The following is a 57671-nucleotide window of genomic DNA, read 5'->3' on the forward strand; positions in this document are numbered from 1 at the left end:
CGCGATTACCACCCGCGTGATGAACGACGGCGGCATTTCGGCCGACGCCGGGACCGGCGCGCTGAGCGTACTGGTCACTCGCGGGCTCGACGGCCTGGACGACTACTACACCAAGTACCTGCCCGCCCTGGTCACCTGTGCCGTTGTTCCGCTGCTGATCGGTGCGCGCATCCTCGCCGCAGACTGGCTCAGCGCCGTCGTCATCATCGTGACCGTGCCACTGATCCCCGTGTTCATGATCCTGATCGGCCTGCACACGCAGGACAAGGTCCAGGAGGCGTCAGCGTCGCTGAACCGGCTCTCCGACCACCTTTTTGAACTGTCCCGCGGACTGCCGGTCCTGGTAGGGCTAGGCCGGGCGGGCACCCAGACCAGAGCCCTCCGGGACATTGCCGAACAATACCGAGTCAAGACCATGGGAACCCTTAGGGTCGCCTTTCTCTCCTCGTTAGCCCTTGAACTGATCGCCACCATCTCTGTCGCCCTCGTCGCAGTGGTGATTGGGGTGCGGCTCATTGGCGGTGACCTGACACTCGAGATCGGCCTGCTGGCGCTGATCCTTGCCCCGGACTGCTACCAGCCGCTCCGTGATCTCGGCGCCGCTCACCACGCCAGCGAGGACGGCCTCGACGCGCTCGAGCGATCCCGCCAGGTTACCGCTGCCCCACCCGTCCGGATGCTGCTGCCAGACACGGACCCGCCCGGCGACACGTGCGGCGAACACGCCGCGATTACCGCTAGTGAGATCACCATCGGGTACGCAGGGAGAACCCCCGACGTGGTCACAGGATTCGACCTCACCCTGCCGTTTGGCACGATCACTGCCCTCACTGGCCCCAGCGGGTCAGGTAAAACCTCGGTCCTTGAAGTGTTGGCGGGGCTGCGCGGAGATGGAGCTGGCATGCGGGTATCCGGATCCATCAACGGGATTAAACGGGACCAGATTGCCTGGATCCCGCAGCATCCTGTGCTGACCATGACCACGGTTATTGACGAGATCGGTCTGTACGCAGGACTGGAGGACCCGGACGACCAGCGGCAGGCGGCTCGAGTTGCCTTGACCGAGGTAGATGCGTTGGACCTGCTGGATTCGACCAGCGGTGACCTGAGCCCGGGGGAGCTGCGACGAGTAGCGGTCGCTCGTGCTCTTGCGCGGATTGCCCATGCCGACATCAGGCTACTCCTTGCCGATGAGCCAACCGCCCACCTGGATGATCTCGCTGCGCGGTCCATCCAATCAGCCTTTTTGCGGTTGCGGGAGCACACCACCGTCTTGCTGGTTACGCACAACCCCAAGACTGCTTCGATCGCCGACCAGACGATCAGGATGGTTGGTGGCTCCGCTGACGGGTGCGACGGCGGATCGGGGCCAGCCGTAGGTGTAGTAGCGCCCCCCGAGGCCCTTACCGACTGCGTCGACGGGCCTCTCACCCCAGCCCGCAATCGTCCGGCCCCACCGGCCAGGATCACGGTGTGGCAGCGGATTGCACTGTTGCAACCCTGGCAACGAGGGTTCGTTTCGGCGCTCCTCTTCGGCGCTGGCGCCACCTTATTTGCCGTTGCCCTGACAGCAGTCTCGGGATGGATGATTGTCCGGGCTTCCGAGCAAGTTCCCATTCTTTTTCTATTGACGGCAATTGTTGGAGTGCGGTTCTTCGGCATCGGACGGTCGGTGTTGCGCTACTGTGAGCGTCTCCGACTACACGACGCCGTCTTCATAAGCACCAACGCACTGCGGCTGAGGCTATGGAATGGGTTGCTCGAACGGCCCGCCGCCTGGCGGACACTTGCCCGGGGCGGCAAGGTGCTTGAACAACTCGTCGGAGACGTTGACGAGTTGCGCGACCTTTCACCCCGCGCCTTGTTCGTCCCAGCCGTGGGGATCCTAACCGGAATTGCCGCATGCATTACCACGGCGTTGATGCTCCCGGCCGGGATGCAGTGGCAGATAGCACTCGTTGCGGTGTGCCTGATCGTCTCCCCTCTGCTGGTCCTCGCAGCAGACCGCGCTGGGCGGCGCGCGACGGTGGGCCTCAAGGCGGAGATCCTGGATACCACCTCACGGATGCTCGCTGCCGCACCGGATCTGATCGCCAACTCCGCGGCAGACATGCTGCGCTTACATATCCGTCGGCTGGAAACCGGGTTGTCAGCCAAACTTGACCACAGCGCCTGGGCACAGGGATTAGGCAACGCGTTGACCGTTGCGACATGCTCATTGGGGGCTCTGGCCATGGTCGGCTTAGCCAGCGGTGTGAGCCCAGCGGCCGCCGCAGTCGTCATCTTGATGCAGCTTGCCCTGATCGAGCCGTTCATCGCGGTCAATACAGCTGTCCACCAGTTCGGTGCATGGCGTGCGGTCGGCGACAGGGTCCTGCCCGATCTGGGGTCCCAAAGCACCATTGCCGACAGATCACTCGAGACCGTCGTTGATTCGCTGGAACTCCGGGGTGCTTCCTACACGTACCCCGGACAGTCGGCGCCTGCGTTCTCGGACGTATCCCTGAACCTCACGCGCGGTGAATGGCTAGCTGTGACAGGGCCGTCGGGGAGTGGCAAATCGACGCTGCTGGGGGCTCTACTCGGGTTCCTCCCGCTCAGCGGGGGTAGCTACCTCATTAACGGTGAACCCCTCGGCGCTGCCGCGTCGGGCATGGCGGGCGGCAGCAGCGCGCCTCGCGTTGCGTGGTGCCCCCAGGAAGCTCACCTGTTCCAGTCCAGCATACGAGCCAACCTCGCCCTAGCGCGCACTCCAACCGACCCGCCGTCCGAGGCTGAGCTCACGGCCGCTCTATCTCGGTCCAGGCTAGATGATTTCGTACAGGCCCTGCCTGCCGGGTTGGACACCCAGATAGGACCGGGAGGTACCTGGCTTTCAGGAGGGCAGAAGCAACGCCTCGCCGTGGCGCGAGCCTTGCTGACCAGAGCCGACGTCGTCCTCCTCGACGAACCGACAGCACACCTTGATCAGTTGGCGTCGCACCATTTGCTGGCGGATCTGCGCGAAGGATTGGCCGACAAATTCGTGGTGATGGTGACCCACGATCAGGACGAGGCGTCAATGTGTCAGATGGATTTGAAGCTGGGACGGAGACAAGAGACCAGTCTCCGCCATAAATCGACAAAGATGAAGATCGCCAATGCTCGTTGACGATGGCGGCTACAACGTGGGGTGTGGACTAGACCTTCAGAGTACTTACTGATCTGGTCAGGAGTGGCAAGATCCGCTACAAGCGGCCCGTCAGGGTATTGCGGTAGCTAACAGCACTGCGCCTTTCACCCGACAAGCATGGACAGGTAGGACGAGCAGAACTCGGTGGGATCATCAGGGGGTGCTAATCGGCATGGAATCTCGACGAAGCTGTGGGAGTCCGGAGATCTTCCTTGCTTTTTGGGGAAAGGACACAGAGAGACAGGCTGCCAAGCCAGGAAAAATGGCATTGCGGTAAGGGTGCTTGTTCGTCCTCGCCGATTCTCTAAAATAGACTCATCGGGTCGACCAGAGAACCGTTAAGTTGGGTTTCGAAGTGCAGGTGGCAGCCGCTTGAGTTACCTGAGGTGCCCACATAGGCAATGAGCTCTCCAGCGCTAACCTGCTGGCCGGGGGAGACCGCAAAGCTTTCCAGATGATAGTAGTTGGTGACCAGAGCGTTTCCTTGGTCGACTCCATGATTTAGTACCACGCGAACCCCCGCCCCGTTCAGGACACCAGAGTCGGCGAACCAGACTTCGCCAGATGCGGGTGCGTAAATTGGAGTTCCACACCCCACACCGTAATCGATTCCGGTATGCGCATATCCTCCCGCGCCAGCCCAGTCGATGGTCCCTGCCGGTGTGGGACGATAACCAAAAGTTGAGGTGATGGGGCCGTTGACGGGTTGACTCAGCCCGAATGTTGATGGATTTCCCGCGACTATGGGGTCGGCCGGCTGCACAGGAACTGGCGCTGGAGCCGGACGGTTCGCCGCCGCGGCTTCAGCGGCGCGGCGCTCATCTTCGATCCGTGCTCGCTCCTCGGCTTGCGCCTTCAACCGCGCCTGCTCGCGCAGGCGGGCCTCTTCCAGCAGCCTGCGCTGTCGTTCGGCAATGTCGGCAATGACCTGTTGCTGCTCTGCGTCAATCGCGGCCAGCTGAGCTTGGACAATCGGTTTCTGGGCTTTGAGCTTTTCGGAAAGGGCGGTCGTGTCAGCAATCAAATCATCGGCCTTCGCCTTCTCTACTGCGGCCTCGTCGCGAGCCTTTTGTTCAGATGCAAGGGCAGCTTCGGATTGAGTTTGTAAGTTGAGGATTTCATCCTCAACGGCCCGGAGCCGTTCCGCGGAATTGACGTTGATGGCGTCTTGTTGTGACAACCGGTATACAGCGGCGTTCTGGTTACGGAACGCCTGATTCAACATCTCGACCGAATAAGTGAGGTCATCTGGGCCCTCATCACCGATTAACAACGAAATACCGGAGGGCAAACCACCGCCTTTATACGCTTGGCTAGCAATTTGGCCGATAATCTCGCGATTGCCGGCCATCTTCTCTTGATCCTGCTTAAGCTGTTCAGTGATGGTGTTCTTAGTTTTTTGTGCAAGATCCACGCGCTGGGTCAGAGTGGCCACTTCACCGGCAGCGGCCGTCACCTTACCTTGGGCATCGGTTAGAGACTGTTGCACAGCGGGGAGTTCATCTTGGTGGACTCGCAGCTGCGCCATGGTTTCTGCGATGTCGGCATCCAAGAAGTCCATTGATTGCTGGACTTCGGCAGTTTCATCTTTAAGGGCCCTATTGCGCTCATCCAGCTCATCGGCGAAAACTGGTCCGCTGGTGCCCAGGACCAAGGTCATGACAAGCACCATTGAAGCGCCGGCGACCCACCCAGTCCCCGCCGAGATTCGAGCCGGTGAGATCGGCTGAGGATTTACATCATGCATAAGTACTCTTTCTTCGCGGGTTACCACCTAACCCTAAAGCAACGCATGAGGGTCTATGAGTGCCCGGATGCACCCTCGCCGCACGGGTATGGCTCTGCAGAACACTGATAAACATGGTGCAGAGGGGCGGTCCATGCGACCCGGCGTATTTTTGGCACATCATCAGGTAGAGGGCACCAGTAACGTCTTGCAGTCGGAATCGCTCAAATCGAGTGGCGGTGAAGGGTCGGCACGAGTGTTCCCGCGGCAGGAGATAAAAAGTCAGCGTGGACTCCACTTTAGTGCGGTTCCATAGCCAAATGCCATGCATGGCTAGACCTAGAGGTCCGCATCGAATCGTCGATGAAGTTTGCCCTTGTCCCTATGGGATTGCCTTCTCTTGGTGACCGACAAATCTAACTACATGGCCATCGTTTAGGAAAACCACGACCAGCATCACAGGGCGGCGCTATTGGAATTTCCTACTGGAGGCCTTGACTTTTTTCTTCCATGCCATCTGCTCCGATTGGCTTCGTACTACACTGAGTGAGTGGAATATGTAGCGGTTCTTTTGCCCTCGGTAGCTGTCGGGGTTATCTTTTACTTTGCAATGAGGGCCATTTTTGGCGCTGATCGGGCCGAGCGTGAAGCCCAGGCCTCGGCTGAACGGCAGTTTCAGGCTAAGGATCCCGATACGTCTCCGGATCATCTCGCCGTCCCAATCAAAGGTGAGACCCGGTCGAAGTAAAACCGGTTGCGGTCGATAGCCGACGGTATCTTCAAAGTCTATGGCAGCTAAACACCGCAAGTATTTTCCCGTGTGGCTATGAAAATAGGTTCTTATCCGGGTGTGCGTGCGGCAGGCAAAGGTGTTCGGTGCGATTTAGTGGGGTGTGACCGTCCTAGCTGCACTTTTTGAATGGCCCGTTTGGTGCCGCGTGGACTTTCCTGTGGGGATCAGTATGGTTCAGCCACCAGACCGGTTTGTGGGACAGGGCCGTCCGCTGGAAGGGATCGTTGATGAGGGCTGAAGTCGAACGCTTCAACGCTTCCGCAGTTCGCTGCGACGAATTAGTGGCCGGTGCAGCGATGGTCGGCGCGAACCGGGAGTACCGGGCACGGTCCAATACCTCAGAGGAGCCAGCCTATGGTTCACCCGAGCGGCGTCAAAAGCTCGCCAAAAGCCTGGAAAATCATCCCGACCGTGAGACCGTGAACGCCCGCCTGATCGTTGACAGGCACCAAGGAATATCCCCCAGGGCGGCACTGAACTCCAAACCAACCGTAGGTAGAACCTCTAGAGCAAGTCCGGCCAGAGGCCGGACCATCGAACGAGGGGGACTGGAGCGCTAAGAGGCAATGGGGAGCTATCTTATGTCAACCTAAGTTGACATAAGGTAAATTATCGGCAAAATAAATCGCCTAGTCAGGGCACGTATCGACAGTATTTGACGCTGGAAGATAGTTGCATTTTTCAGCGGGTACTACCCATGATCAGCACCTGCAGTCCAACTCCGGTGTCGATAACAGGAGTGCAACCTCCCGCCTAAATCGTAGAGAGCACGAGTTCGGTAGATGCCTGGCCCGGTGATGGCACAACCTTCGTAGGACATGATGCGTGGGGCCCGGAGCGCCTACAACTATTGGCGCCCCCACGCATCTATAGTTGTTTGACGGATGAATCAGGAAGGGTGTAGATGACGAACGAGTTCGATGCGGCCCTCATCCTCCTGCGTGAGGCCGGCGTCAGAATCGACGGGGGTGGACTCGCGGATCTAGCGATGACATTGCCGGACGGGACAAACCGGGTGGCCCAGGTGAAGGTGATGCTCAGAAGCCCCTCCCCCAGTGTTCTCCGGAATCACAACCACGGAGGCCCCCACCTTTACATTGTCCAAACCGCGAGTTCTGCCATCAGGGAGGCCGCCTTCGAGGGGGCCATCGACCTCATCGTGCTCAAGCCGCCGACCGTCATTCTCGACGGGGAACCCCTGCTGACGACAGTCAACCCGGCAACCCCAAGCACCGCGCCCCGCGGCCCGAAGCCGTGGGGTCGGCTCGCCGCTGAACGCATACTCGTGCTCAGCGGCGAGCCGGTCCGCCAGGTAGAGATTGCCGCCGCAGCCGGTATGAGCCAGCAGGCCACATCCAAGGCGTTGAAGACACTAGGAAAGCTGGTGCACTTCGGCCGGAACGACGGGTGGAGTGCTCCGGACCGCGAAAAGCTCATCGAACACTGGTTGGAGACCTACCCAGGGCCCGGAGGACTGACCAGCTACTGGTACGGTCTCGATCCAGTTCCTAGCCAGGCACGGCAGGCAATAACGATCGCGCAAGAGTTGGAAGCAGAGCCCCTTCTATCAGGCGACATGGCCGCCGACCTCATCGCACCGTGGCGCCATCCAGCGAAGACTCGTATCTACCTCAGGCAGGCCGTCGATTTTACGGGCGTCGGCTTCAGCCCGGCGACCCCGGAGGAGGCGACACTGGTCGCCACGATCCCCGCCGACAAGACCCTGTGGGGAACCGCTGCCATCGGAAAGTCCCGGTCGCTGCCGACCGCCGATCCAGTCGTAGTCCTCTGGGACCTGCTGCGCGAGACCGGGCCCGATGCGCCAGAAGCCGCCAGTCATGTTAGACGGACGATCATCGACCTGCCTGACATGCTTCACAGATGACGGCTTCCAACCAACCCATCACCGTCCATTCATTTTCCACGGCCGCAGACAACGGATACCGAGCCCTCGCCGACCTAGCTACCGCCGCCGAGGGTACCGACTACCGGGTCGTCGGTGGACACATGGTCCAGCTCCTGCTCTGCGTCTACCCCACCGAACAGGCTGCCGTCCGCGGAACCTCCGACGCAGATGGAGGCATCCCTGAACCGGTGGCCGCCGGCATGAAGCTGCATGAGGTCCTCCTCTCAAAGGACTACACACCCACTTCTGGAGCACACTACGTGCGAGGTGAAGACGACGACGCCGTCGAGATTGACCTCCTCGTGCCCTTGCAAGCCGCCGGGTCGCGGCAGCAGGAACTCGGAGGACGCACCTTCGACGCGATCCCCGGTCTCGGCCTCGCCTTGGCATCGGATCCGCTGATGCTCGACGTCACGGCGCAGCTGTCCGACGGCGACGTTCTGCAGTTCACCGTGCCCATCCCCAACCTCGAAGTCGCCGTCGTCATGAAGGCGTTGGCTACGACCACCCGATCTGCACCGAAGGACGTCTACGACCTCTGCACTCTCTTCGAGATCCGGCACGAGCATAGAGAAGCTTTGGGTGCCTGGCGGTTATCGGACCCGGAGGCAGTCTCGAAGGGCACGAGAAAGACTGCCGCAAGAGTGTTACACGGCTTGGTAATTCAAGGACAACGCAACCAGCTCAGCACATTCGAGTCGCCTACCAACCCTGCGCGATTCGCCCAGCTGATCCGCACACACGTGGCGCAGCCGCCGGCACGGTAGACCCTCGCCGCCAATCAGCAACCGGCGAAGGACGACCCCAGCTGACTACAACGACAGGGATACCATTTGACGAAACCGTTGAGCTGCTGGCACTGCGCCGTTGGAGGCCTCCAGCGGCAACCACAACCGGCACAGACTCAACACCGGAGGTAACCGGCAACTGAACTCCGTGCTGCACACCATGGCTGTCTGTCAGAGCCGCGACCCCGGGCCAGGCCGGGACTACTACCTCAAGAAAATCAGTGAAGGAAAATCGCCCCGCGAAGCCCGCCGAGCACTCAAACGACGCCTCTCCAACGTCCTCTACCGACAGATTCTGCACAACCACCACCACGCCGAAAAGACCGCCGATTGACACACAGAGGCGCTGTGAGGTCACGCCACCGAGCCATTCGCATGCGTTAGCACCACCCACCAGGTCGACCAATCGGTCGAAGGACAGCAAAATCGCGTCAGGCTTACGGTGACTCAAACCCAGCAGGTGGTGCCACCTACATCCTCACTGGCTTACGGGCGCCCAAATTGTTTCGTCACTACGCGTGCCGAGCCCGATTCGTGGACCGGGCTCGGACAAACCGAAATGTCGGAATCGCGATCCTAGCCGTGGCCGGAATTCTCACCGTCAGCATCTCCTCCCTGGGCAGCGCCCTTGTACGATGTCAGCTTCGGCTCGGCCCCTCCAACAAGGCAGGAATTGCAAAGTGGCATTTCAGGAAGTGATGGAAGGAATCGGTAAGGCGGTCGATGCTGCAGGCGTTGCCGCGATAGTCATCGGCATCGTTGTCGCTAGTCTTATCGCCGCTGGCGCCCTTCTACGACGGCGGAAAACCGAAGGACACAGGACATACGAGACTTACCGACGAAGACTAGGTAGATCCATCCTTCTCGGCCTTGAGCTACTGGTAGCAGCGGACATCATTCGGACCGTTGCCGTAACCCCCACGTACGAATCAGTCGGAGTGCTGGGTCTAATCGTCTTGATCCGAACATTCCTCAGCTTCTCGCTTGAACTCGAAATCACCGGCAAATGGCCGTGGCAAAAGTCTCAAGCTACCGACCAAGCACCTAAACGAACCCCAGGCCCCTGACCTCCCTCCGATATAACAAACGATTGCACACGAAGGGCGCACTGAGCTGCCGCACGGCTGCCCTTCTTTGTCGTCACGGCATCAACTGGTGGTAGTCCCTCAGATTAGGAGTGTTTCCCGGCGGGATCGCCCCCGGACCAGCCCTCCGACCCAGCTCCTTGCTGCTGGACCGATAACCTGAGCGTGGGGCGACTGTTCCAGTACTGCTGCGGAGGAGGATTCCCGATGGGTTCCGATGTCACCAAGAAAGGCTGGCATACTCGCTCGGCTGCCGAAACTGCAACTGATCTGGAAGTAGATCCTTCCGTGGGACTGACGACAGCGGAGGTGGACGCCCGACGGGCCAGGGTCGGATGGAACGTACTCGCGGACGACGTGAGGGTGCCGGTCTGGAAGAGGATCCTGCGCTTACTCGGGGACAAGATGATTCTCGTACTCGTCGTCGCCGCGGTGGTGAGCGCCGTCGTGTCACGGGAATGGGAGACACCGGTGGTCATTCTTCTGGTGATCCTGCTGAATACTCTGCTCAATTACGTCCAGGAGAGCCGTGCGGAGAACAGCCTCGCGGCCTTGCGGACGATGTCGGTGGATACCTCTCGGGTCCGGCGGAACGGCCGCGAGGAGGAAGTGTCCAATAAGGATCTGGTACCCGGGGACGTTGTGCTGCTCGAGGCAGGGGAAACCATCCCGGCGGATGGGCGGCTCCTGGAGGCGGCGCGGCTGCAGGTAGCTGAGGCGGCTCTTACCGGCGAATCCCAGCCGACGGAGAAGACCGGCGCGGTCCTCGACGATCCAGCGTTGCCGATCGGGGACCGGACCAACATGCTGTTCATGAATACGGACGTCAGCCGTGGGCGAGCTGTCATGGTCGTCACGGGCACCGGCATGGACACCGAGATCGGCGGCATAGCGACACTGCTCGCAGGCGCTGGGCAGGCGAAGACCCCGCTCCAGAGACGGATCGATCAGCTCGCCCAACTGCTGACCCTCGTGGCACTTGTGGTCGTGGGCGTCGTCTTTGTCCTGGGCCTCATCCGTGGGCAGCCCTGGTCCGAGCTACTCATCACCGCTGTGTCACTCGCCGTAGCCACCATCCCCGAAGGGCTGACCGCAGTGGTCGCCTTCACCCTTGCGATGGGCGCCTCCCGCCTGGCGAGCCGCGGCGCGATCATCAAGCAGCTCTCCGCCGTGGAAACGTTGGGTAGCACCACCCATATCGCCACCGACAAGACCGGCACCCTCACCATGAACGAGATGACGGCGCGGCGCCTGCACATCATGGGGCGTTCATTCCGTATCACCGGCGAGGGGTACTCGACAGAAGGACGAATCCTCAGCGGTGACAGTCAGCCGTTGCCCGTTCTGTCCGATGCCCTGGTGGCCATGGCTCTGTGTAACGATGCCACCATCCGGGACGGCAAGCTCGTGGGTGACCCGACCGAAGGTGCCCTCGTGGCGCTGGCAGGGAAAGGAGGAATCGACGTCGAGGCTCTTCGGGAGAATCATCCCCGGCTGGCTGAAGTGCCGTTCGATTCCGATTACAAGTTCATGGCCACCTTCCACGATCAGGACTTCACCAAGGGTGACAGTAGCCCGGCCAGGTTCCGATGCTTCGCCAAGGGAGCACCGGGCGCCCTTCTGGAGCGAGCCGATTCGATCCTCACCGCCGATGGCATTGTTCCCCTGACGAGCGAGGGACGGACGGCGGTCCATCAGGTTGTCCAGACGATGGCAGCAGACGGCCTGCGCACATTGATGACCGCCGGACGCCGGCTGGACGGCGACCTGCCCACCGACGACGACGCTCTGCGTGCCGCCGCGGACCAGCTGACCCTCTACGCCGTCATCGGCATCGTGGACCCGCCCCGGCCCGAGGCGGCCGCCGCCATCGCCACTGCCCATTCCGCCGGGATCGCCGTTCACATGATCACCGGGGACCACCTGGCCACAGCGTCCTCCATCGCACGGCAACTGGGCATCCCCGGCGATGCCGCATCCGGCGTCGAACTCGATGAACTGGATGACGCCGAGCTCAACCGGCGTGCCGCGGGATTCGGGGTGCTCGCCCGGGTGGCACCCGAACACAAGATCCGCGTGATCAAAGCCCTGCAGCAGGAGGGCAACGTCGTCGCCATGACCGGCGACGGCGTCAATGACGCGCCCGCACTGAAGCAGGCCGATATCGGGATTGCCATGGGCATCACCGGAACAGATGTGTCCAAGGGTGCGGCGAAAATGATCCTCACGGACGACAATTTCGCCACGATCATCTCCGCCGTCCAGGAGGGACGGGGAATCTACGCCAACATCATCAAGTTCGTCAAGTTCCAGCTGACCACGGCCTGGGGTTTCGTGCTGATCTTCCTCACCGCCGGAGTACTCGGCGTGGCCGGCGGTGTCCCGTTCACGGCTTTACAGATTCTGTGGGTCAACATCATCATGGACGGTCCGCCCGCTCTCGCCCTGGGCCTCGACCCGGCCGAACCGGACAGCATGAAACAGAAACCTCGGCCGGCCGATGAACCGTTGCTGACCCGGGACCGGCTGCTGCGGATCCTGGGGGTGGGCGTCGTCATGGCGGCAGGGACGATCACCGTCCTCGTCCTGGCACCCACCATGTTTCCTGGCAGTTCCACCGACCCACTGCTCGGGACGACTCTTGCGTTCACCACCTTTGTCTTCTTCCAGATCTTCAACCTGCTGAACGTGCGCTCGGAAACCGGCACGGTGTTCTCACTGCAGACCTTCACCAACCGCAGCATCTGGGTGGCGCTGCTGGCAGTGGTGGTGCTGCAGGTACTCGTCGTCAACCTCGACGTACTGCAGGCGTTCTTCGACACCACCACACTCAGTTCGGCCCAGTGGGGTGTGGCATTGCTCGTCGGGTCGACCGTGCTGTGGGCCGAGGAGATCCGCAAGGCGATCATGCGGTCACGCCACCCCCAGTCAGCAACTCCGCCTGACCCCCTTCCCGTCCCCGGTTCGAGGGCGACGAAAGGGCCGCGACGTGCTCTATCCGGTGGGAAGCTCAGGCGTTGAGCATCACCTTGAGGGCTTTGGTCTCTGCAGCGCGAGAGAATATGTCGTAGGCCTGTTCTATCTCGTCGAGCTTGAACGAGTGACTGACGAACTGGTCGACAGGCAGCTTTTTCTGCGCGACGAGCTTCAGTAACGTGCCGGTGGTGTTGGTGTTCACCAGCCCCGTGGTGATGGTGATGTTCGAGATCCACAGCCTGTCCAAGGGGAGATCCACACCCCGCCCGTGCACGCCCGCGTTAGCGACGTGGCCGGCGGGCCTGACGATATCCAGGACCATGGCGAACGTCTCGGGTATTCCCACGGCTTCGATGGCAACGTCGACGCCGAGGCCGTCGGTGAGTGCCATCACCTGGTCCTTCCAGTCGTCGTCCGTCGATACGATGCCGTCCGTGGCGCCGAACAGTCGTGCCTGCTCCATCCGGTTGCGGTCGACGTCGATCGCGATGACGCGGGCCGGCCCGTAAAGCTGCGCGGTGGTGATCGCGGCGAGTCCGACGGGGCCCGCGCCGACCACCGCGACCACGTCACCGGGCTTGACTGCCCCGTACTGCACACCGATCTCGTGGCCGGTGGGCAGGATGTCGGACAGCAGGGTTCCTTCCTGGGGGGTGACGCCGTCCGGGATCTTGTACACGGACGTTTCTGCGTAGGGAACGCGCACGAATTCGGCCTGGGTCCCATCGATGAGGTGCCCGAGGATCCAGCCCACTCCGGACGTGCCCTCTTCGCCCAGGCAATGGGAGAAGACTCCCTGCTTGCAGTAGTCGCAGTGCCCGCAGGCGGAGATACACGAGATGATCACGCTGTCGCCGATCGCGAGACTCGTGACCGCAGACCCGATTTCACTGATTGTGCCGACACCCTCATGACCGAGGATGCGCCCGCGTTCAACCGCCGGAACATCGCCCTTGAGAATGTGCAGATCGGTGCCGCAAATGGTCGTGGTCGCGATTTTCACGATGATGTCGGTGGGCTGCTGAATTCTGGGTTCGGGTACGTCTTCCCAGGACTTTTGCCCCGGACCGCGATAAACAAGCGCTTTCATCGATATTCCTTCGACTGGCCGAGCGCTCTCGCTTGAGAGCTGCATTCGGCGGCGTCACTGTTTCCAGGAGTTGCGCCGAGTGTATCCCTCCGATCACAGCGCCACCGTTGTTATTGATCTGCGGGGCCCCGGGTTCGGCCCTAACGACGAGGACGGCACAGGCTGCGTGGTGAACTACGTGTGTGGATACTGACCCTAACAGCAGTCCCTTGAATCCTCCGTAGCCGCGGGAACCGACGACGAGAAGATCCGCGTCCTGGGAGGTGTGGAGGAGGACGAATGCTGCGGCCCCCTGAATAACGTCACCGGTCATTTGCACATCTTCGGTGTCCACTGCCTTTAGGGCGTCGCTCTGCAGTCTCCGGGCAGCGGACTCGAAAATATCAGGATCCATAATCAGCCCTTGCAGCCCAGCCGTCGGATATGCCCAGGCGGTAACAGCCCGCACTTGTCCGTGTCGGAGACGAGCTTCCTCGACAGCCCATTCGAGCGCGGACTGTGACTCGGGCGAGCCGTCCACCCCAACTGCGATCCTGAATCTGCCTTCGCTGCTCATTAGCTCCACCGTCCGGTCAGATTCTGCTTGTCCAGTTTTCATGAGTCTCTCATGCCGATTCCAGCCGCACGATTACCTGTTGGAAATGACCTCAGTGAATACGGCGCCGCGCAAGTGAACCTGGCCGCCAATTAGTGGTTCAAAGACGTGTGCAGGATTGCGCACTTCGGCTTCGGCTCCACGATTGAATTTTCAGAGGGATTCACGTCGGGGTGAACGGAAAAGATCCGGGGCTTGCAGATATTTTTCTATTTAGTCCTCACTGATCCGTGTCTCCCCTGTGCCCAAGAGCATGCCCCTCAGCAGTTCAAGGATCGTTTGACTGATAGCTCCGGGCGCGGCAGCCCGGTCGTTCGCTGAAATCCCTGTCTCAGATGCCGGTTCCGCTGTCCATTGTTTTATGCCCTCTCCCGGGGACAGCGGAAGTGTGATGAGGCGAGTAACTTCGGCCATGTTGAGTGTCCCGGTGAATAGGGGTTTCGCCGACCATGCGAGAACGGGCGTGAGCAGGAAACCGCTCTCAGGAAGGGCGATGGCGGGCAGCCTGCCCAGGATGTGTACGCTGCCCGAATCTAATCCTGTTTCCTCGCAGGCCTCGCGCAGCGCAGTGGCGACTGCATTCTGGTCGCCGGCGTCGGCGGCACCACCTGGAAAGACCAGCTGCCCCGGGTAGTGCGTTAGGTCGGGCGCGCGTTCAGTAATCAGCGCCGCCGGACCGTGGGGGGTGTCTGTGAGCACCACAAGTACCGCTGCCGCCCTCAGCGTCACCTTTAATGGCTGCCTGTTTAGTCGAGGACGCTCCTGTTCGGTCAGCCGGGCCAACCGATTCGCCCAAGGCGGTAGCACTGGCGTTCTGTTGAGGCTCGGCTTCGATTGGGTAGCATCGATGTCCAGCCATTGCAGCTGCCCGGACCGTACCCGTAGTAGCGCCGCCCCTGGAGCTCCCCCGGCCGGCTGTATCAGTCGTGTCAGCTGGCCGAAACCTGGGTGCCCGAATAGTGCCCGGGCGGGACGCCGGACCGTCTGTTCGGTGCATCGGAGAAATCGGCAGGGTTGTTGGCTACCGCCACAATGGCTTGACAGGTCCCTACAAGGTTCGCAACCGGGCCGCCAAAGGCGACGAGGGTATCGCTCATTGCCGGGACCAGCAGGAGATTGGCGCCGGCCTCGGTCAGGGCGTGCACGGCGTGAGGATTGAGCAGGTCCCGGCAAATTGCCATTGCCACGTGCCACCCATCGTTGCTGACGTGGATGTGTAGCTGAGGCCAGCCTTCTGGCTGGATGTCTTCGTTGACTGGCCGGTCGGCGGGGGAATGCTTGTCCTGGGTTAGCGGGGCAGGGGCGCCGCGGAGGTAGGCGATGGCTGTGTTACGTCTGCGCGACGACCCGTCGTGCTCGTCGTCGTGATGGTAACTGCCGGCGACCAGCATCTTTAGCCCTCCGGTTCGGCACGTCCAGTCCTGCAACCGGGCGGCCAATGACTCGGTGACGCACAACTCGGGAAGCACGACGATGCTCGCACCGGATGTGACGGCCGCGCTGATTAGTCGGTCTATTTCCTGATGTTGTTTGTCTTCATTCTTCGGACGGATCGGGAAGGCCCGCCCGTGGCTGTCCGCCGGGAAGTGGAAATCAGCCAGAGTGCGGTTGGGATGGCAGGTTGCCACGATGGTTCCGGGGTCGAGGATTCCGGTGAGCTCGGTGGCGAGGCTGTAGTCGAAGATGACCTGGAATTGCGTGGCCCATTCCCCGGCAAGCCGGACGTGACGTGTCTCATCCAAACGGTTGGCCAGCCGCCACGGAGGGGAGGTCGCCGGCATCGCGGTCACTTCCCTCAGATCGGGACTGTCGAGCGGGATAGGGTCGCCTACACCCGGCTGATAAGGGCTGCGGTGGCGGAAGGATTCCCGGAAGCTGTGGCAGTAGCGCTCATCCAACAATTCCGCCAGCAGGCGCGCCACCGCTACGGCGGGAAGGTCATCACCGTCGGTCAGCGCCGCCGCAAGTGCGCTGCGTACCTCCGGGCCTAGTTCGAGTTCAGTCAGTACGGGTGGCAGCGTCGATCGGACACCCGTTGCGATCAGCACTGCCCTGGCACGGCAGTCTGGATCCTGCATCCGCTCCTGCAACACCCTGTGCTCGTCCCGGCATAGCTGCAGTAAATGTGTGAGGGTGACCAGCGGTTCGGTTTCGGCCGCGATGGCCGCCTGGATGGACGCAACACGCAAAGACAGCGGCAACGGCCGGGCCACGCAGGGGGAAGTGCCAGTTGCGTTGTCCGTTCCGGATACGACAGTCGGAAAGAGGGTGCGGCCGGTAGCACTGATTGCTCCGGCATCACAATTTTGCTTGTCCATCATGCCTCCTTTCGTGCAGCCCGATGGTTCATCCGCAGAGTTATGCAAGTTCCTTCGTAATGCGCTTTCGCCCCGGCAGTTCGAGAACAAGCATGGACACGATCACCAACATCATTCCGGCAATGCCCCAAGAGGTCTGCCGCTCCCCTAATACGAGTATTGACAACAGGATTCCGAATACCGGCACAAGAAGAGTCCAGGCCGAGACCGCGTCCAGGCGGCAATGCCGCACCTCCGTAAACCAACCAAGGAATGCCGCAGCAGTTCCCACAAGGGATAGATACAGGAGGATGCCGATGAAACGCGCGCTCCAGTTGATGACTGGCGCCCCTTCCACCAGCCCTGCAATGAGGGCGAGTATGGCGCCCCCGATCAGGAAATGCCACCCAATCACCGGCAGAACATTTGCCTTTATCTGCCTCGAGATCAACGTTCCGGCAGTGATGGCCAGAGCCGCGGTGATAGACAGCCAGGCCCCGGTACCCGCACCGCTGGGCACGGCCACGGCCAATAGCCCAGTGAAGCCTACTCCTAGTGCGGCCAGCGTCCGCATAGAGACGCGTTCCTTGTATATCCACCAGGCCGGGAGCACTATGAACAGCGGCTGAGCATTGGCCAGCACCGAGGCCGCTCCGGTCGATAAGCCGATCAGTCCACCGAACATGGCGACGAACGCTACTGAGACGTTGATAACTGCCATCACAATGATCAAAGTCCAGGTCCGCGCTCCGCGCGGCATTGCCTCCCGCCTGAGACCTGCCACCAATAGGAGCGCCGCGCCTGCTATCAGCGCGCGCAACGCGGCGAACCACAGCAGCGGAGCGTCCTTCAGTCCAATGCTGATTGCCAGGAAGCAGGAGCCCCAGGCGAACGTGATGAGGAGCATGCGCAGCGGATTGGGTCGGCGCAACTGCGTGGACGGCGCGGACTCGCTCAAGATACGGGGCGTTTGTTCCGGCGCTTCGGGATGAAGGCAGGAACCTCTCTCGCATAATCGGCGTACTCTTCTCCAAATTCGGCGGACATCTCTTTTTCCTCGCGCTGGGCAAGGCGATGGTAGACGATTCCCAGGATGGGAAACATGACTAGGGTCAGGAGGGTAGGCCACTGCAGCAGGAAACCGAACATGATCGTCAGGAATCCCAGGTACTGCGGGTGGCGCAGGCGGGCGTAGATGCCGGTGACAGCCAGGCGGTGATCGGTCTGTGCCGCATAAAGGACCCGCCATGCCTGGTAAAGCAGGATGAAACCGGCCGCGATGAGCACGTTACTCAGCAGATGCAGGGGGTTCAGGTGAGGGTCGCCCTGCCAACCGAAGAGGTCCTGCCACAGGTGTCCGGAATTGTGGGTCAGGAGGTCCAGGCCTGGGAATTGGCTGCCCAGCCAGCCGGAGAGGAAGTAGATGGTTAGGGGGAAGCCGTACATCTCCGTGAACAGGGCAATTACGAAAGCGGAAAACCCGCCCAAGGCCCGCCAGTCCAGTCTCGTTCTCGGTTTAACGAAACTGAACGCAAAAATGATGAAAATTGCGGAGTTCAAGATAACCAAGAACCACATGTTGTACCCGTAATCAGGTGTCATTGCCCAACCTCTGTCCGGCAGTTTCATCGTGACTGCTGCCATGACCGCCGTGACTGCCGCCGTGACCGCCGTGACCGCCGAGGTGCATCACCAGCATCCCCACCACGAGCACGTAGGGCAGCGCGTCCAGCACATGCAGCCAGTGACTGGTCAGCAGGTAGATCACGGTGATGATAATCAGGACGGTGAGCCCGACGCGCAGATAGAGGGCCCTGTCGGCCTGGACAGGCTGGATGGGAGGCCGGGTCCCCGGCTCGTAGGTGGCTGGGTGCCCGTCATGGTTCATGACAGTCCTCCTGCTAGGGAGGGTGCGGCGTCTAGAAGAAAATCTTGCCGCATACCCAAGGTTGTGTCTGTTATCTGCATTGAGGCCACCGCGTCTGGGGCACTCCCGGTCAGGGCGCGGATGGCGTCGATGGTTTCAGGCACAACGATGGCCTCGTTGTAGACCTGATATGTCAGGTAGGCCTCGTCTCCTTCGACGGTGATGAGTTCCTCCCAAAGGGCTACCTCCCACATGTCCCCGCGCGGCCGGCCAATGTCCTTCATCAGCTCGATGGTCGAGTTCAGGGCGACCAGGCCGTCGGCCATCCGGATGAAGGCGATGCGCGGCGCAGCTCGCAGGGCCTGGACGACTTCTTCCCTGCTGGCTGTGCGGGTGAGTTGGAGGACCCAGTAATGGTTATGGGATTGAGTATGGGCGCCTTTGGCCGCGATCGTGACGAGGTCGAGATCGGGCAGTACTGTCCGGGCGTCGGGGCCCTGATGGGACGGAATTTTCGGTTCCGGCACCATGGTGTTCATGATGCCGCCCAAATGGGACTCCCAAGGATCGGTGGCGCGGCGAATGAGCACCCCTCTTGCCTTGAGTAAAAGCCCTGCGTCCTGCAAAGCGCCGAGCACGCGGACGATGCTCGTCGTATTACACGACACCACCCGAGTCATGTTCCGGCCCAAAGCGCTTTCATAGTTGGCCTGTGCGACAAAAGAATGCCCTGTCGTTTCATGGGACTCTCCGCCCTGTAGCACCACCTTCACACCGGCGGCCTGGTACCGGGGAAGGTTCCCGGCTGCAACATGCTTGGGTGTTGCGTCGATGATGACGTCCACCAGAGCGAGCAAATCGTCCAGATCTCCTGCCACAGCAAGACCAGCCCGTCCCATGGCTTCGTGCGCCTCGTCAGTTGCCGCGTACAGGGCGAAGCGCCCCGCTGCGGCCTGAATCCGCCAGTCGGTGATGACATCGGCGACACCGACCAGTTCCATATCGGGCTGCAACAGGACCGCGTCCGCTACCCGTTTGCCGATGACACCGTATCCGTTGACTGCCACTCTGGTTCTACTCATTGGAATTCTCTTCCCATTCGCGATTGTGTTGTGTCCGTCATGCTTGGACGCGGACCCGACATTCCGGGTCCGCGCGGCGTCAAGGAAAACGTCACTTCTTCCCCGCCTGCGAGCTGAGCATGCTGTCCTGTGATGCCGCCGGTATCGGTATCGGTACCGAGAGTGCCGGTGCCGGAAGATGTGCCAGTGCCAGTGCCAGTGCCAGTGCGGATGCCGATATGGATAGGGCGGGCGCTGCACGGCTGCAGCCGGATCGACAGGGTTTCCGCATTGAGCGTCACGTCGATTCGGTGGCCGCGGTATTGCACCTGGAATTTGATCTTGCCCAGGTGGGCGGGCAGCCGGGGAGAAAAGGTCAGCGCGTTCGCTTCCGTTCGCAGCCCAGCAAAGGCCCGGAGCACGATGTCGACTGTTCCAGACATCGCTCCCAGGTGGATCCCCTCGCGTGTAGTACCGCCCTGGGTATCGTCAAGATCAGCCATCAGGGCTTCACGGAAAACGGACCAGGCCCGGGTTTCGTCCACCCGGGACAGTACGGAGGCATGCACGACGCGGCTGAGTGTGGAACCGTCGGCGGTGCGGCAAAGGTAGTACTGGACTGTGCGCTCCAGATCTTGTTCGGTGATCTGGTAGCCGAGCCGGTGTAGTTGGTTGATGACGTCGGCGGGTCCCAACAGGTAGACCAGCATCAGAACGTCCGCCTGCTTGGCCAACTTGTATCGGTTCGTCGTATCATTTTCGGCTTCGAGGATCAGATCCAGCCGACCGATGTTGCCGTACTGCGCCCGGTAGCGGGGCCAGTCCAGTTCCAGAAGGTCTTCGTAGCCGTCGAACTGGCTCACAATTCCGTCGGCGTGAAAGGGGATCGCGAGTCGGTCTGCAAGCCGGGACCACCGGCTGATCTCCTCTACGGTGAGGCCCAACCGGTCCGCGAGGTCATCACCAGGATGACCGGTTAGTTCATTCAGTACATCGGCGGCGCGGTCGCACAGCCAGGACACCAGCACGTTGGTGTAGGCGTTATCTCGCAGACCGGTCCCGGATGCTCCCGGATATCCGTCGTGGTACTCATCGGGCCCCATCACCCCGGTGATGTGGTAACGGTCTGTGGACGGATCCCGGTTCGCCAGTGAGGCGAACATCCTGGTGACTTCGATAATCAGTTCCGCGCCGCGGGCCACCAGCCAGTCGCGGTCGCCCGTAGCCTGGAAGTGCTGCCAGGCGTTGTACGCGACGGCAAGTCCGACGTGGCGCTGGCAGCTGGAGTAATCCGGCATCCACCGGGCTGAGCGGGCGTTGTAGAGCTGGCGCGGTGTCTCCTCCCGTCCGTCGCTGCCGCTCTGCCACGGGAAGAGCGCCCCGTCGAGGCCTTGAGCGCGGGCGGCGGCCCGGGCAGCATCCAGCCTGCGCCACCGGTACTCCAGCAAGGCACCGCTGACCTGCGGGAGCCGGAGCCCGATGACGGGAAAGACGAACACTTCGTCCCAGAAGACGTGCCCTCGGTAGCCCTCGCCGTGCAGCCCCCTGGCCGGTACTCCTACGTCCAGAGCGGCGGTATGGGCGGAAATTGTCTGCAGCAGGTGGAAGACATGCAGGTTCACGATCAGCTGGGACTGCCGGTCACCGTCCAAAGTGACACTGAACCGGTCCCACAGGCGCCGCCAGGCCGCCTCATGGTCCCTTAGTAGTGCGGCGAACCCGCCGTCATTGCGGGAAAGCTCGTCAAGAGCTGCGGTCCCGGGAGAGGAGATGGCACCGTCCCGGGAAGTCACCACGGCCGCGGTCTTGACCATCGTGACCGGCTGCCCGTCGATCAAATGAAGGTCGAACCGCTGCCAATGCTGACCGCCGCCACCGGCGTCCTGCGGCGTCACTGCCGAAACCTCATCGATCACGGTCTGGACGGCGAGGGCAATGCCGATCCGGCTCTGGCTGGTTCGTGTCTGGCAGAGGACCGTAGCGCTGTCCGTCTCGGTGAATGTCGTATCCGCAAGATGTTGCGTGCTTGCGTAGTTGTGGACGTTGCTGTTCACCACGCTTGCATCGATGCCCGCCCGGATGCTTACCGCACCGCTGAAACCGCGGGCCGTCAGGATCGTCTCCAGCGCAGCCACGTGGGGATTGTGCATCGAAACCAGCCGCCGTTGAACGACGGTGAGCTGTTCCCCGTCCAGCCCTGTCAACGTGGCGCGGCGCGTCAATACGCCGTGCTTAAGATCGAGCTCGCTTCGCTCATCCGAAACGGCCATTTCCCCGGTTGACCACCACGGGCCGACGCCGATGCGCACATCGGTCGGCAACCAGCTGGGAACGTTGACCAGATGTTCTTCTTCCAACTCCCGGCCGTGGCTGATGCCGACCGCCCGGTTGTAGACCCCGGCGAGGTAGGCACCGGGGTAATGCACTCCGTCGGATCCGCGCTCCGGGCGGGCTCCGCGCGTTGCCATGTACCCGTTTCCCAGGGCCGTCAACGCCTCGCGATGCCCCTCGTGCGCCGAATCGAAGCCTTCGTAAACCATGAGCCACGGATCGGTGTGGGAGGCGCCGAGATCGAGCTCCGAGACATCGCCGAGGACGGTGTCAGCACCGGCGAGTTCGAGTTGTTCCCGATTTCCCGTCCGGTCGATGCCGACCACCAGTGCGAAGTCTCCGCGGCGTCCGGCCTGCACACCGGCTACCGCGTCTTCGACCACGGCAGCACGCTGAGGTGGTACGCCGAGCTGGCGGGCGGCCTCGAGGAACATTGAGGGATCAGGTTTGCCGGGCAGATTCTTGTCCGCGGCGACCTGCCCGTCGATGATCACATCAAACTCGGCCTCAAGCCCGGCAGCCTTGAGCATGGCACGGGAATTACGGCTGGCGGTGACGAGACCGACCGGGATACCTCCTGCGCGCAGGCGCTTAAGCAGTGCAATGGTTCCCGGGTAGGCAGTGATCCCGTTACGGTGGACGGCTTCGAGGAATAACTGGTTCTTACGGGCGCCAAGGCCCTGAACCGACCATTCATCAGGCCCGTCGTCCGACTTTCCGCCAGGAATTTCGATGCCTCGCGAGGCAAGGAACGCGGCCACCCCGTCCTCACGTTGGCGGCCGTCGACATAGCGCCGATAATCCGCATCCTCGTCGAATGGCTCCGTCCCCCAACGCCCTTCCAGCCGAGAATCCTGAAGAACCTCATCAAAAAGCTGCTTCCAGGCTGCCGCGTGCACACTGGCCGTCTGTGTGACCACTCCGTCCATGTCGAACAAAACCGCGCCGTAGGGCAGTGCGGTGCCGTGCACGGCCTGATGATGTGCACGCAGGTCGCCGACGTGACTGACCTGGCTCATGCTAGACAGGTTCCTGAAGCGGTTCGTTCGACAGCTTGTTGGTAGGACCCGGAGCCCCAGACCACTGCCAGTTCCTGATTTCAGGCATGTCTTCGCCGTGGGTGCGGATGTACTGGCGGTGCTCGATGAGCTTGTTTTTGAGTTCATCGCGCGTATGCGCTGCAATGTCCTTCAACCGCGGAATGTGGTCGATGGCATCAATAGCTAGGCTGAACCGATCGATACCGTTGAGTACACACATGTCGAACGGGGTGGTCGTGGTTCCTTCCTCCTTGTAACCGCGGACGTGGAAGTTGTGGTGGTTCGTGCGCCTATAAGTGAGCCGGTGTATGAGCCACGGGTAGCCGTGGTAGGCGAAGAGTACGGGCTTGTCGGTCGTGAACAGGGCATCGAAGTCCCGCCCCGACAGGCCATGGGAGTGCTCTGTCTCGTCCTGCAGGCGCATCAGGTCGACAACATTCACGACCCGAATCTTCAGGTCGGGAAAGCGGGCGCGCAGTATGTCGACGGCGGCGAGGGTTTCCATCGTCGGAACGTCCCCGGCGCAGCCCATCACAATGTCCGGTTCGGTATCTGTGTCGGTGCTGGCCCAATCCCAGATGCCGATGCCTTTGATGCAGTGCTCGATGGCGGAATCCATGTCCAGATACTGCAGTTGGGGCTGCTTGCCGGCGACGATGACATTGACATACTGGCGGCTACGCAGGCAGTGGTCGGCGACGGACAGAAGTGTGTTCGCGTCCGGTGGCAGGTAGACGCGGATGACGTCGGCCTTTTTGTTGATCACATGGTCAATGAAGCCGGGGTCCTGGTGGGAAAATCCGTTATTGTCCTGCCGCCACACATGGGAGGTCAGCAGGTAGTTCAGGGAGGCGACCGGCTTGCGCCACGGGATGTCGTTGGTGGTGGTGAGCCACTTGGCATGCTGATTGAACATGGAGTCAACGATGTGAACGAACGCCTCGTAGCAGGAGAAGAAACCGTGCCGACCGGACAGCAGGTAGCCTTCCAGCCAGCCCTGGCAGGTGTGTTCGGAAAGGATTTCCATGACCCGTCCGTCGCGGGCGAGATGGTCATCCTCCGGAACGGTTTGGGCGTTCCAGGCCCGGTCGGTCGCTTCCAGTACTGCTCCCAGACGGTTGGAGTTGTTCTCATCGGGGGCGAACACCCGGAAGTTGTCCATATTCGATGCCATGACGTCCCGCAGGAACGTGCCAAGGACCCGGGTGGATTCCACTGCCCCGGTACCGGGCTCCGCGACCGAGACCGCATAGTCGGCGAAGGCCGGCATGCGCAGGTCGCGCAGCAACAGCCCTCCGTTTGCGTGCGGGTTGGCGCTCATGCGCCGCTCCCCCATCGGATGCAGCCCGCTAATGGCCGGCACGGGTGCTCCGGTCTCGTCGAAAAGTTCTTCCGGGCGGTAGCTGCGCAACCATTGCTCGAGTACGGCCCGATGGCTGTCGTTCTCGCGGGCATGAGTGAAGGGCACTTGGTGCGAACGCCAACTCCCCTCAACCTTTAGTCCATCGACCTCCGCCGGTCCCGTCCAGCCCTTGGGAGAGCGTAGGACGATCATCGGCCAGCGGGGCCGTTCTGTCACTCCCTCCTCGCGGGCCCGGCGCTTGATCTCCCGGATTTCGTTCAGGCAGGTATCCAGGGTCGCGGCGAAGTCCTGATGCATCTGTTCAGGGTCGGAGCCTGCCACGTAATACGGGGTATGGCCATAACCGCGCAACAGATCGTCCAGTTCGTCCCGGTCGATCCGGTCCAGGACGGTTGGGTTGGCGATTTTGAAGCCATTCAGGTGCAGGATCGGCAGCACAGTGCCATCCCGGACCGGGTCAACAAACTTATTTGAATGCCAGCTAGCGGCCAACGGACCCGTTTCTGCTTCCCCGTCGCCGATCACGGCCGCCACGATGAGGTCCGGGTTATCGAATGCTGCGCCGTAGGCGTGGGAGAGAGCGTATCCGAGCTCCCCGCCTTCGTGGATAGAGCCCGGTGTCTGTGGTGCCACATGGCTGGGAATACCGCCGGGGAAGGAGAACTGGCGGAACAACCGTTTCATGCCGGGGAGGTCCTGGGAAATGTCCGGGTAAGTGTCGCTGTAGGTGCCTTCCAGCCAAGCAGCTGCCACCGGACCCGGCCCACCATGACCAGGTCCCATGATGTACATCATGTCTAGATCCCGTTCCATGATGGCCCGACTCAGATGCGCGTAGATGAAATTCAGCCCAGGAGTTGTTCCCCAGTGGCCAAGCAATCTCGGCTTGATGTGCTCAGGCAGCAGCGGCTCACGCAGCAACGGGTTATCCATCAGATAGATCTGCCCGACGGAAAGATAGTTAGCCGCCCGCCACCAAGCGTGAATGCGGTCGAGCTGCTCAAGGTTGAGGACGGGTTCCAGCGTGGCAGTTGGGTGGTAGTCGTTCATAGGTCTTCTACCTTTCAAGGCATGAGGATGGGGATGCGAAGTGCTGCGGTGTTTTATCGGACGCCGCTTGGCTCCGGAACCGCCTCGGCTTTCTTCGCGCTGCCGGTCATCTCCCCGGGCTCGGGTAGCCGAAGACGCTTGAGTAGCAAAGCATTGACGGCCACGATGACGCTGGAGCCTGACATCGAGATCGCGGCGATCTCCGGGCTGAGCATGATCCCGAAAGCGGGGTAGAAAACTCCGGCAGCTATCGGCAGGGCAATAACGTTGTAACCGATGGCCCAGCTGAGGTTCTGGCGCATTTTGCGCACAGTGCCCTTACCGATACGCAACGCGATAGGGACGTCCAGCGGATCCGAGCGCATCAGCACGACGTCAGCGGTTTCGATGGCCACATCGGTGCCGGCACCGATGGCGATGCCCAGATCGGCCTGCGCCAGCGCAGGGGCGTCATTGACGCCGTCACCAACCATCGCAACCCGTTTGCCAGCCTTCTGCAGCTCGGCTACCTTCGCGGACTTATCCTCGGGCAGCACTTCCGCAATGACGGTGTCGATGCCGAGCTGTGCGGCGATACGTTTCGCGGTCGCCTCGTTGTCGCCGGTGAGCATTACTACCTCGATGCCAGCTTCATGCATGGCGGCCACGGCGGGGGCAGCAGTTTCGCGTGCGGCGTCGGCCAGGGCGATGACGCCGACGGCCTTGCCGTCCACGGCCACCAGGACCGCCGTACGGCCCGTGGAGGCGAGAGTTTCGCGCTGTTCGGCCACCGGTGCGATATCGATGCCTTCGGTGACCATGAGTTTGCGGTTGCCAACAAAAACTTGCCGGCCATCAACGGTCGCCCCAGCACCGTGTCCGGGCACATTCCGGAAGGCGGTCGCAGTTTTTGACGCCACCCCGCGGGCTACTGCATAATTGACGACCGCACCGGCCAAGGGATGCTCGGATTCCCGTTCGACGGCGGCGACCAAAGCCAGTAGCTCGTTCTTGTCCATGCCGAGGGCAATGAAGTCCGTAACTTCCGGTTCACCCTTGGTTAGGGTGCCGGTCTTATCTATCACCACCGTGTCGATACGGGCGGCGGTTTCCAAAGCAGTCGCGTTCTTGAACAGGACACCGCGTTTAGCGCCGAGGCCGGTGCCGACCATGATTGCCGTCGGAGTGGCCAATCCCAAAGCGTCGGGGCAGGTGATGACAACGACGGTGATCGCGAAGAGGATGGCTTGCGCAACACTGGCACCAGCCAACCACCAGGCCAAGAATGTTGCGCTGCCCCCAATCAGGGCAACCAGGACCAGCCAGAATGCCGCCCGGTCCGCTAGGCGCTGACCGGGTGCTTTGGAGTTCTGGGCTTCCTGCACGAGGGCGACGATTTGCGCCAGCGCAGTATCGGCACCGACTTTGGTGGCCCGAACACGCAGTGTGCCGGTGGTGTTCACGGAGGCACCGATCACGTTCGAGCCCGCAGACTTAGCGACAGGCAGACTCTCACCGGTGACCATGGACTCATCGATGTCAGACTCGCCGTTCTCCACCACTCCATCGGTGGGGATCTTCGATCCCGGTCGCACCAGCATCAGGTCTCCCGGCATGACCTCAGCGGTAGGCACCTCAACAGGCTCCCCGTCCCGGATGACCATTGCCTTGGAGGGAGCAAGCTCAAGCAGGGTCCGGACAGCGTCATTGGCCCCGCCACGTGCCCGCATCTCGAACCAATGACCCAGCAGGACGAAGGTGGCCAGCACGGTGGCGGCTTCGTAGAAAACCTCACCGCCGCCAGCCAGAGTGACAACAAGACTGTAAAGCCAACCGGCTCCCACGCCGACAGCAACCAGGACCATCATGTCCAGTGTTCGGGCCTTTAACGCCCGGTAAGCGCCGTCGAAGAAAATTCCTGCAGAGTAAAAGATCACCGGCAAGGACAGGATCAGGGCGACGATGTCGTCGCGCAGCCCAAATGGGGCCGGAACAGTGAACCCGAGAACCTCGCGGCCGATGGGGGAGAACAGTGTGATCGGTACCGAGAGGATGGCCGCGATCAGGAACCGGTTGCGCATATCGCGGATCATCGATTCCATCGACATTCCGTGGCCGCCGTGACCGCCGTGGCCCATGACTTCCTGCGCATCCCGGGCCACGGGCTCGCCGTGACCGGCATGAGTTTCAGCACCAGCATGGCCAACATGGGTCTCGGAATTGGTATGGCCCGGCATCGCTGATTCCTTCAGCGCGGTCTGCCCACCACCTGGATGGTCTTCCTGGGCGTGGTGGTTTCCGGTCGCACCGTGGTGAGCATGTTCCGGCGTGCTAGAGCCTCCGTCATGCATCGGGTCACAAACGTGGTCCGGCACTGATTGGCCCGAGCAGTGGTAGCCGCAGTCGCGCACCCACTCGGTCAGATGAGCAATGGAAGTCAGGCCGGGGTCAAAGGTAACGTTCGCGGTCTGTGAGACCGGATTCACTTCCACACTCAGCACACCCGGCCGGCGGGACAGGGTCGCTTCCGCCACCGACTTCGACGAGGCCCAATGGACACCCGCCACCTCCATGACCGCAGTTTGTGTCTTCTCATTCATGCCGCGTGTTCCTTTCGCGCATTCGACAGATGATCGTTCCTGTGGCGAAGCTCAGATGTAAGGATCAGGATCGGGAGCCCACGTTCAGGGGCCCGACTCGGCCCTGCAGAACAGCAATCCGGCTGCGATACTCGGCTTCGTCAATTTCACCGGCAGCAAACCGCTCGGCCAGCACATCATCAGCCGTCCGCGACACGGTCAGTTGTCCGCTACGTCCGACGGAATCACCAACGGAGCGCGAGAACAAAACGATGCCGGTGATGACAGCCCCCCAGAAGAGCACGAAAGTGGATCCCATCAGGATGTAGCCCCACAGCCCCATGTCACCGTTCCAATACATCATGGCCACTCCTCCTCGATATCGACCTGCTTGGTAGAAGGATTCAATCTCCTCGCACCTCCACTATGGTCTTGCGTGTGTCACAGCAACAGTGTCTTTGGTCCCGGCACACACTCCACATCTGAGCTCCCGCTAGAGCGTCACCTCGTGGCCGATCACCGTGGACGAATCAGCCAGATCAATACCGAGCGCAGGGCCCTGTTATGGAGGGGTGACTTGTCCGGGAACTTACAGGTATGACATGTACAGTCAACGCATTAACGTCCGGATGAGGATCGACCCGGTCTGCCAAATCCAAGCGTCAACGAACACCCGGGACCTCCATCCATTTGTCCGCTGGCGCTCCTTTAGATGAACTGTCTGCGAATGCCCCCCGGACGCGCCGCTTGGAGGAGTGGTCCCAGCCCAACGGCGGCTTGACTCGCTAGCGCTATCGCCGCGGTTGCACTGTCGCTGCTTCACCCTCAGCAATGGATAGGCAATCTGTTAGATGAACCCCTGGCTCGCAGCTCTGGTCTCCCTAGGAATTATTGCGGTCCTAGGATCAGTGGCTTTTCTCATCGACTACCGTCAGGACCGATTGAATGGATGAAGGAACAGACCTATTCGGATCGTCGTTAGGACCGACGCCTACGGTGCGTGCCATCACGGATGTGAGCACAGCAGGGCACGATCAGCTAGGAGATAAAATCTCGCTAAGCAGCCGATTACTGTTCCGAGCACCGAACGAGCGCGCTCATATATAGCGGTACTTTTGCCTTCGGTGGCTATCGGGGTTATCTTCTACTTCGCGATGCGGGCCATTTTTGGCGATGGTCGGGCCGAACGTGAAGCTCAGGCCTCGGCGGAACGAGAGAGTTTCAGGCTAAGGATCTCGATACGTCTCCGGATATCTCGCTTCCCCGACCAAAGGTGAGACCCGGTCGAAGTAAAACCGGTTGCGGTCGATTGCCCGACGGCATCCCCAAAGTTCATGTCAGCTAAAGACCGCAAGTATTTTCCCGTGTGGCTATGAAAATAGGTCCCTATCCGGGTGTGCGTGCGGCAGGCAAAGGAGTTCGGGGCGATCTCGTGGGGTATGGCCGTCATAGATGCACTTCTTGAAAGGCCCGTTTGGGGCCATGAGCATCCTCATATGAGGATCAGCGTGGTTCAGCCACCAAGCGCTCAGCCCTAGTGCTCCTTCAATGCGCAGGTATTCCCAAGCCCGCCAGATGGTTTCGACGCGAGAGAGCGCTTCAACGTGTTTGTACCACTGAGGGCACCACACGAACTCAGAGCCGCCGTTGACCTCACGGACGTAGGACGGGCCGAGGACATCGGTGAAGAACTCCAGCGGGTTCGCATAAACCAGTTCCGCCGGTTCATCGTCGGTAGCCGGCCTTTCTTCATCGACCTCAGGGTCACCGCCGAAACCATCATCGAACTCACTGCCGAACTCACTCACGAGTCTTTGTCTCCCTCATTGAGAACCGGCGGAGCCACTGGGCCGCGCTCCACCTGGCCGTGAGAGGCCAGCGAGGCGTTGACCTTCTCAGCATGATGCCCGTTCATCCAGGGAATGGTTTCAATCATTGTGGCCGGGGCGCCCGAGGCCAACAGCACCGCCCGGAAACGCGGCAACGAAGTCAGATCCGCCACAGAGAGAATTTCGTCCTTGTTCTCCTGCCGAGAGCTGGAGCGCCCGGACTTCCCCGAGCTGCGCGAAACGTTGATATAGCTGTACTGTCCGATCAGCCGGGACAGCTCATCAAGGTACTGGACTTCGGAGACACCGCCGCCGTATATCTTCACGTTCGACGCCGACCAGAGTTTGCGCATCCCTTCCACGTTCCAGACCTCCACACCCTGTGACCAGGACTGCAAAATGGTCATGAGGATAATTCCACGGGAACCGTAGTGGCTGTACTGGTCGGGCAGGTTCTTCCACCGGCAGACGTTCGCCGCTTCATCGAGAACACCGAGCAGAGGCCTCTTTAGCCGCCCCCCAGGCTGAGAGGTTGCATAGGCTTCTGCCGCTTCCACCACTGCCACTGTCAGAGCGGTCACCAGCGGCCCAGCAGTGCCTTCCCCTTCACGGGAAAGGCTGTAGAGGGTGCCGCTGCCACGGACGAACATATCGGGTTCAAACTCAGGACGTCGCGGACCAGGCCCCGGCGTGATCCACCTTCCAACGTTGCGGTCAGTGAGGGACGAAACCATTTCCAAAGCCGTCCCGAACACACCGGCACGCTGCTTTTCCGGCTCCCGCAGCCGGGCTACCACCGTATCGGAGAGCATTTCGTAGTCATGCTCCCGCAGAATATGGGCGGGCCGGTCATCGGCTTGTTTGGTCAGCCAAGTGTAAACCTGTGTAATCGGCTTTTCATCCAGCGCAGCGGCCAGCAGGTACGCCTTAAGCAGGTTCCGGCCAGCAGTATCGAAGTAGGCATCTGGTTTAGCGCCTGGCTCCCGAGATCCAGCAGAGAAGTGGGTTGCCAGTTTCGCGGCGGTCGCTTCATCTTTGACGTAGCTCAGTGGATTCCACCACCAGGTCGGTTGTTCCTCAGCAACACCCTGAGGATCGAACACCCACACGTCGCCAACTGCACTCCGCAACGAGCGAGTCACATCAACAATGTCTCGCTTATTTGACGTTGCTATGACAGCACCAGGTGCCTCCAAAATCGCCGGTACAGCGTAGGACGTGGTTTTCATCGTCCGAGGCCCAGCAATAAGAATCAGCATGTCCTCCCAGGACGCCCACATAGGCCGTTTCCCGGCCACTGTGCGCCCCAGCGGGACGCCAACAGAATCGACGACTCCGAGCCGATCAGCGGTAGCTTTCGCGCCTTTAGTGGACAAGTGGTTCAGATCCTTGCCTCGGCCCATGTGAACGGCAGCTTTATCAACCCGAGTCTTGTTCTTCCCGGAACGAGTCGCCAGCAAAGCCACCATCACGCCGAGGATCACCACGAGCACACCAATACCCACAGCGATAAACGTTGCCTGTACTGGCCAGGGGATCTCCTGCTTGAAAAGGCTGGCTAACAGCTCTATCGGATGAGCCGGCGGCGCAGCGATACCGGCTATGGACGATCCCAAGTGAGCGGACACCCACGCACCACCCAGTAGCGCAGCAGCCAGGCCCATGACCGAGAACAAAAGAATGCCCTCGGTATAGCTCCCAGACGTACCTTTACGGTTCGGTGCACTCATACCGAATCCCCTGACGGTGAGACTTCCTTTGTAGGTGTGAAGGTTTTTCCATTGTTCAAGAAGGCGTGCAGGTAGAGCGCACCTGCAGCGGCAGCACTGATACCAATAGCGGGAATCGGGGGAACGTAGATGATTATCGACGGCAGAAAGAGGAGCAAGAGGCTAACGGTGCCAACAACACCAAGATCTTCTTTGCGGATCTTCTGATCTGCCGCTAGCCAGAAACCTATACACCCCAAGATCGCAAGCGCGAAGTAGAGGCCAATGATTGTGTAGGGGACTTCCTCTCCGATTGTTTCTGAGACCAGTGCCTCCCCTTCTTTTCCACAGACATGCACAAAGAACTGTGAGAGCCCGGAAGGTATGAACGCGGCAAACCCGGCTACATAAGCGCCGAAGGATAGATACTGGATCCTGACGCGCACCTTATTTGGTTTGTTTGGGGGCATGGTGATTCTCCTGCCGTAGAGCTTTCGCATGAGCGCAGCTCCTAGTCCCACCACAATCACTAAGAGACCCGTGTAGACGAATCTTCCGAAGGATGGGGATTTCATGCTGGTTCTCCTGCTGTTGGTGGGGCTACTGATGGTGCTGCCATGAGGGATTCGCCCTCTGGTGCGTCATGCCAGCGCTTATTCGTGTCGTTGAGCAGTGCCTCAGTTTTCGTCAGTCCAATGTGGACGGGGATGCCGGGACGTCCACCTACTTTAATGAGGAACTTTCCCCGCCCGGGCGGTTCAACGTCGATGCCGCGTGAGTCCCACGCGGGCGGGTCTTGCCAGGACACGAGTTTCTGCTGTTCTTGCCGGGAGAGTGGAATCGCTTTGGTTAGCAACGCCATTTCTGAGGCGGGTAAGCCACCACAGATGACCATGCCCGAGCGCTCCACGAACCCTTGGGCTTTCATCCGATCTTCTTCCGCAGGCAGGGCCAGCAGGTCGCTCATGGTGTGGGAGATCATCACTTGTCCCACACCGACAGAGCGGTTCAAGCGGGTGAGTGCGTCTACCCGGTCCACCATGCCTTTACCGGCCCGCAGCGCCCGCCACAGCTCATCCAGAACCACGAAGTAGTGACGGCACGGCTCCAAGCCTGCGTCCGCGAGAGCGTTCGCGACGTTGACGGTACCGAAGCCGTAGGACCAGCACGCCAGCAGCACAGCGGCTTGGAGATCCGTTTCTGTTTCGTCGATGGAGGACACATCGAACACCACAGCCCGGTCACGCTGCATTGGGTTAGTGGTGTGCTGGGAGAAGATCTCGCCGAGCTTGCCGCCACCGGTGAGGCCTAGCAGGGTTGCTTCCAGCGCCCGCGTTTCAGCCTGGTAAACCTCCCAGTCGCCACGGTCGAGAGCGACTTGGCGCAGCTCATCCGGCCCAGTTTGGATGACTTCGAGCAGATCCCCCAGAATCGGGACACCTTCAAAGTGCTCATCGAGCCACCGCAATCCACGGTCGAGAATTGTTTGTTCCTGATCGGTCGGCGGCTGATTCCGGCTGATCGTAATGAGCGCGACGACCATGTTGAGGCGCCGCCCGTGAGCGTCAGCCCGGACCCGCACGGCAGCTTCCTCGTGGCCTTGGCCTTCGAGGAGCTGCGCGACTTCAATAGCTTGCCCGGGGTCGAGGATGTTCAAGTATCCGCGGCCTCGGCCGAGAGAGATTACTTGCCCGCCGGCAGCTTTCACCAGGTCAACGTGTTCGCCCTTCAAATCCCCGAGAACCAAGGGGTTAGTGCCCTGTCCGGCGAGGCCGAGCATCATCCGGCGGACCAGCGTGGACTTCCCCAGCCCCGGCTTGCCGAGGATGAACGCTGATGGGTTAGAGATCAGTCCGGCCCGCTGGAACCAGCTGATCGGATCGCAGCAGACCGTGGCCTGGGTTTCTTCATGCCGCCCGATCGGGACACCGATCATGGGTGAGGACGTGCCTGATGAGAACGGCCACAGCCCGCAGACCTGCACGGTGGTCCCCCGGTACTCGCGTACCGAGGGAACCAGGGCCGCAGCGCCGCCGCCACGGCCACGCCAACCACGAGCGCCGGGTATCTTTTCCCGGATGACCGTGGGTTTCTTTTCCTTCTTTGTTTTCGGCTCTACTGGGGCCGTGTGGGTTCTGCTTTTTTGGACCTTCATGCGCGCCATTTAGAGCGCCTCCCTGATTTCTGAGGGCAACAGGACGTGCTTAGGCAGTACCAACCCAATCGGCAGGGACGCAGCGAACGCCGTATCTTGGCTTCCGTAAGCACGGCGCAACAGCAGCCGCGCTGCACCGGAGGTTTGTTCAATCGCGGCCACCGCATCCGGTAGCCGGTCCTGACCGTTGACCGTGGCCGTGACGACCAGGCCGAAGTTCACCAGCCCGGCCCCTTGGGCTTCTTCCGACGCGGTTTGAGCAGCTGACCGGGCATCGACTAGGGCACGAGCTGAGGGCCGGTTCCCGGAGGTAATGCGAACGTTGGCATTGTTCTGATCGCGTTCGACCAGCTGCGCGGCGCGCGCTGAGTCCATTGGACGGTAGAGCAGGGTCACTCGTTTACGGTCCACATCACCATGCGGGGCCAGGAGTTTAGAGAGCACGTCGGCGTGGACAGATCCACGCGGGGCACACGTCATCGTCCACGACGCCGAGTAAGCGCCTTCGTGGCGGTAGCTGTCCCAGTTTGTTTGTGCACCAGAGGGGCCGACCTCGTCCCAGGTGAGTTCTACCGGGTGCCCGGCTGCGTGAGCCTCGTCAATGACCAGGGCGGCGGGAGGATCGTAGGCGACCCGGACGACCTCGCAGAGTTCCTGTGCAGCCATGGGCCGGGCAATGCCTGCGCCGGTGGATTGGAGTCGCTGAGACAGTCCAGGGAGGCGTGAGGCGAGATCTTTGGCGACTTCCTCAGGTTCGCGTTTCCGAGAACCGGAGCGCATGTTGGCGTTGAAGGTGAGAGTGATCCACGCCCGAACCGTGGCGGAGCCTTCCGGGTAGGTTCGGATGACCTCGCGCAGCATTTCTTTGGCAATCTCTGGCGCGTTCTCGTCAATGTTCATTTCGACTTCATTGCGCAGCCGGTACCCCGAATCGGGGGCCGTCTCAATGGTCACGGAGGCCGCTTCAATGCCGGCCTCATCACCCAACGCGGAGATCCAGCCGCCCCAGTTCGACACCCAGGCGTCTACCTGTTCAGGATCGACCAGTGAAGCGCCGTCCGGTTCGGTGGAAAAGATCACTGTGTAGTGGCTGGTGGTCGGCATATGGAGCATGGCGAATGGGCGATTGTAGGAGTCCTGAAACTCGTACAGCCGCGACTTCGCGGCAATGCCGGGCAGTTGGAACATGCCCCATGCGGTGACGCCGAGAGGCCCGGAACGGTAAAGGTTTGTACCCTTGCGGCGGGAGCGTTTGAACGCCGCCCGACCGCCAGCCCGGTCTACCACTGTCATGCCGTGCTTGTCCTTGATGGTGAGCAAGAGCAGGCCGATGCCAAAGACGCCCATCACGCCGAGGCCGACAAAGAGGTTCCAGATAGCGAAGGAAATGATGCCAAAAACCAGGCCGACAAGGATCAGGCCAGTGCCGATAGCACCGAAGTTCCCTAGCCCGGCTGAGCGGGGAACCCGCCAGTTTCCGTAGGTCGGTTGCTTGTAATCACTGACTGTTGCTGCCACTTGGACCATCCCCTGCTGCTTCCTCTGACACCTGTTTTACTGCCTGTACGCCCTTGGACGCGGGTGCGACCGCCGCACCGGCAGCCGCACCCGCCGGGCCTGCCGCAGCGCCAACCCTCGCGCCCGCTGCTGCACCGGAAGCGCCGCCACCGACTGCCGCCCCACCGCCGCTAGCGGCTGCACCGCCCCCGGAAGGACCACCAGCTGGGGAACCGCTGCTGCCCCCGCTAGATGCTGGAGCGCCGCCTCCACCGCCGGCTGCTTTATTTGCGCCGCTAGAGGCTGCTGCTGCCAGAGCTGGGACGCCCCCGGTTGCGCTACCGGCTTTACCGCCGCCGGTTGCTCCAGGAGTAGGCGCAGCTCCACCGGAACTGTTACCCGAGGTCGAGCTGCCCGAGGGAGAGGACTTGCTGCCACCGCCCCCGCCACCGCTGCCAGAACCGCCGCCTGAACTGCTGCTAGCTGGGGTGGGAGAAGCACTGCCGCTCCCACGTCCTGCTGCACCCAGTGATCTAGCGCCGGAAGGCATAGCGGCCATGGCCGCTGCACCCGCTCCCGCCGCCATGCCGCCACCGCCGCCGCTAGCGACCGCTCCCACCATGGGAGTCACGAACCGCAGCAAAGCTGGTAGGGCGAACAACGCGACTACCATCAGCGCGAGGCCGGTAATGGAGTTCAAAATGCCCGTAAAACCGGACATTTCGCCGCCGCTGACTAGGCGGAAAGCTACCGCGTACACAATGGCCGCAGCAGGTTTGTAGAGGATGAAAGCAAGAGTCCAGGCAATGGTTTTCTGGAACCACTGCTTGCCCATTTCGGTATTGGTGAAAGCTGCTGTAGTCGGCAAGATCCCGGCCAACACCACGAGCATTCCGCTCCGGACGACCATCAAAACGATTTGTACTATCGAAGTGACGATCCCGATCAGACCCAAGATGATCACCATGAAAATGGCGGTATCTGCTTGCCCGGTGATCAACATTCCTTGAATAGCGTTAGCGAAACCGTCCCCATCTGTGGCCTGGTCGATAATCCACGACGAGAAGCCGTCCGAGGCAATGATGAGGAACGCGATCACGGCCAAACCCATGCCTGAAACAAGGGTCAAAGTCAGCAGCGAGCGGACCAGCTCACGAACGTGTGAACCACGCTGTTCCCAGACTATGCGGGTACCACCGACGATGACACCGAGAACGGCTAGGGCAGCGGTCCAGTACCAAAGACCACTTTGTAGGAAAGCGACGGTAGGTGAGGCACTGCCATCGGCCATGGTGAGATTGCTGGTTGGCATGTCCACCCAAAAGGTAGCCAGCGTTAGGACGATCTGCGCCATTGCATCGGAGATAGCCGCCGCGAGATCTTCAATCGCTCCGCCAACTGCTCCGCCGACAAAATCACCGACGCCCTCACGAAGCTTGCAGGGCCCGTCCCACCATGCGCACTCTTCTTCCATCTCAGATCCCGCTCCATGAAATGAAGTCTGATAGATCGTTGAGCTGCCGTGGTTCTGGGGCCCCGCTCTGTTCAATAAGGAGCTTCCAATCTCCTTGTCCCCAAACCAACGGCAGGGTTATTGACCCCACCGACCCGTTCTCAACTTGGAAAGCGAGTGTGACCGTTGCGTTGGTTTCTGAGTAACGGTCGAGCTGGAAACCTTGAATCTGGAAAGACTCGTCGTTAGTGCCCGGGGAGTTTTGAACTTCTGCGGTTAGCGCTTCGAGTGCTTCATCTCGTGCTTCGCTATCTGCCACCAACTTTTCATAGAGATCCACTGGATCGCCGGCAATCATGGTGGCGAAGATATTAGAGGCGGCGTACAGGGCACCTGTCGGCGTCTGGGCAAAGCAGGTACGGATCCCGCTCTCGTCAACTACGCCCGGCCCGGCGGTATCGGGAGCTTCTGGAACAGCCATAGTTCCGAGTAGTTCCCAGTCACTTTCGGGCGCAGCGCCAAGGGCTGTGTCCTCGCTTGCTGGTAGCCCGCAGATACTTTCCTCAGCCCCGGCGGCCGTCGCTGACGGGGCTGAGGTTGTTTCAGTGCTGGTTGGTTCGGTTAAACCGGCGTCTGGTTCGTCCCCTCCGCGAGGGATGAAAGCAATAACGATCACTGCCGCTATCAGCGCGAGCACTAGCGCTGCGGAAATGATGAAGCCGGGCCGGGTGAAAGGGTTTCGGTGGTTCTCGTCGGGTGATACGTCACTCATGGGTGATCTCCTGACCAGGGGTTAGACGAACGCGGTAACGAGTCCGGAAGCCCCGGCGACCACGACACAGCCAGCGAGGGTCCAGCCGAGCTTGGAGAGTCCTTCGCCGCCTTCGCCGCGTCGGACCTGGATCATCATTGTGATACCGGCGATGATGACGCCAAGAACGCCCAGGGCGAGGGCGATCCATGCGGCCCAACTGAGGATCGTGAGCAACCCTTCGGAGCCGGGAGGGGCCTCGCCGCCACCAGGGTTAGGGATCGTCGCTAGTACGTCTACAGCTTTGATTTGGAGGCTGAGAGCTGCTGAGTGAAGCATGGTGGACCTTTCAATGAGAGGCGTCGCTGCTGCCCTGGTTTAGGGCAGTAGCGAATTGATTTCGGTAACGAATTTGCGGGTTTCGCGTGGCAGTTGTTCTGGTGACACGTCGCCTGTCCGCCAGGCGTCTACCCATGGCAGATGCCATGAGCGTGGTGCTCCCCCGGCGACGATGGTTTCAAAGTCGCGCAATTCTTTCGGGAGCTTTCCCGGAGCGTCAGCTAAGACAGCCAGCCCCAGGAGATTCACCTCCGGAGCTTTCGGAGCCGCCCACTCAATGAGTGCTCGCTGAGCTGATTCCAGCCCGTTCATATTGGATCGGCAGACCAGCAGAACACGGGGAGGCATCCCCGCATTCTCGAATGCTGGCCAGGTGTGCTGCGTAGAGCGGGACCCGTCGATCAAGCGCGTTACCGTGCTTTCTCCCGCTCCCCCATGCACACCCACGACCCATAACGTGGCAGAACCGGACACGTACCGCCAAGGAAGCCGGTCAGCTGCGTCAGGTTCAGGGATCCCCTTCTGGGGTGTTGCAGCACCGGTCAGGGGTGGGACCATAGCTGCAGGGGTAGGTATGACGTCTGGTTTACTAGACGTCGGGTGTATCGAAGCGATCCAAGGATTACTCACGAACATCACAATATCAAGCTTTTGTGAACTAAGTGAGTACCTGAGGTGAGTTAGCTAATCGTTGCTACAAGAGTTGGACAGGATGGGATGGAGGATATGACCTCTCCCGAAACGACGTCACAACATCAGAGCTTTCTTGACCGGCCGGCGCGGGTTATCAGTGAAATTTTCGCCCCAGTCGTTTTGGTGGCCACCCTGATTCTGGTGAGCAGTTTCATCCCTGATGGGTTCATGGCCGGATTGCCTTTCGCCTTGGTGGCGGTTTTCTTTATTGCTGTGCTGCCGTTCGCGGTGGTCATGGTTTTGACTCGGAAGGGCAGGCTTACGGACCATCACATCAGCCGGCGTACCCAGCGGGCACCCGTGCTGGGAGGAGCTATAGCTTCGGTGTTGGTCGGATTATGGGTTCTTTCCGCGATGGGCGCACCGGCTGGGTTGATGGCCATGATTGTCAGTGTTTTGCTGGGAATCATCGTGGTGTTAGTGGTCAACCTGGGTTGGAAACTCTCCGCGCACACAGCGGTCGCCGTGTTCTTTGCCGCGGCCATGGTGTTTTACTTCGGCCCTTGGTGCCTGCTTGCAATGCTCGTACCTGGTTCAGTGGGATGGTCTCGAGTCCATCTAGGAGCACACACGGTAGCCCAGGTGCTCGCAGGTGCAGCCGTGGGATTGCTGATCGGTTATGGTTTCGCTCAATTAGCCCCGTAATCAGGCTGCACTAGTCCGGCGGGTCTGACTGCTGCACTAGTGGGACGTGGTGATGAGGGCCTTTTCTTTTTTGGCGTAGTGGCGTTTTGATGCCCACGTAATGGTCGGTGCCAGGGCAACGAGTATCAGGGCCGTGTAGACGGTGGCATCGACGGCCACTTCAACATTGATCCAAATGTCCGTCAGGAGGAGGGCTGGAAGAACTGATACCAGTGCGAACCCAGTGGCGAATAACGTTGAAGCGACGCGCAAGACGGGAAGCGCTGAGCTATCTAGTGCTGCTTTGAACGTCCACGGCACTAGAAGCATGGCGATGAAGGCCGGGTAGAGGCGACTGGCCAGCCGGTATAGCTCCACCCAGGATTGATCGGCATAGGAATTGAGTCCCATGGAGGACACGGGCACGTCGGCGACCCAGAACATGACAATCATGGCCAGAGAGGTCCCGAGGAAAACCCGACGCCCCCAAGCCCCGGTAATGACGTCGCGGACCGGCTTGCAAGCGAGGGCATCAGCGACACGAAGCCCCACGAGGATAAAAGCCACGTTCAGGGTGAGCCGTGAAATGAGGTTGGCGGCGTTGACCCCACCAAGTGCTTCATCGACGGGAAGGTAAACCGCCGGGATGGCCAGAGCCAGGACGACGCTGATCAGCAGAAACGTCGCTAGGGTGGCTCGGTTCTGACCCTTCAAGGCCGCAGGGACACGAAGCGCAGCCAGAGTGAGGCACAGGGCAAGGAGGGCTATGGGGATTAGTTCAGTCATCCCAGGTTCTCCCAATACTCCTTCGCTTGGTCCCGGTCGTGGGTTTTACCCCAGTACTTTCTATTTTGTATGGCAAGTTTCTGGGTAGCAATGGAGAGAAGATCACTATCACTCTGTGCTTGTAATGCGTTGAGGCGAGCCTCCGGCGGCCAGTCACCCTCCTGCTCAGTAAGTAGGCCAGTGACCACGAGCCCGCTAGCTAAGGACACTCCTGCGTACCGTGCGACGTCAATCGCAATGTCGGCGGGCAGGGTCCTTTTGAGCCTGGAGGAAAAGGTCGAGGTAGTGACACCAAGCCGAGTAGCCATGGCAGTGCGCAGATCCCCAGGATCAATGGCGTCTATCCATGCCCGCGTCGAGTCCGTGTGCGGGAAGGCCCTGAGATCACCGGGCATGAACGGTAACAACTCATCGGCGCGGACCAGAACTTCTCGCAGGATATCCAGGTAGTGGACTTGGCTAATCAGTTCAGCGTCCGTTGGCGGCTTGGTCCCTAGCGCAAGGTCTGTGTACTGCTCAAAGGAGGACAACTCCTCCAGTGCAGAGAATTCATAGGCGCGCGCTATTGCGACAACCGTTGCCTCAGATACTTTCCCTCGCACGATCTGCTGGTGCAGGGTGGTCCACTTGAGTCCTGTGGCCTGGGAGATCTCTCGCACGCTTCGCCCAGGAATCTTGGCATCAGACCACCGCTGAAACTCATGCGCGGTGATGGTCATGCCATGGGCCTTCCGGACGGGGATCTGACAGCTTCAGCCTACCCACCCACCATCTAGGCATTCACGAGATTCACGTTATGATAAAAACCGTAAAGATGTGAGTGCTGGTTGGTGACGATAGGTATGTATGCAGTCTAAAGGTCTGTTCTACACGGCGGTGGTTTTAGTGCCGACGCTGTTTCTTGGGCTGATCCTGATGCTGGTGCTCCTCGGTAGTAGTGACCAGACCGCGTCAGCGAGTGACTGCACTCCCGCCAGTGATTCAGAGATAGACCCTGAGGATCTGCCCACGGAAACGATTGCCGGGTATTCCGGGGAACAGTTGGTTAATGCCGCCCTGATTGTGAGCGCGGGCGAAGCACTGGATCTGAGTGTGAAGGGTCAGACCATCGGCGTGATGACCGCTATGGGTGAATCCAGTCTCCAGGTGCTCGACCGTGGCGACGGACCCGGCCCGGATAGTCGGGGTTTGTTCCAGCAGCGCGATAACGGCGCTTGGGGTTCTTACGAAGACCGGATGGACCCCACGATCAGCTCGACTAACTTTTTCAACGCACTCCAGGACGTTGACGGCTGGGAATCCCTCTCCCCCAGTGAGGCCGCTCACCGGGTGCAGCGCAATGCTGACCCGTTCCACTACACCCAATACTGGACCGATGCTATCGACGTCGTTGAAGCCGTCGCTGACATTGAAGGACTCGAAACCTGCCTCACCGGTGGCCCGCAGCTCGGCGGTGAAGGCGACGATCTGCCGTGGCCTAACTCCCCTTACTGCGCTATCGGAGGGACGTGCCCATCAGGGGCCGTGTCCCCGCTGGGCATGTACAACCGGGAGTGCACAGACTTCGCCCTGTGGCGGCTTAATGCCATGGCCGGCGTTACCAGCGATCCATGGAAGTTCCACAACTCAGACCTCACCCTCGGAAACGCCGAACAATGGCTCAACGCTTGGAACCGGCAAGGCTGGGATAGCGGCCAGGAACCAGAAGTCGGAGCCGTGGCCTACTACGCGGCCAACGTCGGCGGGGCCGGATCAGTCGGCCACGTCGCTATCGTCGCCGGAATCAACGACGACGGCACAGTGGCGATCGAGGAATACAACGGCATGGCACCACCTGACGATCACCAGTACAGCACCCGCAACATTCAGCCCGACGAAGTTAGCGCCTACCTCTACTTCCCCGGCGACGACTAAGGAGAACACCACATGACTACCCCACTCCCAAACGCACGGAAACACAGAAAGATGTATTTCCGTGCTGGCAGTCTAGGCATGACAGCTGTAACGGTTCTGCTCTGCACAGCGTGTTTCAGCGGCGACCAGACCAGCTCCAGCAGTGAGGAAGCCACGACAACACCGGAGCCGACACCGACAAGCACCTATACGCCTTCACAGAGCGTCGGAGACGGCCCGCAGGCACCTAACGCGGACGAGGTGCCCGAGAATCCTGAATGGACTCCCGAGGATGAGGACGCGGCCAAGCAGGTAGCTGAGGATGCGTTAGCGGACTTCGCCCGCCCCGACGTGGAGGAAACCCAGTGGGCCAACGATTTCGCCCGCTGGCTCACCCCCGAGGCGACTACTTCCTATTCAGCAGTGGACCCGGCGAACGTTCCAGTAAAAGAAGTGACTGGCCCCGCGACCCTGGACATTGATGAAACCAACGGGTTCGGTGTGATTGCTACCGTGCCCACTGACATAGGCGACTACGGGGTTCAGCTCCTACGCCAGGGCCAGGATGAGCCGTGGAAAGTGAACCGGCTCTACCCGCCCGAAGGTGCTAATTAACCACACCACGATTATTGAGTAAATGAGCTAATACTCATCTACTCCTTCATTCGCTTACCGTTCCGCCTCTGATGTAAGGAAACCAGCACCATGACTATCAACCAGGTCGAAGTACCGGCCTTCCCCAATGTGAAAGCTATTGTCCGTGCCAACGGCACCGGAGAAGTCGTCATTTCCGGGAACTCCCGGCCCATCGACGCCCCCGACGAAACCACGCTGCGCCGCGAGGCCATGAACATCGTCATTGATCTAGCCGGCGTCCTTAGCCGCCCGATCCGCGTCTATACCGAAGGCCCCGAGGGAGACGGCGAACTCGTCGTGCACCCTGACGGGAACATTGAAGAAATCGCTGCTGAAACCAAGGGCCGTAGGCGACGGGCCGAAACCCCGGTCACGACTACGGCACCGCCCGTGATTCATGTAGACGACACGGTGAGCGAGGACACCATCAAAAGGCCGCTGCCTCCCATCGAGCCAGCTGCGGCTCCCGCGCAGGAGGCCACCAGCGCCTCTGTGCCGCCGATAAGCTCAGTGCCCCGCTCAACGCCCGCACCGATAGCGCAGGAGCCGCAGGCGCCGGCACAGGCACCGCAGGCAGTGTCCCCGGACACTGCGCCGACCGCTGCCGCCCCAAGCACACCGGCAGCAGCGCCAACCCCTGAACCGCTTACCCGGCGGAGCCTGAAAGATACGTCGTTCCTGGTCAGCGATCCCGTGGTGCAGCCAGCGACCCGCGGATTCCGTGGTGCCATGAGCCGGATGGGTCTGCGTATGAGCCCTTCCGAATCGGAAATGGCCGAACGCGCCGACATTCACGCTGTCTCCCAGCACTGGCCGGGACCGCGCACTATCGCCGTGGTGAACCGTAAAGGCGGAGCGAACAAGACCCCGACCGTGGCAGCCCTGGCGGCAGTATTCGCCCGCTACGGCGGTGGTGGTGTCCTCGCGTGGGACAACAACGAGAACCAAGGCACTCTCGGCTGGCGGACCGAGCAAGGCCCCCACACGTCAAGCGTGCTGGATCTGCTGCGCGATAAAGAGCAGCTACTCTCCCCCACCGCGCACAACGCCCTGCTGGCCCACTACGTGCACCACCAGACCGAGGACAAGTACGACGTGCTGCGCTCGGACGAGAACGACGAAGGAGATCACGAGATCTCCGCTGACGAAGTGGACGCCGTTCACACCGTAGCCGCCAAGTATTACCGCATGATCGTGATGGACAGCGGAAACACCGCAAGGGCCGCGAATTGGCGGGCCATGATCGGCCACACCAATCAGCTCGTCATCCCCACAACGACCATGGAGGACCGCGCAGAGGCCGCGAAACTCACCCTGCAAACTCTCGCAGCACGAGATGAGCACTCAGCCCAGTTGGCCGAAAACGCCGTCGTCATCATTTCCCAGTGGAAAGCCGAGGACGGCGACGAAGCCCGCCGAATCGCTGACGGCTTCGCACCACTGGTCCGCCGCGTGGTCACCGTTCCTTATGACCAGGCGCTCAAAGCCGGACGCATCCGACACACTGCTTTGAAACCAGCCACACAGCGTGCTTGGCTCGCAGCAGCAGCAGCCGTAGCGCAGGGATTGTGAGCTTGGGACACCAAATAATGCGCGACACGCCCGCCGCGTCCACCACTTACGCGTTTCAGAAACCTAGAGTTCGACGTATGGCAATTCAGAAACGCGCATCCGGTGGACGCCCATCTAAGGGGGACCGCCACGTTCTGACGACCCGAATCCCCACGGCTCAAGCAGAAAAACTCTTTGCCGTTGCCGATGCACAGGGGATCTCGGCCAGCTCCTTTATTGCCGAAGTCATGGCGGAAAAGCTGGCAACCATTGACCTTGAACAGCTAACTGGTCAGGAGACGCTGCCCCTCTACAAAGCTAGTTAAACGAAGAAGGCCCGCCTAGACGGCGGGCCTTCATACGAGTTATTCCAGCTCTCCACCCCAAATGCTTGGCGGCTACCGGGTGAAGGGCTTCCATAAACACACCCTCAAAGGGGTCCATTTATGCTGCCCACTCTACACGCAATAATTGATACTGAAACAGATTCAGCTACGCCGCGCCGGAAGATCCGGGGCCGGTACCGCTCCCCCGGCGCAGAGCTAACTGTTGTCCCTGAGGACCATAAGCGCACAGACCAGCCTCTCGACGGCGGTATTCTCGGCCCAGTACCTCAAAGCCCTCACAGGCGGGTTCCACGGCAGCTTGAGAATGACCCTGACCTCGGGGTCTGAGGAGGATCGGTACGAAATTTCACGTTAGGCGTCAGGCGCCCTTTTACGCGTCCTGTTTGGAGACTTGACCGGGCGCTTTCTTGGGAAGGGCGAACGCGACATCGACGGAGGAATTGGAGGTGAACAGGCTGTTAGTTTCAGAAGTCGTCTGCACTTGAATGTCCGAAGTCGTCTGCACGGGTTGTACGGGGCTACGCAGAGATCGTGTTTTGTGCCTTGTCCGGCGCGGAGCGCGCGTCCGGAGAGCCACCTAATTTAGAGCCTGGCGTAGGCCCAGCCGTCCCATTGGCGCTGGGCCAGGTGGGAGATGGCCGCGGGAACCATGTCAATGCCGGGAGCGAGGCCTTTTTCTTCCAGGCCTGCTGAGCGCATGCTGTTGCCGCAGGCAAGGATGCTCACGTCCAGGTGCCGGGCGCTATTGACGGCCTCCGTGGCGGGTGAGTTTGTGGCGAGGAGTTTGACGCCGGGGCCCTGGACCACCACTTCGATGCCAGTTCCCGGGGTGAGTGCGGCACGGGCGTTGGAGGCGCGGCGGAGGATGCCGGCAAGGGCGTCCTGCTCAAGCGGCCCAGCGGAGTGAATGAGCAAGCCCCTGCCGTGTCCATCTTTCACGGTTTCTGCCGGCGTCCTGTTTATGGACCTTTACTTTGTTGCATCACTCAGCCCGGCGAGGGCTGTACGGAGTCGGGTGCCGGCGTCGTCTGCCACTTCTTTCACGGCCGGCGTGTCGCTGAGCTGGACCATGGTCTGCGGGTCAATGGCCTCGATGATGGTCACGGCTGCGTCCTCGCTCCGCCGCACCACCACGTTGCACGGCAGCAGTGCACCGATTTCGGGCTCTGCGGCGAGGGCACGGCTGGCCAGGGCCGGGTTGCAGGCGCCGAGGATGACGTAATCCCCGACGGCATCCGCAGCTTCGGCGCCAAGCTTGGCTTCGAAGGTGGACCGGACGTTGATTTCGGTCAGGATTCCGAACCCCTGCGCGGCCAGGGCCCCGCGGGTGCGTTCCAGCGCTTCCGCCCAGGGAAGGGAGACGGTGGTGGCCAGGGTGTACGTCATGATGCTCCTCGAAGTTGCTCGGCGGTCCGCTGTTTAGGCGAGGGAGAGGAAAAGCTTTTCCAGGTCTTTCCGGTCCATGGTCGCGTCCTTCTGGACAATGCACTGCTCCAGGCCGGTGGCAATGATGGCGAAGCCGGCACGGTCAAGGGCTTTGGACACGGCCGCCAGCTGGGTGACGACGTCCTTGCAGTCCCGGCCTTCTTCAAGCATCCGGGTGACGGCGGCAAGCTGGCCCTGTGCGCGCTTGAGGCGGTTGATCACTGGTGTGAGTTCGGTTGGGTTTAGTTCCATGAGGGTCTCCATCGATGGGGGTGCTGCCCTCAACTATATACCCCTATGGGTGTTTTGACTACCCCCGGGGGTATGTGCAATACTCCGTGGGGTATCCACCCGACCCCTTCCGAGAGGCCACCCATGACGTCCCCTTCCACGGCAACAGCCGTTACCGCACTCGCCCCCGGAACCCTCCAGTCCTGGTTCAAAGAGCACCAGGACCTCGTGGTGATCGACGTGCGTTCCGCCGCCGAATTCGAGTCCATGCACATCCGCGGCTCCTATAATGTGCCGCTGCCGCTGCTCTCCGAGCACACGGATGAGCTGGCGGCCCGGCTGGGCAGCCGCGTTGTGCTGGTCTGCCAGTCCGGCGTCCGGGCCGAGCAGGCACGGCAGCGCCTGGGCGGTGCCGGCATCGGCACCGCTTACGTCCTGACCGGCGGTGTCCCGGGGTTCGCGGCCGCCGGCGGCGACGTGGTCCGCGGCAAGGACCGCTGGGACCTGGAGCGCCAGGTACGCCTGGCTGCCGGCTCACTGGTGATGCTGGGCCTGGTGGGCGGCAAGTTCGTTTCCCCGAAGATCCGGATGCTTGCCGGCGCCATTGGCACGGGTCTGACCTTCTCCGCCGCGACGAACACCTGCGCGATGGGCCAGGCGATCTCGGCCATGCCGTGGAACAAGGCCGCCAAGGAGCCTACCCGCGAAAGCGCCATCCTGCAGTTCCCGGTCGGCCCGGCCGTAGAAGCCGAGGCCAAAGCGTCGTGACCGTGACCCTGTTCCTTGTCCTTGCCCTGTCCGTGGTCATCGGGCTCTCGCTCGGTGTCCTGGGCGGCGGTGGCTCCATCCTTACTGTCCCGATCCTGGTCTATGTGGCCGGATTCGAGGCCAAGGAAGCGATCGCGGCGTCCCTGTTCGTGGTCGGCGTCACCTCCGCGGTGAGCGTGATCAGCCATGCCCGCGGCGGAAGGGTGATGTGGCGGACCGGTTTGATCTTCGGCGCCGCCGGCATGGCGGGCGCCTTCGTCGGCGGGCTGCTCGGCGGCCGGATCCCGGGTCAGGTCCTGCTGATCGCCTTCGCCCTGATGATGGTGGCCACCTCTGTCGCGATGCTCCGCGGCAGGAAAAAGGCCGGCGGGGCTGACGGCGCCGAACCCGTGAAGCACGAACTTCCCCTGGGCCGGGTGCTGCTGGACGGCGCCGTCGTGGGTCTGGTCACCGGCCTGGTAGGCGCCGGCGGCGGGTTCCTCGTCGTTCCCGCCCTGGCACTGCTGGGCGGCCTGCCGATGTCCGTGGCCGTCGGAACCTCACTGGTGGTCATCGCCATGAAGTCCTTCGCCGGGCTCGCCGGCTACCTCACCACGGTGCACCTGGACTGGGGCCTGACCCTGGCCGTCACGGCAGCCGCGATAGTGGGTACCCTGGTGGGCTCCAAACTGGCGGGCCGTATCCCGGAAACAGCCCTGCGGAAAGCATTCGGCTGGTTCGTCCTGGCGATGGGCACCTTTGTCCTGACCCAACAGGCGCCGGAGGACCTGCGCTGGATCATCGTCGCCGGTGTTGCTGCCCTGGCCGTGACTGCTGCCGGAATCTGCTGGTTTTTCGTCAACTCCTGCCCGTTGCGCAAGAACGACAGGAACAGCGCCCACCGAAGCGGCCAGCACTCTCCGGCGTGACCGGCAGCCGAGCCAGTACCGCTGCCGCCCCGCCGGGGCGCCACTTGATCAATACGAAAGGAATGAACGTCATGGGACTCATCAGCTCCCTGAAGAAGGCATTCAGCAAACCCTACAAAACCGTCTCCGTAGCCGAGGCCAAGGACCTTCTTTCCTCCGGCGCTACCTTGATCGATGTCCGCTCTGCCCAGGAATGGCGCACCGGCCGGGCGCCCCAGGCCAAACACGTCGCCCTGGACCGGCTGCAGACCAGCACCGCCGGCATCCAGAAAACCCGGCCGGTGATCGCGATGTGCGCCTCCGGGGTCCGCTCGGCCTCCGCAGCCCGGCTCCTCGCCGCCCAGGGCTACGAAGCCTACTCCCTCCGCGGCGGCATAGGCGCCTGGCGCCAGGCCGGCGAAACCGTCCGCTAACCACACCACCCCGCTTTTGACCCGGAACTTTCGAAGGAGAACCCCATGGCTGAAATCACCGTCACCGAAACCGACCAGCGTCGCGACCAGGCCCGGATCCTTGATGTCCGCGAAGACTTCGAAGTCGCCGACGGCATGATCCCCGGCGCCCTGCACATCCCCATGGGACAGCTGCAGACCCGCCTGTCCGAACTGGACCCCAACGTCCCGGTCATCGCCGTCTGCCGCAGCGGGAACCGGTCCGCCCAGGTCGCTGACGCGCTCAACGGTGCAGGCTACACCGCGGACACCATGGCCGGCGGCATGACAGCCTGGACCCGCGCAGGCCTCCCCACCACCTGACCCCGTCATCTGAGCTCCCTTCAGGGCTCCACATCCTCCAAGCGCTTCGGACGACACCGGAAGGACACGAACGGATCATGGCAACCATCAACGTCACCCAAGAGAGCCTCGCTGAAGCCCTGGAGAACAACGGGATCGTCCTCGTGGATTTCTGGGCAGCCTGGTGCGGCCCGTGCCGCATGTTCGCCCCCACCTACGAGACAGCCTCCGTAAAGCACCCGGACATTGTCTTCGCCAAGGTGGACACCGAAGCTGAGCAGGCCCTCGCCGCAGCGGCCGGCATCATCTCCATCCCCACCCTGATGGCCTTCCGCGACAAAACCCTGGTCTTCTCCCAGCCCGGCGCCCTGAACGCCCGAGGACTGGAGCGGGTCATTCAGGCCGTGAAAGATCTGGACATGGACAAAGTCCACGCCGAAACCGCCCGGCAACAGGCCTGAAAAGGAACCACCACATGGCAGCCACGCGGACCATCACGGCCGATGAACTCGCCGCCACCTGGCCCGCAGCCGTGGTGGTCGACGTCCGCAGCCGTGAGGAATACGCCATCGCCCACATACCGGGCAGCCTCAACATCCCGCTGGATGACATATCCTCCCGGCTGAAGGACCTGCCGAACACCACGCTGCACCTGCTGTGCGGCTCAGGCAAGCGCAGCAGCCAGGCCGCACAAATCCTCGCGGACCACGGTTACGAGACCGTGAACGTCGCCGGCGGGATCACCGAGTGGTACCGCAACGGCCGCCCCGTTACCTACGCCGCGGCCCCGGCCGACAACCCTCCTCCTGACCGGCGGCGCTCCCTCGGTTCCCTCCGGCACCGCCTCTTGAGGCGGGCGGCGCGGACCTCCTGACCCTCAGGACCAAGACCAGCTCTGGCCTTGCGTTATACCCCCTAGGGTATTATTATTGTTATCAGAACAACGGGGAACGCTCCCCACCACTTCCGCGAAGGAGAGCACCACATGCTTATCGAGCGTATTTACGATGAAGACCTCGCCCAGGCCAGCTACCTGATCGGCTGCCAGGCCAACGGCACGGCTGTCGTGGTCGACGGCCGCCGCGACATCGCGGTCTACCAGGACCTGGCCGCGAAGAACGGCATGAAGATCATTGCCGTCACCGAAACCCACATCCACGCCGACTACCTCTCCGGTACCCGCGAACTTGCCGCCGCCACGGGCGCGAAGATTTACGTCTCGGGTGAGGGCGGGCCGGACTGGCAGTACGAATTCGACGGTGAACGGCTCTACGACGGCGACGCGATCACCGTAGGCAACATCAGCATCCAGGCCGTCCACACCCCCGGGCACACCCCCGAACACCTGTCGTTCCTCGTGACCGACGGTGCGTTCAGCGACCAGCCCGGCTACCTGCTCTCCGGCGACTTCGTGTTCTCCGGCGACCTGGGCCGGCCGGACCTGCTGGACGAGGCAGCCGGCGGGATCGACACCCGGTTCGAGGGCGCCAAGCAGCTGTTCGCGAGCCTGCGGGATAAGTTCCTGACGCTGCCGGACTACGTCCAGGTCCACCCCGCCCACGGCGCCGGCAGCGCCTGCGGCAAGGCCCTGGGCGCCGTCCCCTCCTCCACCGTCGGCTACGAACGCCTCTACTCCTGGTGGGGACCTTACCTGGCCGCGAACGACGAGGCCGGTTTCATCACCGAGCTCCTCGACGGCCAGCCCGACGCCCACGCCTACTTCGGCCGGATGAAGCGTGAAAACCGTCAAGGACCGGCCGTCATGGGCGAACGCGCCCCGCTGCCCGAACTTACCACCGGGATCGTTGCCGCGGGCCTGGCAGAAGACACTCTGACCTTCATCGACACCCGCCCCAACAGCGAAGTCCATAAGGGCACCGTGGTCCGGTCCCTGAACGTACCTGCCGGCAAGTCCGTAGCGAGTTACGGCGCCTGGGTGGTGAACCCGGAAACCGATCAGAACCCCCTGGTACTCCTGGCCAAGGACCAGGAACAGGCGCAGGACATGTGGGACCACCTGGTACGGGTGGGCATCGACAACGTCGCCGGCTACCTTACCGGCATCGACGGGCTGCCCACCTTCACTCCGAAGCTGATCCAGCCCGAGGAACTCGACGGGTTCGACGCCGCCATGGTGCTCGATGTCCGCAACAAGACCGAGCACACCGCCGGGCACGTCCCCGGCTCCCACCAGCTCAGCGGCGGCCGCGCCATGTGGCACCTGGATGAGCTTCCGGCCGAAGGCACTATCGTGAGCTACTGCCAGTCCGGCGTGCGGAACTCCGTCGCGGCCAGCGCCCTGCGCCGGGCCGGGTACGACGTCGTCGAGCTCGAGGGCAGCTACGCTGGCTGGCAAACCTGGCAGAACTCCGGCCAGTCAGCCAAGGCCTAGAACCACCGGCACTGCACGGCCCCTGAAAGTCCACGGTCAGGAACGGCCTGGCCGTGCACGACAAGAGATAAGGAATCCCCTTTGATGATGAACGGCTTTGGTATGGGCGGGATGGGACTTGCCTGGATCTTCTGGCTTCTGCTGATCGCGGGCGTAGTCGTGCTCGCCGTGGTGCTGGTCAAAGCCTTCACCCGCAACGCCGGCGGCAACACCCCCGCCGATCTGCAAGGACCACCGCGCACCGGTGTCGGCCCCGCCCGGGCCCGGGAGATCCTTCAGGAGCGCTACGCCCGCGGCGAGATCAGCGCCGAGGAATACCAGGAACGGCGGCGGATCCTGGAGGAGAACGGCCCGTGAGGCAGCTGACACGCCGCCAGCTGCTGGCACTGGGTGCGGTCGGAGCCGGCGCTACCGCTGCCGGCGGCGCCGGGCTGTGGCTGACCACCGGCACCGGCTCCGGCTCCGGATACGCCGGGGGTGAGGACCTGGCCGAACCCCAGGTGCTGGCCAGCCGCGGCGGCGTACTGGAACTGGACCTGACCGCCGCGCCGGCACGGGTCCGCGTCGGCGGGCGGGAGGCCTCCGTTCAGGCGTTCAACGGCTCCCTGCCCGGCCCGACCCTGCGGGTGCACGCTGGCGACACGATCCGGATCACGATGCGCAACGGGCTGCAGGCTCCCACGAACCTGCACGTGCACGGACTGCACGTCTCCCCGCAGGGCAACAGCGACAACCCCTTCGTCAGCATTGACCCCGGCGGGTCCTTCGACTACGAGTTCAGCCTGCCCGGGGACCACCCGCCGGGTACCTACTGGTACCACCCCCACCGCCACGGCCACGTCGCCGACCAGGTCGCCGCCGGCCTCTACGGGGCCATCGTGGTGGAAGACCCCGACCCGGTCCCGGTCACCCGGGACCGGGTGCTGGTGGTCTCCGACCTGTCCCTCGACGCCGACGGCAATCTCGCCGAGGTAAACCAGATGCAGCAGATGATGGGACGCGAGGGACAGATCGTCCTGGTCAACGGGCAGGTCCGCCCGCAACTGCGCGCCGCCCCCGGAGAACGGGAGCGGTGGCGGATCATCAACGCCTGCCCCTCCCGGTACCTGCGCCTGGCACTGGAGGGCCAGGGGGTCCGGCTGCTCAGCCGGGACCTCGGACGCCTGCCGGTCCCCGAGGACGTCACCGAAGTGGTTCTCGCCCCTGGCAACCGCGTTGAGCTGCTCGTGGAAACCCGAGAGGGATCCTCCACCCTCACCGCGGCCCCTGTGGACCGCGGCAGCATGAACGCCATGATGAGCGGGGCCATGAGGGGTGACAACGTACCCGGTGGCGACCCGGTCGAACTGCTCACCCTGGCCGTCTCGGGAAGCGCCGGCACTGACCCAGGGCCCGTGCCCGAGGGACAGCCGCTGCGCGATCTGCGGAACGAACCGGTCACCGCCGCCCGTACCCTGGACTTCGCCATGGGCATGAACGGAAACACGGGCATGAACGAAAACATGGGCGGGGGAATGGGCATGGGCAGCGGACAGGGCACCATGATGGCCTTCACCATCAACGGACGGAAGTTCGACCCCGAACGGCTCGACGAGACGGCAGCAGCCGGGACCGTGGAAGAGTGGACCCTGGCCAACTCCAGCCCCATGGACCACCCCGTCCACCTGCACGTGTGGCCCATGCAGGTCGTCCAGGACGGCGGCCGCGACGTGACCAGGCCCACTTGGCAGGACGTGGTCAACGTCCCCGCCCGCAGCCAGGTGAAAGTCCGGGTGGCCTTTGACGACTTTCCCGGCCGCACCGTGTTCCACTGCCACATCCTGGACCACGAAGACCAAGGCATGATGGCCACCGTCCAAGCCCGCTGACCAGCCAGCGACCGCGGGAAAACTCACTGCAACCCATGGCTCTGCAACCTGTGCCCTACGACCCCCGGTGCGGATACGTCCAGAATCAAAACAGACACGGGCGGGTAAACGGCCGGCTCCACAGGGACACCGCCGTCGGCTCAGCCGGATACCGCACCGAACACCGACAGGATCCGTCAATGGCCTCAGGCAACACCCCGCCCGCCGGCAGCCCCGAACCCCAGCGGGCATCACGCTGGGCCTGCGGCAGAACCTGGCCCAGTTCATGCTCCTCGTCGCCGTCAACGCCCTGGTCGGCGGCACCCTTGGCCAGGAGCGGACGGTGCTGCCGCTGCTCGCCGGACAGGTCTTCCACCTCGACCAGTACACCTCCGCCCTGACCTACATCCTGGCGTTCGGGCTGGCCAAAGCCGCCACCAACTACTTCGCCGGAACCCTCTCGGACCGCCACGGCCGCAAACCCGTCCTGGTCGCCGGCTGGCTCATCGCCCTCCCGGTCCCGGTCCTGCTGATCTACGGGCCGTCCTGGGGCTGGATCGTCGCGGCCAACGTGGTGCTCGGCATCAGCCAGGGCCTGACCTGGTCGACCACGGTGATGATGAAAATGGACCTCGTCGGCCCCGAACGCCGCGGCCTGGCCATGGGGCTGAACGAAGCAGCCGGTTACCTCGGCGTCGCAGGCACCGCACTGGCCACCGGTTACATCGCCTCCACCTACGGGCTGCGTCCAGGGCCGTTCCTGCTCGGCGCCGCCTTCATCGCGGTCGGACTCGGCCTGTCCGTCCTGGCCGTGCCGGAAACCCACCACCACGCCAAGGCCGAAGCCGCCGCCCATGTCCCGGTCCACGCCGGAAGCCAGGCCGGGCTGAGCAACCGTGCCGTCTTCACCCTGACCAGCTTCCGCGACAAATCCCTCTCCTCCGTCAGCCAGGCCGGGATGGTGAACAACCTCAACGACGGCCTCGCCTGGGGACTTTTCCCCGTCCTGTTCGCCGCCGCAGGGCTCAGCATCGAACGCATCGGCATCCTCGCCGCTCTCTACCCGGCCGTCTGGGGCGCCGGGCAGCTGGTCACCTACGCGCTCTCGGACCGGATCGGGCGCAAACCCCTGATCGCCGGCGGCATGTTCGTCCAGGCCGCGGCGCTGGGCATGGTCGCCTTCGGGAATGACTTTGGAATTTGGCTTGCCGCCGTCATCCTGCTCGGTGCCGGCACCGCCATGGTCTACCCGACGCTGCTTGCAGCGATCGGCGACGTCGCCCACCCCGGGTGGCGGGCACGTTCAGTCGGCATCTACCGGCTATGGCGCGATGGCGGATTCGCCGTCGGCGCCCTGCTCTCGGGACTCATCGCCGACGCCTACGGCATCCCGGCAGCCGTATTGACCGTCGCCGGCCTGACTGCGCTCTCCGGCTTCATCGTGGCCATCCGCATGCGCCCCATTGACCACATAAACCCCCGCCCCACAGGCTGACACACAGGGGATTAGGGCGGCGGCGGGGACAAATAGCCGCCCCGCGGCGCTGAACCGTAGGTTTAGGCCACTTCCCGTTCCCTGTTCACTGCCCGGCAGACTATCTGGAAAAAAGTTTCTCACCGTCCGGACGCAGTTCCCCTGTGGGTGATACGTGCCGGTACAGGGTCTGCCGGGTGATTCCCAGCTCGTCGCAGAGGTCCCCGACCTTGGTGTCGGGCTGGCCCATGGATGCCATGGCGAGCCGGACTTTGGCCGGTGTCATTTTGTAGGGCCGTCCGCCTTTTCGTCCGCGGGCCCGTGCCGAGGCGAGGCCGGCGAGGGTGCGTTCGGAGATGAGCTCGCGTTCGAATTCGGCCAGGGCCGCGAAGATTCCAAAGACCAGTTTCCCGGAGGCGGTGGTGGTGTCGATGGCGGCGCCCTGTCCGGTGAGGACTTTGAGGCCGATGCCCCGTTCGGTGAGGTTATGGACGACGTTGACCAGGTGGCGCAGGTCGCGGCCGAGGCGGTCGAGCTTCCAGACCACCAGGGTGTCGCCGTCCCGGAGGGCTTTGAGGCAGGCGGTCAGGTGCGGGCGGTCGTCGCGTTTGCCGGACGCCTTGTCTTCATACAACTGGCCGGAGTCGACGCCGGCGGCAAGCAGGGCATCGCGCTGCAGGTCGGTGGTCTGTGATCCGTCGGTTTTGGAAACCCGCATATAGCCGACCAGCATCCGGTTGCCCTCCATCATTTATACGTTCGTTTAAGTGACTCGCGGAAGCAAGATCTGTTACCAGGCAAAAAGTGTCATTTAACCCGTTACTTATACTGAGTCATTCAAACGATAGCGGACGCCGCTATCTGACAGGGACCGAGGGAATGTCCGGCCGGCAGACAAGCTGCTTCAACACGGGTCGTTCCCAACGGAGGCTTTTGAAACAGTGCGCCGCTTTCAGCTCAGGCGTCCCGGTCCTCGTCGGGGTTCCGGAAGGGCCGAAGCTGTGTGCCGGCGGGGTCCGCGGTGAAAGAGTAGCGGCCGAGCATGTTGATGTGTTCCGAGACCAGCGGGGAAAGGCGTTGCACGTCTTCTTCGCTTACGCCCACACCTCGGCCGGAGAGCTCGGTGAGCGCGGCGTCCATGTAGCGGGTGTTCCACAGGATCACCGCGTTGAGGACCAGGCCCAGGGCTCCGAGCTGGTCTTCCTGGCCTTCGCGGTAGGACTGTCGGATCTGCCCTCGGCGGCCGTGGAATATGAGTCTGGCCAGGGCGTGCCGGGATTCCTGCAACGTCAACTGCGTATGAATCTGCCGGCGGTAGCCCTCGTCGATGTCGATGAAGTCCAGCAGGTGCCCGGTTTTGGCTATTCTGCCGTACTCCGCCAAAGCTTTTCCGAGCAGAGTCGGCGTCCCGCCGCTCTGGGTCACGCGCAGAATTTCCGAAGCGCGCACCGTCCCGGCGGTCAGGGATCCGGCCAGGCGGAGCATGTCCGGCCAGTTGGCCGTGATGAGTTCCAGATTGATCCGGTTGCGTCCGGCGACGGCGTTCAGCTGTCCATAGTCCGCCGTGGTGCCGATGCGCCAGAACCGTTGATCCGGAAGGCCGGCCAGGCGGGGCGAGAAGCGGTATCCAAGCAGGGTGAAAAGCGCGAATACCTGATCGGAGTAGGAGGCCGTATCGGTGGCAACCATTTCGGGGCGTTGGCCGCCGTCGAGATCGAGCAGCCCGTCCAGAATATGCAGAGAGTCACGGACCGTCCCGGGGACGACGACGGCACCCAGGCCCGCCACCTGGTCGTTGAGATAGTTCAGCCAGGTCAGGCCACGGCCCTGGCCGAAATAGCGCGGGTTCGCCCCGGCGTTGACGGTAGCCACCGGCACCACAAACCGCATTCCATCAACGGACGCCAGCAGCCCGGCACCCCAACGCTGGGCGAGGCCAAGACCGGACTGGGCCTGGATCAGCCGGGAGTTAGCCGCGCGCAGAGTGTCGGCGCGCACATAGTTTTGATCGACATGTGACAGGCGTCCACGGGTCAGTGCCGGATGTCCGTCCTTGACCACCGGGGCCAGGCCCACGTTGCACGCCTCGGCCACCAGAATGGCGGCGACGGAAACGCCGAGCTGCTCCATCCGTGCGGAGGCCTCCGAAACGTGGCTGAATTCCGACAGGAAGCCCGTCCAGGAATGAACTTCCAACAGCACATCGGGCAGGTCTACCCGCGGCAGCATCGCCGACACCAACCCCCGAAGCTGCGTCAATGACTGAGGTACCGTCCTGGCTTCCAGGGGCGAGAGATGAACCTTGCCGTCATCGCTAACCCGTACCGCGGGATTGTCGGCCAATTGACCGGCCGCCGCCCGGTAGCGCGCGTCCAGGCTCTGGCGGACCCCCTCGAGGTGGGCCGTGGGATCTTCAGGCAGCTGGAGCGCTCTCAACGTCTCATGCTTGGTCGCCTGCCATGCCGGGCCGGCCAGCAGCCGTGCCCTGGGATCCCCCCAGCGGCGCCCGCCAAGAACGAAAATATCCCTGCGCCGCAGCGCTTTGTGGACGGCATCCATTACCGCCACCGTATAGGCCCTGCGGTCGATCCCTTCGGAAGTGTTGATAAGGCGCTGCCAGGCTGGCGAGAGAACGGACAGATCAGCCTGTCCTGAACCGGTTTTACCGCCGCTCAGAACGTCCGGCAGCGCTGTCAGTGCCGCCAACGTCGGGGCCCCGCCTGCCGTGGCCCCAAAGGGCGCCGCCGATGCCAAAGCCGGCAGGAACGAACGCACCGTGGTGAACCGGCGCATCATCTCGGCCGCGGTGTCGCCCTCGCTGCCGGCCGGATTAACCAGCTCAGTCACAACCTCCACCGCAGCACGCAACTCGGGCAACGAAATTTGCTCGGCAAGCACCGATGCGGCATCTGCCCCGGAAAATTCCGTATTGCCCAGGACCTCAACCAGTGTTTCCGCAGCTCTGGCCAGCTGCAGCGACGCCTTCGACAAGCGGGGCAGGGACTTCAACCGGGCTGTTGCGGATTCCCGCGCCGCTTTGCGGACCACACGTTCGGTGACGATCGCATCCAGGGCATCACACAAATCATCGGCAACCTCGGCCGTCAACGCCCGCACGGCGCACAGCAGAGTGGCGCCCCTGCGTTGGCCCGACAGCCCCTGAAGCGCCGAGGCCTTGCCTGCCAGCCCATAGCGGGCTAGGGCGTTCATCCGGCCCGCGGGCACCGTCTCCAGGCCAACAGTCTCCGCGCCCAGAGCCCGCAGGCGTGCCAGCCGGTCCAGCTGCCGCAGCAATTCCGGCACCGATACCCTTGAAGGTCCCGTCCTCAGCCTTTCCCACGCGGTCAGCCTCGAACCCTCCTCAACGCGAAGCAGACCCTCCAGCTCATGGATCAAGGAGTGTCCGGCCGCGTCAACCAGCACGGCATAGAGCCGCTCATTCGCGCCGGCGCGAACCTCTGAAACCAGGCGAGTCAACGTGGAGACGCCCGGAAGAAGGACCTTCCGCTCACGCAACCAGACCGCCGCACGTTCAAACAAGCGAACCGGTCCTTCCGACGACGTCCACGCCCGGGCCGATAAAAACAGCTTCAGATCCTGGTAACTGGCCGGATCAGCGAATTCCACGTACCCGTAGACAGCGGAGATCTCCGCAGCATGCTCATAACCGGTCTGTGTCCGCTGCGCGTAAAGCTTGAGAACGGAGGCATCCGCAATCCCAAGTTGTCCAGCCAAGGACTCGACCACCGGCCAGGGAACAGCCAACGGATCCGTCAGGAACCGGCCCAAGACCCGCACCGTAGCCAACTGCACGGCGAATCCCAGACGGTTGTGCATCCCCCGGCGGCGGCCGGCTACCGCCAGATCGGCATCATCCAGCCAGCAAAAGCGTTCCAGGTCCTCCCGCGATACCTCATCAGGGAACCGCCCG

The 57671-nt window shown here is 62.1% G+C and carries 49 protein-coding genes and 2 pseudogenes (2 of these 51 running past the window's edge); 22 read left to right on the plus strand and 29 right to left on the minus strand.

The window, feature by feature from the left end; genetic code table 11:
• On the plus strand, positions 1-3151 hold the 3' portion of the coding sequence (cydD, locus tag HMI57_RS13740) for a thiol reductant ABC exporter subunit CydD (RefSeq protein WP_171586572.1). It extends 305 nt beyond the left edge of the window; only the last 3151 of its 3456 coding nucleotides appear in the window; its start codon lies off the left edge, out of view; it ends in the stop codon at positions 3149-3151.
• A 325-nt stretch (positions 3152-3476) separates the two neighbouring features.
• On the opposite strand, the gene HMI57_RS13745 is transcribed toward cydD, so the two are convergent.
• Positions 3477-4832 (minus strand): M23 family metallopeptidase, encoded by a 1356-nt coding sequence (locus HMI57_RS13745; protein ID WP_228721120.1) that lies wholly within the window; start codon positions 4830-4832, stop codon positions 3477-3479.
• A gap of 616 nt (positions 4833-5448) precedes the next feature.
• On the opposite strand from HMI57_RS13745, the gene HMI57_RS19585 reads away from it, so the two are divergent.
• From HMI57_RS19585 to HMI57_RS13770, 6 genes and pseudogenes are all read left to right on the plus strand, one after another.
• Positions 5449-5646 carry a hypothetical protein gene (locus tag HMI57_RS19585; protein ID WP_346655215.1) on the plus strand — a complete coding sequence of 66 codons (198 nt, stop codon included), beginning with the start codon at positions 5449-5451 and terminating at the stop codon, positions 5644-5646.
• Positions 5647-6595: 949 nt separating this feature from the next.
• Positions 6596-7576, plus strand: a complete 981-nt coding sequence (locus HMI57_RS18880; protein ID WP_216607483.1) for a hypothetical protein — start codon at positions 6596-6598, stop codon at positions 7574-7576.
• Entirely contained in the window at positions 7573-8364 is a 792-nt protein-coding gene (locus HMI57_RS13755) for a hypothetical protein (RefSeq protein ID WP_171586574.1), read from the plus strand. The genes HMI57_RS18880 and HMI57_RS13755 overlap by 4 nt, the downstream gene beginning before the upstream one ends.
• A gap of 97 nt (positions 8365-8461) precedes the next feature.
• A pseudogene (locus HMI57_RS13760) lies at positions 8462-8719 on the plus strand (transposase); the annotation flags it as partial.
• Positions 8720-9065: 346 nt separating this feature from the next.
• Positions 9066-9452 (plus strand): DUF1622 domain-containing protein, encoded by a 387-nt coding sequence (locus HMI57_RS13765; protein WP_171586575.1) that lies wholly within the window; start codon positions 9066-9068, stop codon positions 9450-9452.
• 225 nt (positions 9453-9677) lie between these two features.
• On the plus strand, positions 9678-12491 hold the full coding sequence (locus HMI57_RS13770; RefSeq protein WP_171586576.1) for a cation-transporting P-type ATPase: 2814 nt from the start codon (positions 9678-9680) through the stop codon (positions 12489-12491).
• Here HMI57_RS13770 and HMI57_RS13775 read toward each other — a convergent pair.
• The 21 genes and pseudogenes from HMI57_RS13775 to HMI57_RS19590 form a co-directional block, all read right to left on the minus strand.
• Complete coding sequence (locus tag HMI57_RS13775; protein WP_171586577.1) at positions 12481-13536, minus strand: zinc-dependent alcohol dehydrogenase family protein; 1056 nt, start codon at positions 13534-13536, stop codon at positions 12481-12483. The two genes, HMI57_RS13770 and HMI57_RS13775, sit on opposite strands and share 11 nt — an antisense overlap.
• 151 nt (positions 13537-13687) lie before the next feature.
• Positions 13688-14134 (minus strand): annotated as a pseudogene (locus HMI57_RS13780) (universal stress protein); the annotation flags it as partial.
• Positions 14135-14344: 210 nt separating this feature from the next.
• The gene (locus HMI57_RS13785; RefSeq protein WP_171586578.1) at positions 14345-14860 is read right to left on the minus strand and encodes an NUDIX domain-containing protein; all 516 of its coding nucleotides are present in this window, start codon (positions 14858-14860) and stop codon (positions 14345-14347) included.
• A 200-nt stretch (positions 14861-15060) separates the two neighbouring features.
• Complete coding sequence (locus HMI57_RS19165; protein WP_171586579.1) at positions 15061-16449, minus strand: carbon-nitrogen hydrolase family protein; 1389 nt, start codon at positions 16447-16449, stop codon at positions 15061-15063.
• Positions 16450-16489: 40 nt separating this feature from the next.
• Positions 16490-17386: a DMT family transporter gene (locus tag HMI57_RS13795; protein ID WP_216607488.1), complete on the minus strand. Its 897-nt coding sequence runs from the start codon at positions 17384-17386 to the stop codon at positions 16490-16492.
• The gene (locus HMI57_RS13800; RefSeq protein ID WP_171586580.1) at positions 17383-18030 is read right to left on the minus strand and encodes an isoprenylcysteine carboxylmethyltransferase family protein; all 648 of its coding nucleotides are present in this window, start codon (positions 18028-18030) and stop codon (positions 17383-17385) included. Before HMI57_RS13800 ends, HMI57_RS13795 begins: the two co-directional genes overlap by 4 nt.
• Complete coding sequence (locus HMI57_RS13805; RefSeq protein WP_171586581.1) at positions 18020-18316, minus strand: DUF2933 domain-containing protein; 297 nt, start codon at positions 18314-18316, stop codon at positions 18020-18022. Before HMI57_RS13805 ends, HMI57_RS13800 begins: the two co-directional genes overlap by 11 nt.
• Complete coding sequence (locus HMI57_RS13810; protein ID WP_171586582.1) at positions 18313-19377, minus strand: type II glyceraldehyde-3-phosphate dehydrogenase; 1065 nt, start codon at positions 19375-19377, stop codon at positions 18313-18315. The genes HMI57_RS13805 and HMI57_RS13810 overlap by 4 nt, the downstream gene beginning before the upstream one ends.
• Positions 19374-22706 carry a beta-phosphoglucomutase family hydrolase gene (locus tag HMI57_RS13815; RefSeq protein WP_171586583.1) on the minus strand — a complete coding sequence of 1111 codons (3333 nt, stop codon included), beginning with the start codon at positions 22704-22706 and terminating at the stop codon, positions 19374-19376. Before HMI57_RS13815 ends, HMI57_RS13810 begins: the two co-directional genes overlap by 4 nt.
• A gap of 1 nt (position 22707) precedes the next feature.
• Entirely contained in the window at positions 22708-25140 is a 2433-nt protein-coding gene (locus HMI57_RS13820) for a phosphoketolase family protein (RefSeq protein WP_171586584.1), read from the minus strand.
• 53 nt (positions 25141-25193) lie between these two features.
• Entirely contained in the window at positions 25194-27719 is a 2526-nt protein-coding gene (locus tag HMI57_RS13825) for a heavy metal translocating P-type ATPase (RefSeq protein WP_171586585.1), read from the minus strand.
• Positions 27720-27783: 64 nt separating this feature from the next.
• Positions 27784-28062: a hypothetical protein gene (locus tag HMI57_RS13830; protein WP_171586586.1), complete on the minus strand. Its 279-nt coding sequence runs from the start codon at positions 28060-28062 to the stop codon at positions 27784-27786.
• 1006 nt (positions 28063-29068) lie between these two features.
• Positions 29069-29506: a DUF4913 domain-containing protein gene (locus HMI57_RS13835; RefSeq protein WP_216607490.1), complete on the minus strand. Its 438-nt coding sequence runs from the start codon at positions 29504-29506 to the stop codon at positions 29069-29071.
• On the minus strand, positions 29503-31257 hold the full coding sequence (locus tag HMI57_RS13840; protein WP_171586587.1) for a TraM recognition domain-containing protein: 1755 nt from the start codon (positions 31255-31257) through the stop codon (positions 29503-29505). Before HMI57_RS13840 ends, HMI57_RS13835 begins: the two co-directional genes overlap by 4 nt.
• Positions 31254-31811, minus strand: a complete 558-nt coding sequence (locus HMI57_RS13845) for a hypothetical protein (protein ID WP_171586588.1) — start codon at positions 31809-31811, stop codon at positions 31254-31256. Before HMI57_RS13845 ends, HMI57_RS13840 begins: the two co-directional genes overlap by 4 nt.
• Positions 31808-33400: a DUF87 domain-containing protein gene (locus HMI57_RS13850; RefSeq protein WP_171586589.1), complete on the minus strand. Its 1593-nt coding sequence runs from the start codon at positions 33398-33400 to the stop codon at positions 31808-31810. Before HMI57_RS13850 ends, HMI57_RS13845 begins: the two co-directional genes overlap by 4 nt.
• Complete coding sequence (locus tag HMI57_RS13855) at positions 33401-34909, minus strand: SCO6880 family protein (RefSeq protein ID WP_171586590.1); 1509 nt, start codon at positions 34907-34909, stop codon at positions 33401-33403.
• Entirely contained in the window at positions 34890-36362 is a 1473-nt protein-coding gene (locus tag HMI57_RS13860) for a hypothetical protein (protein ID WP_171586591.1), read from the minus strand. The genes HMI57_RS13855 and HMI57_RS13860 overlap by 20 nt, the downstream gene beginning before the upstream one ends.
• A gap of 1 nt (position 36363) precedes the next feature.
• On the minus strand, positions 36364-37113 hold the full coding sequence (locus HMI57_RS13865) for a hypothetical protein (RefSeq protein ID WP_171586592.1): 750 nt from the start codon (positions 37111-37113) through the stop codon (positions 36364-36366).
• Between the two features lie 21 nt (positions 37114-37134).
• Positions 37135-37431: a hypothetical protein gene (locus HMI57_RS13870; protein ID WP_051317570.1), complete on the minus strand. Its 297-nt coding sequence runs from the start codon at positions 37429-37431 to the stop codon at positions 37135-37137.
• A 39-nt stretch (positions 37432-37470) separates the two neighbouring features.
• Positions 37471-38067, minus strand: a complete 597-nt coding sequence (locus HMI57_RS19590) for a DUF6668 family protein (RefSeq protein ID WP_171586593.1) — start codon at positions 38065-38067, stop codon at positions 37471-37473.
• Positions 38068-38148: 81 nt separating this feature from the next.
• Between HMI57_RS19590 and HMI57_RS13880 the strand changes: the two genes are divergently transcribed.
• The gene (locus tag HMI57_RS13880) at positions 38149-38769 is read left to right on the plus strand and encodes a phosphatase PAP2 family protein (RefSeq protein WP_171586594.1); all 621 of its coding nucleotides are present in this window, start codon (positions 38149-38151) and stop codon (positions 38767-38769) included.
• A 36-nt stretch (positions 38770-38805) separates the two neighbouring features.
• Here HMI57_RS13880 and HMI57_RS13885 read toward each other — a convergent pair whose 3' ends face one another.
• Both HMI57_RS13885 and HMI57_RS13890 read right to left on the minus strand, forming a co-directional pair.
• Positions 38806-39534, minus strand: coding sequence for a hypothetical protein (locus HMI57_RS13885; protein WP_171586595.1), 729 nt, complete (start codon positions 39532-39534; stop codon positions 38806-38808).
• The gene (locus HMI57_RS13890) at positions 39531-40253 is read right to left on the minus strand and encodes a hypothetical protein (protein WP_171586596.1); all 723 of its coding nucleotides are present in this window, start codon (positions 40251-40253) and stop codon (positions 39531-39533) included. Before HMI57_RS13890 ends, HMI57_RS13885 begins: the two co-directional genes overlap by 4 nt.
• A 127-nt stretch (positions 40254-40380) precedes the next feature.
• Here HMI57_RS13890 and HMI57_RS13895 point away from each other — a divergent pair, with 127 nt between their 5' ends.
• The 4 genes from HMI57_RS13895 to HMI57_RS13910 all read left to right on the plus strand — a co-directional run bounded on the left by HMI57_RS13895 (position 40381) and on the right by HMI57_RS13910 (position 43940).
• Complete coding sequence (locus HMI57_RS13895; RefSeq protein WP_171586597.1) at positions 40381-41448, plus strand: CHAP domain-containing protein; 1068 nt, start codon at positions 40381-40383, stop codon at positions 41446-41448.
• A gap of 78 nt (positions 41449-41526) precedes the next feature.
• Positions 41527-42042, plus strand: coding sequence for a hypothetical protein (locus HMI57_RS13900; RefSeq protein WP_228721122.1), 516 nt, complete (start codon positions 41527-41529; stop codon positions 42040-42042).
• A 90-nt stretch (positions 42043-42132) separates the two neighbouring features.
• Positions 42133-43635 carry a chromosome partitioning protein ParA gene (locus HMI57_RS13905; RefSeq protein WP_171586598.1) on the plus strand — a complete coding sequence of 501 codons (1503 nt, stop codon included), beginning with the start codon at positions 42133-42135 and terminating at the stop codon, positions 43633-43635.
• Between the two features lie 77 nt (positions 43636-43712).
• Complete coding sequence (locus HMI57_RS13910) at positions 43713-43940, plus strand: hypothetical protein (protein WP_171586599.1); 228 nt, start codon at positions 43713-43715, stop codon at positions 43938-43940.
• Between the two features lie 603 nt (positions 43941-44543).
• Here the strand turns inward: HMI57_RS13910 and HMI57_RS13915 are convergent.
• The 3 genes from HMI57_RS13915 to HMI57_RS13925 are packed head-to-tail and all read right to left on the minus strand — an operon-like array spanning position 44544 to position 45638.
• Positions 44544-44876 (minus strand): DsrE family protein, encoded by a 333-nt coding sequence (locus tag HMI57_RS13915; RefSeq protein ID WP_216607494.1) that lies wholly within the window; start codon positions 44874-44876, stop codon positions 44544-44546.
• 54 nt (positions 44877-44930) lie between these two features.
• Positions 44931-45347 carry a DUF302 domain-containing protein gene (locus tag HMI57_RS13920; RefSeq protein WP_171586600.1) on the minus strand — a complete coding sequence of 139 codons (417 nt, stop codon included), beginning with the start codon at positions 45345-45347 and terminating at the stop codon, positions 44931-44933.
• Positions 45348-45380: 33 nt separating this feature from the next.
• Positions 45381-45638 carry a metal-sensitive transcriptional regulator gene (locus HMI57_RS13925; protein ID WP_142117514.1) on the minus strand — a complete coding sequence of 86 codons (258 nt, stop codon included), beginning with the start codon at positions 45636-45638 and terminating at the stop codon, positions 45381-45383.
• A gap of 123 nt (positions 45639-45761) precedes the next feature.
• Here HMI57_RS13925 and HMI57_RS13930 point away from each other — a divergent pair, with 123 nt between their 5' ends.
• The 10 genes from HMI57_RS13930 to HMI57_RS13975 all read left to right on the plus strand — a co-directional run bounded on the left by HMI57_RS13930 (position 45762) and on the right by HMI57_RS13975 (position 53761).
• The gene (locus HMI57_RS13930; RefSeq protein WP_171586601.1) at positions 45762-46385 is read left to right on the plus strand and encodes a rhodanese-like domain-containing protein; all 624 of its coding nucleotides are present in this window, start codon (positions 45762-45764) and stop codon (positions 46383-46385) included.
• Positions 46382-47293: a sulfite exporter TauE/SafE family protein gene (locus HMI57_RS13935; protein WP_171586602.1), complete on the plus strand. Its 912-nt coding sequence runs from the start codon at positions 46382-46384 to the stop codon at positions 47291-47293. Before HMI57_RS13930 ends, HMI57_RS13935 begins: the two co-directional genes overlap by 4 nt.
• A 71-nt stretch (positions 47294-47364) precedes the next feature.
• On the plus strand, positions 47365-47706 hold the full coding sequence (locus HMI57_RS13940; protein WP_171586603.1) for a rhodanese-like domain-containing protein: 342 nt from the start codon (positions 47365-47367) through the stop codon (positions 47704-47706).
• Positions 47707-47751: 45 nt separating this feature from the next.
• Positions 47752-48048: a rhodanese-like domain-containing protein gene (locus tag HMI57_RS13945; RefSeq protein ID WP_171586604.1), complete on the plus strand. Its 297-nt coding sequence runs from the start codon at positions 47752-47754 to the stop codon at positions 48046-48048.
• A gap of 77 nt (positions 48049-48125) precedes the next feature.
• Entirely contained in the window at positions 48126-48488 is a 363-nt protein-coding gene (locus tag HMI57_RS13950) for a thioredoxin family protein (RefSeq protein WP_171586605.1), read from the plus strand.
• A 14-nt stretch (positions 48489-48502) separates the two neighbouring features.
• Positions 48503-48901: a rhodanese-like domain-containing protein gene (locus tag HMI57_RS13955; RefSeq protein WP_171586606.1), complete on the plus strand. Its 399-nt coding sequence runs from the start codon at positions 48503-48505 to the stop codon at positions 48899-48901.
• A 111-nt stretch (positions 48902-49012) separates the two neighbouring features.
• Entirely contained in the window at positions 49013-50419 is a 1407-nt protein-coding gene (locus tag HMI57_RS13960) for an MBL fold metallo-hydrolase (RefSeq protein WP_171586607.1), read from the plus strand.
• Between the two features lie 84 nt (positions 50420-50503).
• A complete protein-coding gene (locus HMI57_RS13965; protein ID WP_171586608.1) occupies positions 50504-50776 on the plus strand; it encodes an SHOCT domain-containing protein in 273 nt (90 codons plus the stop codon).
• Positions 50773-52287 carry a multicopper oxidase family protein gene (locus tag HMI57_RS13970; RefSeq protein WP_171586609.1) on the plus strand — a complete coding sequence of 505 codons (1515 nt, stop codon included), beginning with the start codon at positions 50773-50775 and terminating at the stop codon, positions 52285-52287. Before HMI57_RS13965 ends, HMI57_RS13970 begins: the two co-directional genes overlap by 4 nt.
• Before the next feature lie 265 nt (positions 52288-52552).
• A complete protein-coding gene (locus tag HMI57_RS13975; protein ID WP_171586610.1) occupies positions 52553-53761 on the plus strand; it encodes an MFS transporter in 1209 nt (402 codons plus the stop codon).
• Positions 53762-53861: 100 nt separating this feature from the next.
• Here HMI57_RS13975 and HMI57_RS13980 read toward each other — a convergent pair whose 3' ends face one another.
• Positions 53862-54473, minus strand: a complete 612-nt coding sequence (locus tag HMI57_RS13980) for a recombinase family protein (protein WP_169997921.1) — start codon at positions 54471-54473, stop codon at positions 53862-53864.
• Positions 54474-54697: 224 nt separating this feature from the next.
• Positions 54698-57671: the 3' portion of a Tn3 family transposase gene (locus tag HMI57_RS13985; RefSeq protein ID WP_171586611.1), read on the minus strand. The gene runs 41 nt beyond the window's last position; 2974 of the gene's 3015 nt are visible here — the last part of the coding sequence; its start codon lies off the right edge, out of view; the stop codon is at positions 54698-54700.

The sequence above is a fragment of the Arthrobacter sp. 260 genome, assembly GCF_013116745.1.
Lineage (GTDB): Bacteria > Actinomycetota > Actinomycetes > Actinomycetales > Micrococcaceae > Arthrobacter_D.

Excerpts from the sequence above, each read along its gene's own strand:
- HMI57_RS13745 (WP_228721120.1), bottom strand. The coding sequence starts at position 4,832 with ATGACCTTGGTCCTGGGCACCAGCGGACCAGTTTTCGCCGATGAGCTG.
- HMI57_RS18880 (WP_216607483.1), top strand. The coding sequence starts at position 6,596 with ATGACGAACGAGTTCGATGCGGCCCTCATCCTCCTGCGTGAGGCCGGC.
- HMI57_RS13755 (WP_171586574.1), top strand. The coding sequence starts at position 7,573 with ATGACGGCTTCCAACCAACCCATCACCGTCCATTCATTTTCCACGGCC.
- HMI57_RS13770 (WP_171586576.1), top strand. The coding sequence starts at position 9,678 with ATGGGTTCCGATGTCACCAAGAAAGGCTGGCATACTCGCTCGGCTGCC.
- HMI57_RS13775 (WP_171586577.1), bottom strand. The coding sequence starts at position 13,536 with ATGAAAGCGCTTGTTTATCGCGGTCCGGGGCAAAAGTCCTGGGAAGAC.
- HMI57_RS19165 (WP_171586579.1), bottom strand. The coding sequence starts at position 16,449 with ATGGACAAGCAAAATTGTGATGCCGGAGCAATCAGTGCTACCGGCCGC.
- HMI57_RS13800 (WP_171586580.1), bottom strand. The coding sequence starts at position 18,030 with ATGACACCTGATTACGGGTACAACATGTGGTTCTTGGTTATCTTGAAC.
- HMI57_RS13805 (WP_171586581.1), bottom strand. The coding sequence starts at position 18,316 with ATGAACCATGACGGGCACCCAGCCACCTACGAGCCGGGGACCCGGCCT.
- HMI57_RS13810 (WP_171586582.1), bottom strand. The coding sequence starts at position 19,377 with ATGAGTAGAACCAGAGTGGCAGTCAACGGATACGGTGTCATCGGCAAA.
- HMI57_RS13815 (WP_171586583.1), bottom strand. The coding sequence starts at position 22,706 with ATGAGCCAGGTCAGTCACGTCGGCGACCTGCGTGCACATCATCAGGCC.
- HMI57_RS13820 (WP_171586584.1), bottom strand. The coding sequence starts at position 25,140 with ATGAACGACTACCACCCAACTGCCACGCTGGAACCCGTCCTCAACCTT.
- HMI57_RS13825 (WP_171586585.1), bottom strand. The coding sequence starts at position 27,719 with ATGAATGAGAAGACACAAACTGCGGTCATGGAGGTGGCGGGTGTCCAT.
- HMI57_RS13830 (WP_171586586.1), bottom strand. The coding sequence starts at position 28,062 with ATGATGTATTGGAACGGTGACATGGGGCTGTGGGGCTACATCCTGATG.
- HMI57_RS13840 (WP_171586587.1), bottom strand. The coding sequence starts at position 31,257 with ATGAGTGCACCGAACCGTAAAGGTACGTCTGGGAGCTATACCGAGGGC.
- HMI57_RS13845 (WP_171586588.1), bottom strand. The coding sequence starts at position 31,811 with ATGAAATCCCCATCCTTCGGAAGATTCGTCTACACGGGTCTCTTAGTG.
- HMI57_RS13850 (WP_171586589.1), bottom strand. The coding sequence starts at position 33,400 with ATGGCGCGCATGAAGGTCCAAAAAAGCAGAACCCACACGGCCCCAGTA.
- HMI57_RS13860 (WP_171586591.1), bottom strand. The coding sequence starts at position 36,362 with ATGGAAGAAGAGTGCGCATGGTGGGACGGGCCCTGCAAGCTTCGTGAG.
- HMI57_RS13865 (WP_171586592.1), bottom strand. The coding sequence starts at position 37,113 with ATGAGTGACGTATCACCCGACGAGAACCACCGAAACCCTTTCACCCGG.
- HMI57_RS13870 (WP_051317570.1), bottom strand. The coding sequence starts at position 37,431 with ATGCTTCACTCAGCAGCTCTCAGCCTCCAAATCAAAGCTGTAGACGTA.
- HMI57_RS19590 (WP_171586593.1), bottom strand. The coding sequence starts at position 38,067 with ATGTTCGTGAGTAATCCTTGGATCGCTTCGATACACCCGACGTCTAGT.
- HMI57_RS13880 (WP_171586594.1), top strand. The coding sequence starts at position 38,149 with ATGGAGGATATGACCTCTCCCGAAACGACGTCACAACATCAGAGCTTT.
- HMI57_RS13885 (WP_171586595.1), bottom strand. The coding sequence starts at position 39,534 with ATGACTGAACTAATCCCCATAGCCCTCCTTGCCCTGTGCCTCACTCTG.
- HMI57_RS13890 (WP_171586596.1), bottom strand. The coding sequence starts at position 40,253 with ATGACCATCACCGCGCATGAGTTTCAGCGGTGGTCTGATGCCAAGATT.
- HMI57_RS13895 (WP_171586597.1), top strand. The coding sequence starts at position 40,381 with ATGCAGTCTAAAGGTCTGTTCTACACGGCGGTGGTTTTAGTGCCGACG.
- HMI57_RS13900 (WP_228721122.1), top strand. The coding sequence starts at position 41,527 with ATGACAGCTGTAACGGTTCTGCTCTGCACAGCGTGTTTCAGCGGCGAC.
- HMI57_RS13905 (WP_171586598.1), top strand. The coding sequence starts at position 42,133 with ATGACTATCAACCAGGTCGAAGTACCGGCCTTCCCCAATGTGAAAGCT.
- HMI57_RS13910 (WP_171586599.1), top strand. The coding sequence starts at position 43,713 with ATGGCAATTCAGAAACGCGCATCCGGTGGACGCCCATCTAAGGGGGAC.
- HMI57_RS13920 (WP_171586600.1), bottom strand. The coding sequence starts at position 45,347 with ATGACGTACACCCTGGCCACCACCGTCTCCCTTCCCTGGGCGGAAGCG.
- HMI57_RS13925 (WP_142117514.1), bottom strand. The coding sequence starts at position 45,638 with ATGGAACTAAACCCAACCGAACTCACACCAGTGATCAACCGCCTCAAG.
- HMI57_RS13930 (WP_171586601.1), top strand. The coding sequence starts at position 45,762 with ATGACGTCCCCTTCCACGGCAACAGCCGTTACCGCACTCGCCCCCGGA.
- HMI57_RS13940 (WP_171586603.1), top strand. The coding sequence starts at position 47,365 with ATGGGACTCATCAGCTCCCTGAAGAAGGCATTCAGCAAACCCTACAAA.
- HMI57_RS13945 (WP_171586604.1), top strand. The coding sequence starts at position 47,752 with ATGGCTGAAATCACCGTCACCGAAACCGACCAGCGTCGCGACCAGGCC.
- HMI57_RS13950 (WP_171586605.1), top strand. The coding sequence starts at position 48,126 with ATGGCAACCATCAACGTCACCCAAGAGAGCCTCGCTGAAGCCCTGGAG.
- HMI57_RS13955 (WP_171586606.1), top strand. The coding sequence starts at position 48,503 with ATGGCAGCCACGCGGACCATCACGGCCGATGAACTCGCCGCCACCTGG.
- HMI57_RS13960 (WP_171586607.1), top strand. The coding sequence starts at position 49,013 with ATGCTTATCGAGCGTATTTACGATGAAGACCTCGCCCAGGCCAGCTAC.
- HMI57_RS13965 (WP_171586608.1), top strand. The coding sequence starts at position 50,504 with ATGATGAACGGCTTTGGTATGGGCGGGATGGGACTTGCCTGGATCTTC.
- HMI57_RS13975 (WP_171586610.1), top strand. The coding sequence starts at position 52,553 with ATGCTCCTCGTCGCCGTCAACGCCCTGGTCGGCGGCACCCTTGGCCAG.
- HMI57_RS13980 (WP_169997921.1), bottom strand. The coding sequence starts at position 54,473 with ATGCTGGTCGGCTATATGCGGGTTTCCAAAACCGACGGATCACAGACC.